Genomic DNA, 57,496 nt, shown 5'->3' with positions numbered 1-57,496 from the left:
TGAATTCGTCGGGAATAATCGGCAGATGCTCGAAACGCCATTTCTTGTATTTTTCATCGTATTTATCGGGTTCCGCAAGCTCTATAAGGTGTCCAATGGCCCAGGTAATGATATAATCCGATCCTTCGATATACGTGCGTTTGTTCGCCGCTTTCGGTTCGATGACAGCGGCAATCGTCCGGCCCATATCCGGTTTTTCGGCAATCACAAGTGTTTTCAAAGGCTATCTTCCTATCTATGTATCTCGCTGCGTTTCCCGCAGTGCAAGACATCCATCTTTTTGTCGTTCCGGCGCCAGGTTCTTGTTTCTCGTACACTTCAGTATATCGGCCCGGGAGTAACCCTGCAAGGACGGAAGACGGGATAGAAGGAGGTTCGGCAAGAAATTCCTCCGAAATCATAGTGTGCGGCAGGTCTTGTCCGTCCTGGAAAAAAATTTATAAGACGTATATTTCCAGGGTCTGGAATCTGGGTTATGATCCTTCTGAACGATGATTATCGGCAGGGGGTTAACATGACCGAATTAACGACGAAAACGTTTCTTCTCGGAATGGACGGCGGCGGCACGCATACCCGGGTTCTTGCGGCGGATCTGGCCGGTAACGTGATGGCCTACGTGGAAAAAGGCGCCTCGTCCATCCACAAGGACGACCGTGCGCGGGAAAATGTCCAAGGCGCTATTCTGGAAGCGGTTGCGCAGGCCGGCCGGACATTGGATCAAGCGGCCTCGTTGACCGCAGGAATGGCCGGATACGACTCCGAATCCGATCTTCCCTGGGTTCGCGGGCTAACCGACGTGGAAGGGTTAAGCTGCCCCCGGCAGCTTGTGAACGACGCTGTTGTCGCTCACAGCGGCGCTTTGTTGTCCGAACCGGGGATCATGGTTATTTCCGGGACCGGATCGATCATTCTGGCCGTAACGGACGACAACAGGCACATCCGCAATTACGATCTGCATCATTACTCGGCAAGCGCGGCGCGTTTTCTCGGCTATGACGCCACCTACGAGGCACTTGCGGGCAATTTGGACGAGTCGGATGCGGATTTGATCGCCGGCATATTGGATCACTGGGGCCTGGAAACGCTGGAAAGGTACTCCGAGCTCGCGTGCGCCGGCTTCATTCCCGACACCAAGGCGCGCAATAAAAAGTTCGGTGAACTGGCTCCCCTGATCACGGGAGAGGCTGTGAGGGGCAGCCGGCTGGCCCGGACGGTCTGCGACCGCGCGGTTCACCAGATTTCGGTCGGCATCAAGCTTCTGGGTTCCCGTTTTAACGGAGAGACGGTTTCCGTGGCGGCTGGCGGAAGCGTCGTGAACAGCCCCTATTTCAAGCAAAAACTTGCGGAAAAATTAAGCGTCGGCAACCGCAAGACCTACCGCTGGCAGCCGCCCGCCTTCTCTCCCGCAGCCGGTGCTGTCCTGATGGGTTACCGGAGCCTCGGTATTCCCCTGACGGAGGAGCTGCTGGATAATCTGCGGAGGCATCCCGCCTGCGGATGCTGAAGCTGATGCCGAACACCCCGGTCATCTCCGCCGGACGGTATACAGCGGCGATATAAAGCGAATGAACGAAAAACTCCGGACCTTCGGCGGTCCGGAGTTTTTTAATTAGGGCCGTAAAAGAACGGTCAGGCTTCCGGCTTAACCCGAAGCCAACCTTCATTCATCTGCTCAGGCTTTGCAGCAGCTTCTTTACTTCCGCAGAGCTGGTCAGCTCACCCGGACGAACCGCCGCTATTTTGCCGTCGGGATCAATCAGGAAGGTGGCCGGAAGACCGACGACCCGGTATTTTCGGGCGGCCTCGCCGCTCGGGTCGAGCAGGACGGGAAATGCAAGGTTTCCCTGCATGGCGAATTCGTTCGCCGTTCCTCTCGATTCGCCTACGTTGACGGCAACAATTTCCACGTCCGGAATTCCTTCCAGGTAAGCTTCATTCATACGGGGCATCTCATGCGTACAGGGGCCGCACCAGGAGGCCCAGAAATTAAGCAGCACGCCCTTGCCCCGGTAGTCGGAAAGCGCGACGGAACGGCCGTCCAATCCGGTAACGGTAAAATCCGGCGCCATCGCACCGGCCCGGACGGCAACGGCAGTCTCCTCTGAATCCGCATGGTACAGGGTGTACGCCAGAGCGGCTGCGATCAGCCCTGCGATAAGCAGGACGGCTCCTCGCCGCAGCTTATGTGTCAAATCTCCCACCTCCCGCTAAATCCCGCCGTCCCCGCCGGTACGATAGCCGAACAGCTTGGAGAAGGCCGCCTGCAGCCCTTGAGGACCGTATGCTTCCCGGAAAGACTCGGCCGTTCCCTCTTCGGCTATGCGCCCTTCTTTCAGGAATACGACATGATCGGCGGCCGACTCCGCCACGCCAAGCTGGTGCGTGGAGAACAGAACGGCATGGCCTTCCCGCTTCGCGTAGCGGACAAGCTCAACGAACGAATCCATCCAGTAAGGATCGAGTCCGTTGGTCGGTTCGTCCATGATGAGCAGCGCCGGCTTGGCCAGCAGTGCCTGGGCGAACAGCAGCCGCTGCCGCATGCCTTTGGAGAAGGAGCTGACCGGCTTGCGCCTCACATCGGCCAGTCCGACCAGCTCCAGGGCTTCCAGCACTCTCGCTTTGGAAACCTTCCGCAGCGAAGCCCAGAATTGAAGGGTTTCCTCCGCCGACAACCCTTGGCCGAACAAATAATCGTCCGGCATGTATCCGATCTGCTGCGCGTACGCCGTGCGGTTTTCTTTCCACTTGCGGCCGTTCACCTCGATAACCCCCGAAGTGGGCTGCGTAATACCGGCGATCATGCGCAGAATGGTACTTTTCCCGGCTCCGTTCCCGCCGCAGAGGGCCAGCACCTGTCCCTTGCTTATTTGGAGGTTGACCGAGTGGATAATCGGCTGCTTGCCGATTTTTTTGTGCAAGTCCGACACTTGCAGGACATTCTCAGCCACGGGAGCGCCCCCTTTCCCAGATCCAGTTGGCCAAGCCCGCGCATACGGCGATCCAGACCAGGCACAAGCCCATAAATACCAGGGTTCCTTCCGGACGGCCGATCCAGCGGACCCACTCGTAGTATTCGGGCCCCAGTGCCGCGCCGCCGCCGAGCTTCACGACGACAAACAGCCGGACAAGCTCTGCCGGATTCAAGAACGTGAGCACCACAAGCGCGCTTTTGATCCAGACGTAAGGAAGCTGGCCGAGAACGGCAATCAGCAGCGTCGGCCAGCCGATCACCGCGAAAAACCACACCGCCACACCTGCGGTCAGCGCCTGCCAGCGGTTCTTGGCAAACGTGCCCAGCACGAGCGCGATCGCAAGAAACAGCAGAACGAGCCCCGTGGAAAAGGCGAAAAACAACCCGAGCGTAGCCGGCTGCAGCCCTCTTCCGGTCAACGCCCCGACTACGCCCGTCAGGCCGTACCCGAAGGCGACGATGGTCAGCATGACCACGGTCAAACCCGTATATTTCCCGGCAATAAACGCAAAGGTAGCGAGCGGATACGTGGAAAGAAGCTGCCAGCTTCCCTCCTCCTTCTCCGCCGTTAACGAAAACGAGCCCAGCAGAAGCGTCATAAGCGGAAGTAAATATAAGATCAGATTGAGCATGGAAGAGGTAGAGCTTGAATAGCCCTGTACGAAGCTTTGAGCGTTAATAAGAAGCAAGGACAGGCTGAATAAAGAAAAGAGGGCCATAAACGAATAGGCCCACGGGTTTCTAAACCCGACTTTCACTTCGCGCAGCGCAATCGTCAGCACGTTCATTTGCCGTGCGTTCCCTGGTCGCCGGCTTTGCCGCCGTGAGCGTCCTTATCCCCGCCGGCTTCCGGCGTGACGCTGTGGTCATGGCTTCCGCCCATGTTCATCATGCTTTTATTCTGTTCCCACGTGTGCTTGCCGAGATCCGCAGCCGTCATCACTTTGCCTTTTTTCTGGCTTTCCGCGAACTTCTGGGCTTCCGCTTTGTCCTTAAACGAATAGATGCCGTAAGCCATCGGGGATTTGAAGGAAGGATCGTACACGTAAGTCGCATCCTCATACTTGATCCACTCTTTGTTGTTGTAATCCCGGACAAACTGGACTTGGATGGGGTTCGCCGCATTTTTCCCTTTCCATTCGTTCATGCAGCCGAGATCGTCGAATTTGTAGGTTTTCCCGTCTTTCGTTTTGAGCTGGACGGCAAACGCGTCGTCTTTGATCTGCATGTTGCAGATCGCGCATTTATCCGTTTCTTCGTTGATGGGCTCCGCCTGATCCTTCGCTTTCCCGCATGCGGACAAAACCGTCAAAATCAGCAGAACACTCAGCAAAAACAAACCTTTTCTTTTCATATCCGTCTAACCCCCACATAATAAATTGTACTGATCGACGCCAGCAGCAGCAGAAGCCCGAACACCAGAGTCGTATTCCCCGCCGCTCCGCTTAACGGCTTTTGTTCCGGCCCCGTTCCGGGCTTCATCATAGGCGCTTCATCCTTGGTCCAGCCTTCACGATCCGAGGTATACATACTTTCGAGAAACTGCATCCCCGGCGACTGAAAAAACAGTTGGTAAGCGGGAACCTCCCCCGTCAATCTTTGAAAAAAAGGATTCAGCGCATACGACAGATCACTGCTCCCGTCCCCGTCGCTGTCCAGACCGCGGAACGCTTCCCAGAAGTTGCCGCTGAACGCGTTGCTCTCGCTCTCATTCGCTTCCGCCTCGATTACGTTGCCGATAAAGCGGTTTCCGGTGAAGCGGTTATTTTCCGATTCCAGAAACTGGACGCCCACGAAATTTTGCAGCACGTCGTTGTTAGCGAAATCGTTGGAGCCCGATTGCTCGACATAAAGGCCGACCCGGTTGCCCTCCACTTTGTTGCCGGTTACTTTCGAATTATGTACGTCGAAAAACAGCAGTCCCTGCGAGTTCACGCTCTCGCTTTGTTTCGTAAAAGAATTGCCGGATACCTCGGTTTCCTTGACGCCCATGATCATGGCGCCCGTGACATTGTACATGCCGGTGTTGTTGCGCACGACCGTCCCCTTCGTGTACATGCAGTGAATCCCGTACCGGGAATGTTCGACGGAATTGGCCTCCACCTTGTTCCGGTGGCTGCTTTCCAGATAAATTCCGTCGTTCATGGAGCTTACTTGGTTGCCCGATATCACGTTATCGTGCGCGTTGAAAAGATCGATGCCATTGCGTCTTTCGGACAGCTTGGCCGCTCCGCTTCCGGTCCGGACGACGGAATTATTCTCGATCCGGTTATGCCCTGTATCCCGCAGCAGAATGCCGAAAGCATCCGTGCGGATATCCAGGGAATGAAGCCAAGCTCCGCTTCCCTGAACCAGCACCGCGGGCATGTCGGAAGACGCCCCCTCCCCGTCCTGCTCGATCTGCAGACCTGTCAGGGAAACATCGTCCGCCCGGACGGTGATAGCGGGTTTTCCGCTGCCGTCTTTGTTCCTGACGACGGCGCCGCTCTGCCCCTCGATCACGATGGGGCGGGCAATAACGGCCGGGCCCTCGTAGGAGCCTGCCGGGAGCCGGAGCAGGCCGCCGGACGGCGTACGGTCGATGAGCTGCTGCAGCGCGGCGGGCCGGGCCGCACCCGCGTCCGGCGCCGCTTCCGCCCGCTGGTGAGGCAGCCATATCCCGGCGGCCGCCGCGGCACAGACGCACAGCCACAGGGGAATCAGACGGAGCTTCATGAAACGTCAAGCACCTTTTTCTTGGTGATGTGCAGCACTCCCTGGTAGAGATGCACGTAAATGGCATATTTGCCGGGCTGATCGAACGTTTTCTCTATCGAGTAATTTCCGTCCCCGCTTGTTTTCGCATCCAGCAGTTCCGGAAGCCCGCTGTTGTCCGCCATACGGACGTCGAGCTGGACTCTCGCCCCCTCTTGTGTGGTTAATCCGGTAATCTGCGCCGTGACCACCGCTTTCTCGCCAGTTTTGACCGGCGAAGGCTCGGTGACGAGATCGACTTTGACTTTGGCCGGGTCCTGTCCCTTAAGTTCGGGCGAGCAAGCCGTGACGGCAAACACCAGAAGAACGGCCAGCAGGAATCGGCTGATCGGTTTTAGCAAGGCAAGGCCTCCTTTCCTTTCGCTTCCATTATTCTTACACGCGGCTGCCCTTTTTAATATGACTCAACAGGGCTATTCTCGTTAACATTGTGTGAATAGTTTATTTTGTCCGGAACAAATAAGTTTTACGGCGGTTAATTTGTTGCGCGCCGGAAACATTAAACGGGAAGAAACAGACAAAGGAGACCTGTACATGTTTATGGTATACGGAATCGCCCTGCTTCTGGCGGGACTTCTGACGATCAACAGCATCTTCTCTTATCAGAGCAAACACATTGATCCTTCGCTCTGGCAAACCTTGTGGTTTCAGTGCAAAATGATCCCGCTGGTGTTTGCGGCCAACGTCATGATCGGATACGGCGTGAAGTTCTGCTACAAGACGACGGGCAACCTGACCTTGTCCCTAGGCATATCCAAAGGCATCGAAATTTTTATCTGCGTGCTGATGGGTTACATCTTCCTGAAGGAAATTCCGAACTGGAAAACCTGGGTCGGCCTCGGTATCGTGGTCGGCGGCTTTGTGATCACCAAGCTGAAATAGCGGTGCCAAGGCCGATGAAGCAGCAGAGAGAATGTCCGCACGAATCGGACAGAAGCGGGCGGATTTGAGCTTATCCTCACCTGTTCTGCGCACAGCTGCCGCAGATGCTCCCGGGCTGCTCTCCGCCCCGTCAGCTCATTCGCGACACAGCGGTCATACACCCGGGCGCGCTAAAAAGCTCCGACCCCTGAAGGGGCCGGAGCTCTAGCGCCGGAAGCGGTCTGACCGTGCGCTGAACGATCAGGCGCGGATGTGCACAACTTGCTGCGGGGTGTCCGCCGTCCGGATCAGGATCTCTCCGGCAGCTTCGTCGTAAGCCCAGCCGCTTGCGGCCCGGTCTCCGCCGATCATGCCGGCTTCCAGACGCCGGAGGCCTTCCACCGCCGCAGGGGCGAATCCCGCGTGCTTGATGCGGATCAGGAAGCTGCGGTCTGCGTTTGGCAGCCCGCTGTGCTCGTAAGCCCAAGCCAGCTTCATGCCTCCATCGACCGCTTCCGTGGACATGCGGATCACATTGTACGCTCCCTGCTCGTACCCGTAAGTGATCCCGTCGTCTTCGTACACGGTTCCCTCGGAACTGCCGCCGGAAGCATAAATGTTCCACGTCAGAGACGATGCCGCTTCCTCGTCCGCATGCTGTTTAAGCGGCTCTTCCGCAAGGATAGCTCCCGCTTTGATATACATCGGCATAATGTGGAGCGGCGCGTGGGCGAGGATATGCTTCGGTCCCGCATGCTTCTCCCCGCTCCAGTAGTCGATCCACTCGCCTTCCGGGATATACACGGCGCGGTGCTCCGTATCGGGACGGTAGACCGGGGCGACGAGAACGCTGCTGCCGAGCAGGAACTGGTCGCTGAGGTTCGTCACCTGCGGATCGCGCGGATATTCCAGCACAAGCGGCCGCAGAATCGGCATCCCGGTCCGGGATGCTTCGTGGAACAGCGTGTACAATACCGGCATCCAGCGGTAGCGCAGCTCGATGTAGGTGCGGCAGATCGCTTCGGTCTCTTCGCCGAACGACCACGGTTCCTGGCGGACGGAATCGATCACGCTGTGGTTGCGGCAGAAAGGGAACAGCGCCCCCATTTGCGTCCAGCGGGCAAGCAGCTGTCCCGTGGAGTGATGCGCAAAGCCGCCGATATCGGGACCCGTGAACGGAATTCCGGACAACCCCAGGTTCAGCACCATCGGAATCGCCATCGCCATATGCTCCCAGAAGCTGCGGTTGTCGCCCGTCCATACGGCGGCATAACGTTGTATTCCGCTGTAGCCTGCCCGTGTCAGAACGAACGGCCGCTCACCGCCGAGCTGCTCCCGGAGGCTTTCGAAAGTCGCTTTGGACATCATCATGCCGTACAAGTTATGCAGCTCTTCGTGCGTCTTGCTATCGCCGTTATTGCCGTGGATGACATCGAGATCCATCGTTTTGGATTCATTGAACACAGCCGGCTCGTTCATATCGTTCCAGATTCCCGTGATGCCGAGGTCCACGTAGAACTTGTGCTTCTCCCCCCACCATTTGCCCACGGCATCTTCCGTGAAATCGGGGAACGCGCTTTTACCGGGCCATACGTCTCCGATAAACAGCTCGCCTTCCAGCTTTTTGCAGAAATAGCCGTTCTCGATCCCTTCCCGGTAAATCGGGTATTTAGGATCTTTTTTGACGCCGGGATCGACAATCGGCACAATGCGCATGCCGAGCTTTTTCAGCTCCGCCATCATTCCTTCCGGGTCCGGGAAACGGTCCTTGTCGAACGTAAAGACGCGGTACTGATCCATGTAATGGATATCGAGATGAATGACGTCGCACGGAATGTTTCTCTCGCGGAACGTGCGTGCCAGCTCCAGCACTTCCTGCTGGTTCATATAGCTGTAACGGGACTGATGGTAGCCAAGGGACCATTTCGGCGGCATAGAGATGCGGCCCGTCAGCTTCGTGTAGCGGCCGACGACGTCTTTGGGCTGCGGACCGAAAATGAAGTACAGATCATACTCCCCGGTCGTGCATTGAATCGTAAAAAGATCGGGATGCGTGCGCATATCGAAATCAGTGCGGCCGGGATTGTCCAAAAACAGCCCGTACGTTCCGGTTTGATGCATGTGAATGAGCAGAGGGATCGATTCGTACAGCGCTTCGATTTCCGGCACATGCGGCGCGAACACGTCGGAGTTCCACATCGCATAGCGCTCTCCCCGCTTGTCCAGGAAGCTCGTTTTCTCCCCGAGGCCGTAAAAATGAGAGTCCGTCCCCATCACATAGGAGCCGCTCAGCGAGCCGCGTGTCGTCCACGAAAGCGTGGGCTGCTTCATCAGAAGCTCGCCTGCCGGCGTTTGAACCGTCAAAGCGAACGTTTCTTTCTCGACGATCAGGCGCAGCGCGGAAGTGCGGAATTCGAACGCTTCCGGGCTTTCCGTCCGGTCGGCTTTAACCGGTTGAAACGATTCCGCCAGTACAGCGACGGTCGCGGCCTTGAATTCCGGCTTAATCCCGTGGAACAATTTGATCCGGAACAGCCCGCTTTCCAAAAAAGTCAGCAGCAAATTGGCGTGCTGGCCGTGAATAAGATAAGAATCGTCCAGCTCCGTTACGTGTGTAGCGCGTCCGGGTGCTTTAGGGGCCACTTCCAGCACCGTATCGATGGATTTGTCGGGATGAATGGTTTCGCTCGTTTGCATGACCTATTCCTCTTTCTGAATGGAGTTGGGTTGGAAACGCCGGGCGGTGCTCTGGCGGCGTTTAAGTTCAACGGGCAGCGTAACCGAATGCTCGGCCGGGACGCTTCCGCGGATCATACTGAGAATGCGGCGTATCGCCGTCTTCCCCTTGGTGCCGATATCCTGCCGGATCGTGGTCAGGGAGGGTGTCAGAAAGCCCGCGTAGTCGATATCGTCGTATCCCATGACGGAGAGATCGTCGGGAATGCGTACGCCGAGCTCCTGCAGCCCTTTCATCAGCCCGATTGCCGCCACATCGGAAAAAGCGAATACGGCGGTGACCTTCGGGCTGAGCATGTAAACCTGCTGGGCGCTGTGATAACCGCCGAGCAGAGAGACCGGCGTCTCGACGAGCAAAGCGCGGTCCGCTTCGATGCCGCTCTCCTCCAGCGCCCGGGTATAGCCGAGCCAGCGTTCTTCATAGACGCCCGAAGTGACGATGTCGCCCGCGATGACGGCAATCCGCTCATGCCCGAGCGAAAGCAGGTGCTTCGTCCCGAGGTAACCGCCCATCCGGTCGTTCATATTGACGACCTGAAGGTTCTCCCCTCCGGTGAGGTAGCAGTCCAAATACACGCACGGAACGTCGAGCTGGGCGATGCGCCCCAGCAGCGGGGAATCGCCGGTTATCCCGATAGCGATCATGCCGTCGAGCTGCCGCTCCTGCACAAACGTGAGCGAGTCCTCTTCCGTCACGCCCGAAACGATAACATGCAGGAGCTCTTCTCTCGCTTCCGCTTCGACGGCCATTACGAGCTGCCAGTAGAACGGGTTGTCTTCGAGCCGTCCCCTCTCGCCGGTCGGGACCAGAATCCCGATGAGCTGGGAGCGTCTTTCTTTCAGAAAACGGGCCGCCGTGCTGGGCGCATAATCGTGCCGGTCGATGACCTGGAGCACTCTCTTGGCGGTTTCACCGGAGACTCTTCCGGTGCCGTTCATCACGTTGGACACGGTCGCGATGGACACGCCTGCCTCCGCCGCTATATCTTTAATCGTTATTTTGTTCATCGTTCCCCCAAATCGGCTGATTTGTCAGAATTTGATTAATCGTTTTACATCTAAAAGAAACGTGTAACTTTCTTTGTAGTTCTTACGAAATGATTGTACTCCGGAATGTTTTGATAGATCAATGATTAAACGTTTTATCATTTTTAAGCATCCGCTTTAAGGTATCCTTTTTCCGCAAAAAAAAGACAGCCGCATCTTCCGCAGCCGTCCTTATTTTTCTATCCATTTGTCATGCTCCCTGCCGTTCAATCACAGTCTCTGCCCGGCTATTCCCGGGAATCGAAAAAAATGTGCCTCGCTTCGGTTTTTTCCCCGTCCGTCTCGATCAACCCGAACGAAAACCGGGGCTGCCAGCGCTTATCCCAAGGCGAGCCGGGGTTAAAAAGAAGCAGGCCGTCGATCCGTTCCGAATACGGAATATGCGAATGGCCGAACACGATCACATCCGGGTTGTCGTCCTGAAAAGTGAACAGGGCGCGCTGCTCCGTCGATCTTCCCCGGCCGCGGTCCCCGTGGACAAGCCCGATGGTGAGCCCGCCGGCTTCGATCAGCTTGCTGTATCCGAATCGGTTTACAATGTCCGGACCGTCATTGTTCCCTGCGACGGATTCCACGGGCGCGATCTTCTCCACCCACCCGATAATTTCCGGGCTGGTCCAGTCTCCGGCGTGCAGAATGAGGTCGACCCCCTCCAGCCCCTTCAGAACGGCATCGGGCAGCTTACCTGCCTTCGGCCTCATGTGCGTATCGGACAATACTCCTATTCTCATGCGCAAAACTCCTTTCAAACGGCAAGTATCAGCTTACAATTCGTCCGGAAAAAGAATCCTTACCTCGTCCCCGGCGGAAACGATGCCGGGCCTCTCGACCGAAGCCACGATTCCTCTGCGGTTCCAGGCGGCTTTGACGAACTTGCCCGCAAGCTTGGGATTCCCCATCTGCTCGGCGATCACCTTACCCGGATGGACGCACGGTTCGTTCTCTCCTTCGCACACGAGTCCCGCTCCGCTCGGAAACAACATTCTCGTTCCCCGCGGCAGTGCGGTCAGACGCTCCAGCCCCTTGAGCGCCATGTTCGCTCCCAGCCACTCGGGCGCGACGCGTTCAATGCCGAGAGCGGCCGCAATCTCCTCGCATTCCTCCTCGGACACGATGCTGATTTGCCGCCGGTTCATGATCTCGGTTCCCCGCGGATACATCGGCTGGCGGACGTCGGCCTTGCTTGTCACTCCGAAATGCCGGTCTCCGACCAATCCCCCGAACTGCATCTCCGCCCAATCGAGATGGCGCGTAATAAATGTCCCGGACTTGTCCGCAATAAGAAGGCCCGTCATGACGGCCTGTTGTTCGTTTCCTTTTTTCATGGCAGTTCACTCCAGGTTCGGTTAGGAGAACTTAAACTTCATCTAAGATGATGCGGTTCTCTGAAAATATGCAGTCATTATACCACAAGGATGATCCTGCCAGAAACTCGGGGCTTACCGCCTTCGGCTGTCTGTTTTCTTTCCCTTCAGCATAGACCGTGCCAAGGCTTGACCGCCATGCCCGGTGTTGTTGCCATTGTTTGCCGGATATGATATATTGTTTCTTCATGCTCAAAATCTGATCTTAGGGGGTAACTGATCTTGGATAAGAATCAAAGTGCCTATCAAGAGGAACAAAACCGGCTGGACGCCATTCTGGCGGACGTCAACCGGAGACTGGCGGAGCTGAAGGCCTTTCCCGTTTACCGGGGGCCGGATTTCACGGAACAGGCGCTGGAAGCCGTACGCGAAAGCAGCCGGCAGTCGCTTGCCTTGGCATCGGACGAACCTTATTTCGGCCGTCTCGACTTTCAGTCTGAAAACGCTGCCGGCAAGTCCGCTTTATACATCGGCAAGTTCGGCGTCGACGACGAGAGCGGCGGAGAACCTCATGTCATTGACTGGCGGGCTCCGGTAGCCAGCATGTTCTATTCCTACACGGGCGGGGACGAGAAAGCGGCGTACGAATCGCCCGACGGTCTTGTCGAAGGTCTGGTGTATTTAAAAAGAAACCTGGTCATCCGCAAGCAGATTCTCCAGCGGGTCGTCGATACGTACGAGCGGGACAGCGATCTTCTGTCCGGAGCGGGCGGAGACGAGTTTTTGCTGTACCGACTCGGTGAGAACAAAGACAATAAGCTGCGCGATATCGTCTCCACGATCCAGGCGGAGCAGGATAAAATTATCCGTTCGGCCAAGAACGCGGCCCTTATTATTCAGGGCGTCGCCGGAAGCGGCAAGACGACCGTCGCTCTCCACCGTCTCGCTTTTCTGCTCTATCAATACCGCGACCAGGTTAAAGCGGAAAATATGATGATTTTCGCACCGAACTCCATGTTTCTCGATTACATATCCGGGGTGCTCCCGGAGCTCGGCGTCGGACATATCCGGCAGAGCACGTTTGCGGATTGGGCCATAGAGCTGACCGGACTTTCCTTCGCGCTGGAGAATCCCGCCGACGAAAGTGCCGTCTGGTTTGCCCTCGGTTCCAAGCGTCCGCCGCTGAACGACGACGTTTCCGGCCGCTGGAAAGGCTCCGTCGCCTTCAGGAGCTTCCTGGAAAGCTGCTTTGACGGCTACGCGCGGACCTGTCTGCCGCAGGAACCTTTTCACCCTTGGGACGGGAAAACGCTCCCGGCCGAAACGATCGGCGTCTGGTACAACGAAGAATACAAACATCTCCCTCCCGCCAAGCGCAGAGAGCGGGTCGTCGCCCGGATCAAACGCTGGATAACGATGGAACTGGACAAAGTCTGGGACGCCAAGCAGAAAAAAGAACGGAAAACCAAATCGACCCAGCGGCTGAAAGCCTACCTGAAAGGCTGGCCGGAGCTCGATGCGCTGTCGTTCTATAAAGCCGTGTTCGATCCCAAAGCCGGGGCCGTCTGGATGACGGAAGAACTGCGCGACCGGATTCCCGAAGCCGTGGCGAAGGATACGCTGGCCTCCTTCCGCCGCAAGAAGGTGCGCCACGAGGATCTTCCGGCGCTCGTCTTTATCCATGCCTCCCTGCACGGCATCGAAGGCTCGGAGCGGTTCGACCACGTGGTCATCGACGAAGCGCAGGACGCTTCCCCGTTCCAGATTGCCGTGCTCGATCCGTACACCCGGCAGCATTCCTTCACGATTCTGGGCGATCTGTCCCAGGGGATTCACGCCTACCGGGGAACGCAGGACTGGGCCGAACTCACGTCGCTTTTCGGGGAAGGCGAAACCGCTTATTTCGAACTGGAGCGGAGCTACCGCTCCACGATGGAAATTATCCGTTTCGCGAACCACGTCCTCTCCACCGGAGTCGGGGCCGGTCTCCTGGCCGTTCCCGTATTCCGGTCCGGCGAACGGGTCAAGGTGCTCCGGGTAGAGAAGGAGCGGGAAAGCGCCTTCCTCCGCGAAGCGGTTGAGCGGCTTCTCCGCCGGAACTACGATACTGTAGCGGTGATTACGCGCACCGAGGAAGACGCCGGGCGGCTTCACGCGCAGCTCGGAGAGCTGGGCCTTGCGGCGAGCAGAATCACCGCGGACCAGAAGCAGTACGCCGGCGGGATCTCGGTCGTGCCCGTCTACCTGACGAAAGGGCTCGAGTTCGACGCCGCCATCCTGACGGATGCGGACCCCGTCCATTACGGCGCCGACGCTCAGGACGCCAAGCTCCTCTATGTGGGCTGTACCCGCGCCCTGCACGATTTGTGGGTGCTCTACGACGGCGAGCCTTCCCCGCTCGTGAGCGTCGACGATCCCGAGATTGTAACCCGGGAGCTTCCGGGGGAAGACAACGCGGATCCGCGGGCGGAGTAACGCATCCACGCATGCGCGCACAAAAAAAGGCTGTCTACCGGTCCCGCGGACCGGTAGACAGCCTTTTTTATGTCCATGCCTGTATGTGTGCACCGGTCAGCCGGCGGAAACAAATCTCACCGTCAGCCGGGAGCGGCTTTTATCAGCTGTCAGCAGCTAATAAGGATGCCGCCCTCTCCCGCGTAGGTGCCGATAACCGGCCCCATCTCGGTGATGACGACCTGACCGAACGGGAACAGCCGGAGCAGCTGATCTCTCACGTCCCGGGCGCGGTCCTCGCAGTTGCTGTGCGCAATGCCGAGGATGCACCGCTCCAGATCGTGCCGGGTTTCGCTCACTTTCTCGCTTACCCGTTCGATCAGACGCTTGATCGCATTCTGGGTCCCGCGCACTTTCTCGAAAGGCTCCAGGGTGCCTTCTTCGCTCGCTTTCATGATCTGCTTGATGTTCAGCACGGAAGCCACCGCGCCGCGGACGCGGTCGAGGCGGCCTCCTTTTATGACATTTTCAAGCGTGTCCAGGAAAAAATACGTATGATGGCTTTTGACTTCTTCCTTCATCCGGGCCACCAGCTCTTCGAACGGCAAGCCTTCTTTCACGAACTTGGCCGCTTTCACGGCAAGAAGACCTTGTCCCAGAGAAGCCGTGCGGGAGTCGAGCACTTCAATCCGGCCTGTATAGCCGTCCTCCATAAGTTGTTCTCTCGCCATGAGGGCATGATGATAGGTACTGCTGAGATTAGACGAAACAGAGACTACCAGAATGTCACTTTGTGAAGCCTTGCGGTACTCTTCCATAAAAGTATGCGGGGCGGGACTCGCCGTCTGAGGAAGCTTGGGCTCCTGCCTCATCAGCTCATAGAATAAGGTTCTGCTCATGTCTGAAGTCATTTCCTTGTCGCCGAAACGGACGAGCAGGGGTACGACTGTGATGTCTAATTCACGGGCCAGCTCCTGAGGCAAATCGGAAGTTCCATCCGTAATAATCTTGATCGTCAAGAAGTACCCTCATTTCTAAGATTTAATAAATACGATGCCCACTGTCTGAGGACCGCAATGACTGGAAACCACACATCCGGTTTCCGTAATCTCAATCCGTTTGACACCCGTTTCCTGCAGAAGGCGGGCACGTACAAGCTCCGCTTCCTCCTGCGCCATGGAATGCGTAACGAACAGGACATCCGGGTCCATCTCGTGCTTGAAGGCCAGCGCGTTGTCCACCAGCTGTTCCAGCGCTTTCTCCCTCTTACCACGCACTTTGGAAGTTAGAATCATGGAACCGTCCTTGACTTGCACGACCGGGCGGATTTTCAGCAGGCTTCCGAAAAAAGCCTGTAAGCTGGTACAACGGCCGCCTTTGTGCAAATAATCCAGCGTATCGATAATGAATTCCGTGCTCACCTTCGGAATGAACGATTTCACCATGGCTTCGATCTCCGCCGCACTGCGTCCCTGCTTGGCCGCTTCCACGGCTTTGCAGATCAGAATGCCGATGCCGGTAGCCAGGTTGCGGGAATCGATGACGGTTACCCGTCCTTCCGGAAAGAGCTCGGACGTTAACACGGCATTCTGATAAGTCGACGAGACTTCGGAAGAAAGCCCGATATAGACGATATCGAAGCCCTGTTCGATAGGAGGCCGGAACGCTTTCTCGAAGTCGGCCGGCGACGGAGCCGCCGTCTTGGGAAGCTTGCCCGACTGTTCGACTTTCCGGTACAGGACCTCCGGTGTAATGTCCACCCCGTCCCGGTAAGAATCGTCGCCGAAGACGACATAAAGGGGAACGACGCCGATTTCGTTTTCCTTCAAATAGTGCGGATTTAAATCATTCGTGCTGTCCGTAAAAATTTTAATGGGCGCCACGAGACTTCCTCCCTGCTCTGCGATAACAATTTCGTGTTCTATCTCGCTTACAGCACCTTACCCAGGAATTCCTTCGTCCGGGCATGCTGCGGGTTCGAGAACACTTCTTCCGGTCTGCCCTGTTCGACGATGACGCCCCCGTCCATGAAGACGACGCGGTCGCCTACTTCGCGGGCAAATCCCATTTCATGCGTGACGACGACCATGGTCATGCCGTCTTTCGCCAGCTTTTTCATAACGTCGAGCACCTCGCCGACCATCTCGGGATCGAGTGCGGAGGTGGGCTCGTCGAACAGCATGACGTCGGGGGACATCGCAAGCGCGCGGGCGATCGCGATCCGCTGCTTCTGTCCTCCGGACAACTGGGCCGGATAAGCGTCGGCTTTTTCCGCCAATCCTACTTTACGGAGCAAATCGGCCGCGGTTTCATTTGCCTGACTCACCGACATTTTTTTCAGCTTGCGCGGAGCAAGCGTAATATTGTCTTTGACCGACAGATGGGGGAACAGGTTGAACTGCTGGAACACCATGCCCATCTTCTGCCGGACGGAATTGATATCCGTCTTCTTGTTCGTAATGGAAATACCCTCGAAGAGGATTTCGCCGTCGGTCGGCACTTCCAGCAGATTGAGACAGCGCAGGAACGTGCTTTTGCCCGAGCCGGAAGGCCCGATGACAACGACGACCTCGCCTTTTTCAATCTCGATATCGATTCCGTTCAGCACGTTTAATTTCCCGAAATGTTTATGAAGGTTCGTAATGTTAAGCATTCGACTTCGTCAGCCTCCTTTCGAGCATTCCGACGAGCTTGGACAGCGTCAGGGTAATGACCAGATAAATAAAAGCGGCGATGATCAGCGGTTCGAACGGAAGCGACAGGCTTCCTTTGACCGTGTCCGCGTTGAACATCAGTTCGTTGAGGCCGATGACCGATACGATCGACGTTTCCTTGATCACGACGACCAGCTCGTTTCCGAGCGCCGGCAGTACCGTGCGGAACGCCTGGGGAATCACGACAAGACGCATCGCCATCCACGGCTTCATCCCGAGGGAGCGGGCCGCTTCCATCTGCCCTTTGTCCACGGACTGGATGCCCGCGCGCATAATTTCAGCCACATAGGCCGTGCTGTTGAGTCCGAGCGTAATGACGGCTGCGGTAAATTCTCCGCCGTACTCTTCCAGAAACGGAAACGGAGGGAAATGAAAGTCCGGGATAAACTGCGGCAGCGCATAATACACGAGGAAAATTTGAATAATGATCGGTGTTCCCCGGAAAAACTCGATATAAGCCGTAGCCAGCCACCGCAGCGGCCAAACACCGGACAAACGGAGCAGGCTCATCCCTGTTCCGAAAATCGCGCCTAAAATGACGGTAATCACGGACAGAAGAAGCGTGACCTTCGTACCGTCCACAAAATAATGCCCGTATTCGTTTAAAAATGAAAAATTCATGGGCTGTTAACTCCTCCTTAAGTGCGGATGGACACCGCTAATTATACAATTTCTAACCACCTTGTGACCATCCCTGAAAAAAGAAAATAGCGGAGGGTTCTCCGCTATCTCACATTTATTGCAGTTACCGGTCCGATGACCTTGCGCTTACTCGGCTTCCACTTGGCCGGTGGCTTCGGTTACGAACTGATCGATCTTCTTCTCGGCGATCAGACGGTCGATCGTCTTGTTCACCAGGTCGATCTTGTCCTGGCTGCCTTTCTTGAAAGCAACCGCGGAACCCGCTTCTTCAACCGTCGGAGTCGCTTCGGCAATCACAATGCTCTTGTCGCGGTTTACGTGGGAAGTCGCAACCGGAAGCTCGATGATCGCGGCGTCGGCATTCTTGTTTTTCAGCTCAAGCACGATGTCGGTAATTTTGCTTAGTGTTTTGATTTTGGCGTCTTTGATTTGTTCTTTGGCTACCGTCTCTTGAATGGAAGCTTTCTGAACGACGATCCGCTTGCCCGCCAAACTGTCCATCGTCTTGTACTTGTCTTTGTCTTCCGCGCGGACAACGATCATCTGCTTCGCGGTGTAATACGTTTTGGAGAAATCAACGTTCTTCTTGCGCTCTTCGGTAGGCGTCATTCCGGAAAGGATCATATCCACGTTGCCGGATTGAAGCGCCGGAAGCAGACCGTCGAACTTCATATCTTTGATTTCCAGCTCGGCTCCCATGTCTTTCGCGATTTCTTTCGCGATCATGATGTCGAAGCCGATGATTTCGTCTTTGCCGTTCGTCGATTTGTGGAATTCATACGGCGGGTAATCCGCGCTCGTCCCCAAGATAAGCTTCTTCGCAGGTGCTGTTGTTTGAGCGCCGCCGGCCGCATCTTTCGGTGTTTCGGTTTTTTTGCCGCATGCAGCTATGAGGCTCATTGTCAGTACAAGGGCGATAAGTGTCAGTCCCCATTTTTTCATGGCAAGTGCTCCTTTATTCAAAATAGTTTATTAACGAAGGGTCAATTCAAAAAAGAACATGATTTAGTATACCGAAATCGCTTCTTTTATGCAAGATGCTTTATGAAAATGCTTTTTAAAGCGTATATAGGGCATAAAACCTGTATATTTATGCAGCTTCTGAGCCTTTAGACGCACCTGGTACAGTCCCTTTGGCTAAAAGTTCCATCAAAATAAGCGCAAAAACGGGTAAAAAGCGTTGAAGGGGTATGTCGAGGAACCGCGTCTAAGTAGTCATTAGCCAGTAAATTGGGCATCCGGTCCCGGATAGCTTGGAGGTAAACCCTATGGAATATTCACCGCGCGAAGAAGTCGCAAACGCCGTTTCGCATGGAATCGGCACCTTGCTTAGCGTAGCAGCTCTGGTTCTTCTCGTCATTCAGGCAACCACATACGGAAACACTTGGCATATCGTCAGCTTCAGCATTTTCGGCACTTCCCTGATTCTGCTTTATCTGTGCTCCACGCTCGTTCACAGCGCTCCCGGAGGGAAGCTGAAAGACATTTTCGAAATCATGGACCATTCCGCTATCTATGTACTGATCGCCGGCTCCTATACCCCTTTTATGCTCGTTACGCTGCGGGGAGTGCTGGGATGGACCCTGCTCGGCATCGTATGGGGGCTCGCCCTTCTCGGGATCGTGCTCAAAATTTTCTTCGTCAAAAGGTTTATCGTCCTCTCGACGGTTTGTTACATCGGCATGGGCTGGCTGATCGTATTGGCCATTAAACCCCTGGCCGAGCATTTATCGGCAAACGGCATCATCTGGCTCGTCGCGGGCGGACTGCTCTACACGGTCGGAACGGTGTTCTATCTGTGGCGGCGCATTCCCTACCACCATGCGATCTGGCATTCGTTCGTCATCGGAGGCAGCGTCTGTCACTTCTTCGCCGTGATGCAGGTCCTGCCCGTCCCCGCGTAAACCGAAAAAAAACAGTGAGGCGGCCGCTTCACTGTTTTTTTAATGCCCGCCTCCTCCCGCAAGGGAAGTGAGCGGGACGCTCTGGGCGATGCATTCCGCTATCCGTTTGTACCCTTCCGCATTCGGGTGAAAAAGATCGTCGGAAATCAGCCGGCTCTCCGCTCCCTTGAAAGCCGGATACACGTCCACGTACCGAACCGTGCGCGACCCAAGCCCGGCCATTTGCTGGTTGAAGCGTTTGATCCAGAATTCCGCCTCCGGCAGCATGGAAATCGGATTGTACAATCCGACGAGAATCACCAGCGGTGACTTGCCGTTCGGAGTCGGAAGCTGGGTATAGCCCACGATCTGGCGCAGGTTGCCCCCGAACTTACGCAGGCTTCGCTTCAGCACGCCCGTATCGCGGCTTTTCAGATAAGGCATCGCCGAGCGGATGAGATCGTTCCCGCCTGCCGTAATCGTCACGATATCGGCGGTTGCCAGCTCCCGCCTCAGCTCTCCCTCGTTACGCAAGTACTGCAGCAGCTCGCCCGATGTGGCGCCGTTCGTACCGGCACTGCGCAGAACTACGCTGCGTCCCAGCGCCGCTTCTGCCATGCCGCGGTATCTTGCGGTGAAACCTTCCCGCGTCGGATCGCCCGTACCGACGGTCAGCGAGTCTCCGAACGCGATGTAGCGCAATGCTCTTCCCATGGCGGCCCCTCCTGTCGCTTACGTCTATAAGACAGTATATTCCGGAGCCGGCCTGCCGGTCTCTACTTTTCTAGCGCAAGAGGAGAGAATCCATTTCCGCCGAGCAATGCTCTTCGAGATAACGGGCAATTTTCTCTTTCTCGCCCGGGGTAAACTGGTATTCGCAGTCGCAGCCTTCATCCAGCAGGATGATCTGCACGATCGCTCCTCCCAGATCGCAGATGACGTACACGCTGGGATCGTGCAGTTCTTCCGGCAAGGTCTCTCCTTCTTCCGGGAGAAGCGCCAGATGAATGTCCAGCCACTGTCCTCTGCGCTCGACTTCTTTGCAGGCCAGCGTAAAACGGTGATCCTGCCAGTTATCCGATCCGTATTTATTCATAAATATCCTCCTCCTGGGCTATGTAAACATCTTCGCCGAATGAAATTTCCTTTGGGAAGATGCGTTAATTGCAGCAAATGCGGACTTTGCGCTTTCCGTGCTTTATTGTAACGCAAAGGAGCCGGAAGTGGTAGCGGGTCCGAGTTTGTATTACAATGGACTTACATCCGAAACATAACGACGGGGCGCCGCCCCCACCACTTACATACATAAGGAGAAGCGCCATGAAGGAACGTATCTATAACACCATCGATTTCCACACGCCGGAGTTTCAAGCGATTTCCACTTATATCGGGCAAAATCCCGAGCTCGGCCATGAAGAATTTCTGGCCTGTGCCCGGCTGATCGAAGAGCTGGAGCGGCACGATTTCACGGTTGAACGGGCCGTTCTCGACATTCCGACCGCTTTCCTGGGCGTGTACGACTCCGGCAAGCCCGGACCGACCGTCGCCTTCCTGGCGGAATACGACGCTCTCCCCGAGCTGGGCCATGCCTGCGGTCATCATCTCATCTGCATGATGAGCATCGGCGCGGCCGTCGGGCTTAAATCCGTCATCGACGAGACGGGCGGCGTCATCCGCGTCTACGGCACGCCTGCCGAAGAAACCAAAGGGGCGAAAGTTCCCATGGCGGCCGCGGGGCTCTTCGACGACGTGGACTTCGCGCTGATGGCGCATCCTTATTATACGTATGAGCGTTCAGGCGAATCCCTTGCCCTGGATGCCATCCAGTTCGAGTACTTCGGCAAGGCGGCCCACGCAGCCGCCTCCCCTTACGAGGGCGTGAATGCTCTGGACGCCGTGCTCATGCTGTTCAATTCCGTCAATGCGCTGCGCCAGCAGCTCCGCAGCGATGTGCGCATTCACGGGATTATCACGGAAGGCGGCCAGGCCGCGAACATTATTCCCGACTATGCCGTCGCCCAGTTCTATGTCCGCTCCTCTTCCCGCGCGTACACGAACGAAGTCGCGGCGAAGGTGCTGAAATGCGCGGAAGGGGCCGCTCTGCAGACCGGCTGCACTCTCACCACCTCGAACTACGAATACTCGTATGACGAGCTGAACACGAACGAGACGCTGTCCGCTGTGTTCAACCGCAACCTGGCTTCGGCAGGCATTACCGAAGAGATGATTCAAACGGGCAAGGACCACGGCTCCCTCGACCTCGGGAACGTCTCTCTTCACTGCCCGACGATTCACCCGTATATGAAGGTCATTGAAGAGAAGCACCTGCTCCACACGCCGGAGTTCCGCGATCTTGCGATGCAGCAGCGCGCGCTGGACGGCATGATTCTGGCCGCCAAGATGCTGGCGGCTACCGCCTACGACGTGATCACGGACCCGGCGCTGCTCGCTGAGATCAAAGCCGAATTCGAGCGCACACGTTTGACGCGTTAAGCTGCCGCTTTTCGTCCGCCTGGCAACATAAGAACCCGCTGTAAACCGGTCCGGGACCGGTTTACAGCGGGTTCTTTGTCGTCCGGCCGGAGCCGGAACTTCGCGAGTCTTCGAGCCGCATAAGACTTGCGCGGCGTCACGTCCTTTTCAGCTCGAAGCGCTGGGCGAACAGGGAAATGCAATAGTTGACGACGAAATACATCAGCGCAGCGAGCAGGAAGATCGGAACGATGAACTTCTGGGAAGAACCGTTGATGATCTGCGCGTTGTGCATCAACTCCGGCGCCGCAATGATAACGGTAAGCGACGTGTCCTTCAGCAGTGAAATAAACTGGCTGACGATCGGCGGAACCATTCGGCGCACCGCTTGCGGGAACACGATGTGCCAGAGCGTCTGCACATAGGTTAACCCGGAGGAGCGGGACGCCTCGATTTGCCCCTTGTCGATGGAGTTGAGCCCCCCGCGGATGATTTCGGCAATCATCGCCGATTCGAAAATCGTCAAGGAAATGATCGCGGACGTCAGAATGCTCATTTCCACACCGGTCACTTCCGGCACGGCGAAGTAAACGAAGAAAATAATGAGCAGCAGCGGCAGGTTCCGGATCACTTCGACGAGAACCGCCATAAGCTGGCTGAGCACGGGGATTTTCGAGTAACGGATAACCCCGACCAGACTGCCGATGACAAAACTTAAAATAATGGCGATAACGGCCATTTCCAGCGTTACGAGAAACCCTTTTAACAAAAACAACAAATTATCCGCGTTGTATGCACCTGAGAAATCCATTCCGACACCCCACTTTGACATTCACCGGATCTTGTCCCGTCCGGAACCGATTAGGCGCGCGCCATTCTTCTTTCGAGATACTGAACCAGCAGACTGAGCGGTATCGTCAGCACCAGATAGAAAAGCGCGACCCCGATATACACATTAAACGTATCGAGCGTATCGGAATTGATCAAATCCCCGAAATACATGAGATCCATGCCCGCGATAACGCCAAGTATGGATGAGTTCTTGATCAAGTTCAGAAACTGATTGCCAAGAGGCGGAATCACAATCTTGATCGCCTGGGGAAGAACGACGTGAATCATCGTCTGCCCGTAGGAAAGACCCGAAGAACGGGCCGCCTCCGCCTGGCCTGCGGGAACGGCCAGTATGCCTGCACGGATCGCCTCCGCAATAAACGCGGACGTGTAAATCGTCAAGCCGATCGTTCCAGCGGTAAACCCGTCCAGCGAAAGGCCGAACTCGGAAGACCCGTAATAAAAGAAGAAAATAATCAACAACAGCGGAATGTTCCGCACGAATTCCACATAGACCCCGCTGATCGCCCGCAGCGCTTTAAAAGGCGAGATCCGCAGGACGGCCACCAGCGTCCCGAGCAGGAAGCTGAGTACCAGCGAGAGAAGACTGACCATCACGGTATTGCCGAATCCTTCGATATATCTGTCCCAATTCTCTGTAATTACACTTAAATCCACCGGCAGCACCCCGATCTGTTCCTTCTAATAACGATATCCCGGAAGAAAACGGGACAAGCGGCCGGCCGGCCGCCTATCCCGCTCCGTTTTACTCGGCCGGTTTCTCGCCGATCCATTTCTCGTAAATTTTCGCGTATTCGCCGCTGTCCTTCAGTTCTTTCAGAACGTCGTTGACCGCTTTCGTAAATTCCGCGTCGCCTTTGCGGACCGCGATGCCGTACGGCTCATCCGTGAACGTGCCGCCTACGACTTCATAGCCCGGGTCCTGCTTCGTCATTCCGTAGAGAATGGCGTTATCCGTCGTCAAAGCTTCCCCTTTGCCGGATTTCAGAGCCGTGAACGCTTCCTGGTAGTTTTCAAATTCCAGCACCTGCGCGTCCGGGGCTTTGGCACGGATATTTTTCGCGGAAGTGGAGCCTTTTACGGACAGGACTTTGACGCCCTTCTTCTTCACGACGTCGTCGATCGACTTAATGTCGCTGCCTTTTTTAACGAGCAAGGATTGGCCCGCCTTGAAATAGACGTCGGTGAAATCCACTTCTTTCTTGCGCTCTTCCGAAATCGTCATCGTCGCAATGATGGCGTCTATATCTCCTTTTTGGAGCATCGGAATCCGCGTCTTGGAAGTCACTTCTTTCAGTTCGACTTTCGTTTCGTCACCAAGCAGCTTTTTGGCGATCGCTTTGGCGATATCGATATCGAAACCGTTGACTTGGCCCGTTCCCGGATCTTTCAAACCGAACAGGTTTGTATCGAATTTGACGCCGACTACGAATTTGCCGCGCTGCTTGATCGCATCGAGCGTTTTCGTGTCCGTCGTCGGGGCGGCGGAGCCGCCCGGAGTCGATCCGCCTGTCGATCCGCCCGAATCTTTTGCTTTGCCGCAGGCGCCCAGCACCAGAATAAAGGTAAGCAGAATCATGCCGATTTTAAAAGGCTTCCAAACTTTCATAAGTAGACCCCTTCCTTTTCTCGCTTCTGTATTGGGTTAAACCGCATATCCCTTAATCAGTTAATGCGCAAACAGACGGCTCAAGAACAATTTGGCCCGTTCTTCCCGCGGATTCTCGAAAAATTGTTTCGGAAGCGCTTCCTCGACGATTTGGCCCTGGTCCATAAACACGACCCTGTCCGCCACTTCACGCGCGAAGCCCATTTCGTGGGTTACGACGACCATCGTCATCCCTTCCTTCGCCAGCGTCTTCATCACGTCGAGAACTTCTCCGATCATCTCGGGGTCGAGCGCGGAAGTCGGCTCATCGAACAGCATGATGTTCGGCTCCATGGCAAGCCCGCGGGCAATCGCCACGCGCTGCTGCTGTCCTCCGGAAAGCTGAGATGGAAAAGATTGCGCTTTATCGGGGATTCCTACCTTTTCCAAATAAAGCATCGCGCGCTTCTCCGCTTCGGCTTTGGAGAGCCCCAGCACCTTAACGGGAGCCAGCGTGATGTTGTCGATGACTTTTTTGTGAGGATACAGATTGAAATGCTGAAAAACCATGCCGATTTCCCGCCGGAGCTTGTTGATGTCGGTTTTCTTGTCGTTCACCCGAACGCCTTCTACCGTCAGCTCCCCCTGCTGGATCGCTTCCAGCCGGTTAATGCAGCGCAGCATCGTGCTTTTACCCGATCCCGAAGGACCGATGACGACGACGACTTCGCCTTTTTTCACTTCGAGGTTGATGTTCTGCAGTACGTGAAATGATCCATAATACTTGTTGACATTCGTAAAATTAATCATGGCATCCCCCTCTTTGTCAGCATGGCGTTCTTCTTTATAATGTAGGAACTGGTAGGAACGCCTAACAATACCCGCTATGTGTACATGGGTAGTTTGCTATTCATTAGACTAATTTTTCAGTTTTGAAACAGGCAGACTACCCAAATTAAGGAACTTTTATAAGAAATCTTTATGACCCAAACGAGACCAACATGACCCTAAATTCACTTTTACATGAAAAAAAGCCCCTTTGAGGGGGCTTTCGGTTACGCAACGGCGTATTTTATAACTTTTTTCCATTCTATTAAGTAGGAATCCTGATCGTTCAGCTGTCGATCAGAGAAGGCCGGGAAGCGCCCGTCCTCTCCTCCGGCATTTCAGGCAGGGGCGCGGGCACGGCGGGAGTCGCCACCATTTCGTCCTTCCCTTTCCTGCCCTGACTGCGGATAAACAGCCAGATGCCGAACAGCAGCAGGCAGCCCGCTCCGATCTGGATGCCGGTTATCGCTTCGCCGAGCAGGAAGAATGCGAGCACCGTCGAGCCGAGCGGCTCACCAAGTACGCTCATGGATACGGTCGCGGCCTTCACATATTTCAGCAGCCAATTGAAGAGGTAGTGGCCGAACATCGTCGGCACGATAGCGAGCAGCAGGAACATCAGCCAGTCCTTCTGCGAATAGCCCGTAAGCGGCGTTCCCTGCACAAGATTGTAGACGCCGAGAGCGGCGGCGGCCGCCAGGAAGACGAAGAAGCTGTAGACGAACGCGGACATGGACTGCCGCATCGTTTTGCCGAGCAGCATATGAACGGCAACGGCCGCGGCGCTGACGATGGACAACAGATCGCCTTTCAGGGCTTCCCCGGAGAACCGGAAGTCCCCCCAGCCGATCATGGCGGCCCCGATCATCGCGATCAGCATGCCGATCACCGTGCCCCAGCTGTTCTTCTGGCGGAACAGCCAGTACGCCCCGATCATCACGAAGATCGGTTCCAGCGTAAGCAGCGCCGTTGAAGAAGCGACGGTCGTATAGCTGAGAGACGCCATCCAGAGTAGAAAATGCAGGGCCAGGAATAAGCCCGAGCCGACCAGGCCGAATACCGATTTCCAGCGGATCGCTTTGATCTCCGCCGTGTATTTGAACAGAAACGGCAGCATAATCAGATTGGTGAGCAGCAGGCGGTACATCGCGGTCACGGCCACGGGAGCCTCGCTCCAGCGGACAAAAATGGCAGAGAAAGAGATTCCGATAATGCCGACGATAAATGCGAGAGGCACCGGAATCATAGGTTTGTCGTTCGAATGTGTCGTCATGATTTCCGCGTTCCTTTACCAAGGGTCAATTTATGTACTCGGATCAGTATACCTGATTTGCAAAAGAAGGGCTATCCTTCGGAGCAAAAAAATAACCTGAGCCCACTGGGGCAAAGGTTATGAAAAAAAGATCCGACGGACGGCTACTTTCCACGATACCCGTCCGTAAGACCAGTATATCGTACATCACTTCGTATATATACGTGTATATATTACCAGTCTGACTAAATAGGCAGATGCATTCGCACCTCCATCTGATACGGTTAGTCCAGTACGGCGGAAATGTGCTTGGACGTTACCGACCAGTGGGAAGTGTTCCATTCCGCAAACTTGTCCTTCACGTAAATAATTTGCGGGGAAGCGTGCTTCACGCCGACATCCTCGGCAATTTTATTGGAGACCGGGCGGGATTCGATGACCTTGACGAGGTAGTAGTTTACCTTCCCGTTCGGGTTTTTGCCCAAATATTCGTCGTATTCTTCCAGTGCGCTGGCGCTGACCGGGCATGTTGTGCTGTGCTTAAGCATGACGAAAGGCTTCTCCGCGGATTGATCGAAAATCTCGTTCCATTGTTCCAATGTAGTGACTTCAGTCCAATTTGCCATGTTGATTTCGCTCCCTTCCATACTTCCTGTTTATAAGGATTATAAATAGTATAATGAATTATTCAATTGTACACAACCGGATCAAACTCCCGCAAACGACCGGCGCTCCCCCGTTTATGCAAAAAACCCGAAGAGATCGCCTCTTCAGGTTCTTTTTCAACTAAATCCGGCTCTCAGATTACCCGGAAGGTTCCGGTTCCGAAGGTGCCCAAGCGTCCTTCCGCATCCGTGACCCGGCCGATGGCCGTCAGCATTTTCCGCGACTGGTGGACAATTTCCGCCGTCACGTACAATTCGCCGGGCTGCATGGGTGCCACGAACTGCACATTCAGATTCGTCGTCACGATTTTGTCGTCGGGTCTTGCCAGCATGAGCACGACACCCATGGCGTTATCCAGCATGGAAGAGGTGACTCCCCCATGAACAATTCCGATCAGATTGAGATGATGCTGCTGGGCGACAAGCCGGACCACGACTTTGTCCGCGGCGGCCTCCACGATTTCACAGCCGAGATACTCCCAAAACGTATTTCTTGCACGTTCCATCAGATGCTGAAACTGCGGGCTGACTGCATTCTTTGGTTCCATCGGGTTCCCTCCCTTCTCTATTAGCGCCATTATACCGGGATGTTCCGGAAAGAAAAAGCCCCGCTGCGGGGCTTAAGCGATGGAGCGGGCCGGAAAAGCGGTTCCCTTATTCTTTCGCGGCGGAAATTTGCTGGAGCTCTTCCTCAAGCAGTCTGCGGCGCAGAACTTTGCCGACCATCGTTTTCGGAAGCTGGGTCCGGAATTCGTACCGGCGCGGAACCTTGAAAGCCGCCAGACGCTCCCGGCACCACGTATTGAGTTCCTCTTCCGAAAGGATTTCTCCTTCCCGTACGATGACGAAGGCTTTCACAGTCTCTCCCCGATAAGGGTCCGGTATTCCGATTACGACCGCCTCCTTGACGGCCGGATGTTCGAAAAGAACTTCTTCGATTTCTCGCGGATAAATATTGAAACCGCCTGCGATAATGATATCTTTTTTCCGGTCCACGATCGAAAAATAACCTTCCTCGTCCACGCGGGCCATGTCGCCGGTGTAGAGCCAGCCGTTCTTGAGCACCGCCTCCGATTCATGCGGACGGTTCCAGTACCCTTTCATGACCTGCGGCCCCTTCACGACCAGCTCGCCGATTTCGCCGATTCCCGCCTCCTCTCCGGTTGCGGGGTCCACGACTTTGGCTTCCGTATCCGGAAACGGAATGCCGATCGAGCCGATCTTCCTTCTTCCCCAGATGGGATTCGCGTGCGTCACCGGAGACGCTTCCGTTAAGCCGTAGCCTTCGATCAGGCGTCCACCCGTAAGCTCTTCGAATCTTTCCTGCACTTCCAGAGGCAGCGGAGCGGACCCGCTGATGCACACATTTATGGACGATAAATCGTACGACCGGATGTCCGGATGATTAATAAGGGCAATATACATGGTCGGCGCGCCCGGGAATACCGTCGGCTTCAGCTTTGAAATGAGGACCAGGATTTCGCTCACTTCAAACTTCGGCACAAGCACCATCATGCCGCTGCGGACAACCGCCTGATTCATGAGCACGGTCATGCCGAACACATGAAAAAATGGAAGCGCTGCCAAGTAGATTTCCTGCCCGTCTGCCGCCTTATGGAACCAATGCTTCGTCTGCAGCGTGTTGGCGATGAGGTTCATATGCGTGAGCATGACGCCCTTCGAGAGCCCTGTCGTTCCGCCGGTATACTGGAGCAGCGCCACATCCTCGGCCGCATTCACTTCCTCCATGACGGGTATCGCCGAAGACGCGGCTAGCAAGGTGCGGAAGGAACGGACGGACTCGCTCCACGGAACGCTCAGATCCGCCCCGTCCCGCTTCGCTTTGATCGGGTACAGGACATTTTTCGGAAAAGGCAGATAATCTTTCAAAGAAGAAACGATGATGTGCCTCAGGTGTGTTCTCGGCATAACCGCGGCGACCCTCCGGTACAGCAGATCCAGGGTAACGATCGCGACGGCGCCGGAATCGAGAAGCTGATGCTCCAGCTCCCGCTCCATATAAAGCGGGTTCGTCTGAACCACTACTGCGCCGGCAAGCAGCGCCCCGTAATAGGCGATGACGCTCTGGGGGCAGTTGGGCAGCATAATCGCCACCCGCTCCCCTTTCTCGACGCCGAGCTGCCTCAATCCGTTGGCGAACCGGTAGCACGCCTCCATCAGCTGGCCGTACTTGATTTTCTTGCCCATAAAATAAAGGGCAGGCAGCTGCGGGTTTTTCCCGGCCGCCTGCACCAGGAAGTACGCTAAATTGTGCCTGGGATACTCGTAAGTCGAGGCGACTTCACTTTCGTAGTGATGCAGCCATGGCTTAGCCGAATCCATACAAGATCATCCCTTTCGCGGGCCATATCGTCAGATGACGTATTTCTCAGCAGCTATGACACGAGCCGCAATTTCGCGCTTCAGTCCGACCGCGTCGACCGGCGTGCTGCGCGTGAGCTTCTTCAGAACGGAGAGCTGAGTACGCAGCACGTCGCCGGTTTCCATGGCGGCCAGCGTATCCTTGGCGAGACGCTCGATCTCGGCAAACGCCTCCTGAACGAAGACGTCCGTCATTTGGATCGCGTTCTTCGCTTTCACTTCGCCGGATTTCGCGATGAGCTTGCGCGTACGCACCAGCGTCGTTTCCATGGCATAAATCTGAATCATCATATCCGCCAGGTTGCTGAGCACTTCCTGCTGCTTCTCCAGGTTCATGCCGTATTTCTGTACGGCGGAGCCGCCCGCCATCAGGAATACTTTTTTCGCCATAGCGGTCAGATGGGCTGCCTGCTCCAGCGTTTCGTCGAAAGTCTGACCCGGAATAAGCTGCATCAGCTCGGACTGCAGAGCCTGCGCTTTGCCCATGAGATCAAGCTCGCCCTTCATCGCTTTCTTGAGCAGCGTTCCCGGAATGAGAAGGCGGTTGATTTCGTTCGTTCCTTCAAAAATCCGATTGATCCGCGAATCCCGGTAAATCCGTTCGATTTTATACTCTTGAATGAAGCCGTAACCCCCATGAATCTGCACGCCTTCATCGGCCACGAAATCAAGCGCTTCCGATGCGAACACCTTGTTAATGGAGCATTCCAGCGCATACTCGGCGATCGCTTTGGCGGACTGCTGTCCCGCTTCCGCGCTATTGTGGTCGAGATTCTGTAACGCCGTGTCGATCATGCCGGATGTGCGGTACACGATGCTTTCCGTTACATACGTACGGATATTCATTTCCGCAAGTTTCTTGCCGATCAGCGGGAAGGAAGAAATCGGCTGCCCGAACTGCGTACGGGTATTGGCGTATTTGGCGCTGAGCTCGATGGCTTCCTTGCTGGCGCCGAGACAGCCCGCTCCCAGCTTGAATCGACCAATGTTCAAAATGTTAAATGCGATAATATGGCCGCGTCCGACCTCCCCGAGCAGGTTTTCGACCGGCACATGCACATCTTCAAAATAGAGCGGGCATGTAGACGATCCTTTAATGCCCATTTTTTTCTCCTCCGGTCCGACGGAGAACCCTTTCAGATTGCGTTCCACGATAAAGGCGGTAAAATCTTTGCCGTCCACCTTGGCGTACACGATAAAAATATCCGCAAAGCCCGCGTTGGTGATATACAGCTTAGAACCGTTCAAGATATAATGCTGTCCGTCATCCGACAGCTTTGCCGTCGTTTTCGCGCCCAGCGCATCCGAACCGGAAGTAGGCTCCGTCAGGCAGTAGGCCGCGATTTTTTCGCCCGTGGCAAGCTCGGGCAAATATTTCCGCTTCTGCTCCGGCGTACCGAAGAAGACGATCGGCAGGGTGCCGATTCCGACGTGGGCGCCGATCGACAATGCAAAGGCGGACGCTTTGGACAAGTTTTCGTTAATGACGGTCGAGCTGATTTTATCGAGCCCGAGTCCGCCGTATTCCTCCGGCACATCCGCGCCCAGCAGGCCGATTTCTCCCGCTTTGCGCATCAGTTTGACGGTCAGCTCGTAGTCGAGCTTCTCAATTTCTTCGTCTTTCGGCAGCACTTCTCCTTCTACGAAGTCGCGGGTCGTCTCCATCATCATTCGCTGTTCTTCGGTAAAATCCTCCGGGGTTACGAGAGCGTTTACATCCAAATCTTCGATCACAAAACTTCCGCCTTTGGTCAACTTTCTCGTTTCAATCATGTGCAATCTCTCCTTTAATGGATTCATATGCGAAGATAAGCTTGCTTTATTTCCGGTTTCCGCCGCTTCCGGCTGACCGGTGGACGGTTCGGTTAACCCGCGCAAGGACGAAGCCGGTCTCTGGAGCCGTGAAGGTTCGAAAAGACCGCCTCACGGCTCCTTCAATCCGCGGACCCGTGAGCCGGCAAACCGTGCTTTGACGCCCGAACGACCGGGGCCCGTTATTCTCCGTAAACTTCAAACACGCCGGCCGCTCCCATTCCGCCTCCGATGCACATCGACACGACACCGTATCCGCCGCCTCTGCGTCTCAGTTCGTGAACCAGACTGGCCGTCAGCTTCGTGCCCGTACATCCCAGCGGATGACCGAGCGCGATCGCGCCGCCGTTGACGTTCACCTTCGCTTCGTCCAGCTTCAGCTCGCGGATAATGTGCACGCACTGGGAAGCGAACGCTTCGTTGATCTCGTACAAATCCACCTGATCCTGCGTGATCCCGGCCTGCTTCAACGCCTTCGGAATCGCTTCGACCGGCCCGACGCCCATGATCTCGGGCGCTACACCCGCCAGGGCGAAGGAGCGGAATGCCGCGAGCGGCTTCAAGCCCAGCTCCTCCGCGCGCTCGCGGCTCATCAGCACAGCCGCCGCCGCGCCGTCGCTCGTCTGCGAGGCGTTGCCGGCCGTTACGCTGCCTTTCAGCGCAAAGGCGGGACGCAGCTTCGCGAGCACGCCGGTTGTCGTATCGGCACGGACGCCTTCGTCCGTGTCGAGCATGACCGGCTTCTCCCAGCGCTTGCCGCCGGCGTCCACCCCTTTCACGCTCGTTTCGACGGGAACGATCTCCTCCTTGAACCGGCCTGCGGCAATCGCGGCAGCCGCTTTGCGGTGGCTCTCCGCCGCAAAGGCGTCCTGATCCTCGCGGGAGATGCCGAACCGCTGCGCGACGTTCTCCGCCGTGTGTCCCATGCCCATGTAGACTTCGGGCATCTCCACGGCCAGCTTCGGATGCGGCGACAGCTTGAACCCGGTCATGGGCACGTGGCTCATGCTTTCCACGCCTCCGGCAATGATCACGTCGGCCTGCCCGAGCATGATCCGCTCCGCCGCATAGGAGATGGACTGCAGCCCGGACGAGCAGAACCGGTTGATCGTGACGGCCGGAACCGCAGCCGGGAAGCCCGCGTACAGGGCCATCGTCCTGGCGAAGTTCAGCCCCTGCTCGCCTTCCGGCATCGCGCAGCCGATGATGATGTCCTCCACGTCCTCCTTGCGCAGTCCCGGTGCCCTTCTGACCGCCTCGTTCAGGACGATGCGCCCGAGATCTTCGGCCCTCGTCTGGGCAAGACTGCCTTTCTTCGCTTTGCCTACCGGAGTGCGCACTATCGATACAATGACCGCTTCTTTCATTGTGTTCTCCCCTCGCTTCGTCCTGAATTAGTTGCGCAGCGGCTTGCCTTTGGACAGCATATGCTGCATCCGCTGCTGGGTTTTCGGTTCGCCGCACAAGCTCAGGAACGCCTCGCGCTCCAGATCCAGCATGTACTGTTCCGACACCAGGCTTCCGGCAGGAATGTCTCCTCCCGCGAGCACATGCGCCAGTTTGTTCGCGATAAGCTGGTCGTGGTCGCTGATGTAACCGCCCAGCTTCATCGTATACGACGCGATTTGCAGCACCGCTTTGCCGCTGTCGCCGACGACCCGGATCTTCTCTTCCTGCGGAAGCACATATCCTTCGCGGTCCATGGCCAGCACCGCCTGCTTGGCGGTATAAATCCGGTGATCGCCGTTCAGAACGACGGAATCTCTAGGACCCATATAGCCGAGCCGCTTCGTATCGTAGCCGCTGGTAGACACCTTCGCCATCCCGATCGTTTCGAAGTAACGGTTAATATGCGGCTGAAGGTCCACCTCGGGGTCGCCCGCGGCAAGCCGGCTGCTCCGCAGCGCCATTTCCTTGCAGCCGCCTCCGGCCGGAATGACGCCGACCCCCACTTCGACCAGGCCGAAGTAGGTTTCCGGCGAGAAAATAATCCGGTCGGCAGGCAGACACGCTTCGACACCGCCTCCGAGCGTCATGCTGTGAGGCGCGGCGACGACCGGCTTCTCCAGCTTTTTCAGCGTCATCATGGAGTTCTGGAACAGCCGGATGATGCTGTCCACCTCATCCCACTCCCCGTCCTGCGCTTCCATGAGCAGGATCATCACGTTCGCTCCCACGCAGAAGTGACGGCCTTCGTTGGCGAGGACCAGCCCGCGGTAATTGCGCCTCACCTCTTCCGTGCTTTTCTGCACCATTGTCAAAATATCGGCGCCGATCGCATTGTTAGGCGAATGGAACTCCAGACACGCCACGCCGTCGCCGATGTCGATCAGACTCGCGCCGCTATTGCTCAGAATGACTTTGTTCCGCTGCTTGAGCGCTTTTAGCGAGATATGCTCCGGACGCGTGTCGACTTCCTTATACGTGCCTTGGTTGTAATAAAACGTCATGCCATCACGCTTTTCGTAAAAACCGGTGTGTCCGGCCGCAAGCCACTCCTTCACCCAGGCGGGAACGGTATCGCCTTCTTGTTCCATTCTTGTGACCGAGCGCTCCAGACCGATGACGTCCCATAGCTCGAAAGGCCCCAGATCCCAGTTGAAGCCCCACTTCATCGCATTGTCGATCTCCACGATGGAATCCGCGATTTCTCCCAGTTTGCCGGCCGAATAAAGCAGAACGGGCTTGATTACATTCCAGGCCAGCTCGGAATATTTATCCGGTGTAGAAAGCAGCGTTTTGATTTTACCGGCCGTGCCTTTGGCGTTCTTGGCCGCTTCCAGTGACGCAGAGGAAATTTTCCGCGACGGCGCATATTCCATGGTCCCGAGATCGAGGGCCTGGATTTCTTTTCCTTTTTCATTTTTTATCTTCTTATAAAAACCCTGCCCCTTCTTCTCGCCGATCCACCCCCGCTCCACCATGCCAGTCAGCTCCGCAGGAACGTCGAAAATCGTTTTCTCCGCTTCGTTATCGACCAGGTCGTAAACATTCCTTGCTACGTGAACGAACGTATCGAGCCCGACGAGATCCAGCGTGCGGAACGTGGCGCTTTTCGGACGTCCAAGTGCGGGGCCCGTTACGGCATCGACTTCTTCCACGGTATAACCTTTCTCCAGCATTTCCCGGAGTGTGACGAGCAGCCCGTACGTGCCGATCCGGTTGGCGATAAAGTTCGGCGTATCCTTGGCCGTTACGACGCCTTTTCCGAGCCTCTTCTCACAAAAGTCAGCCATGAAACGGAGAATTTCGGGATCGGTAGATTCTCCCGGAATGATTTCAAGCAGTTTCATATATCTGGGCGGATTAAAGAAATGAGTGCCTAAAAAGTGCCGTTTGAATTCCGGGCCGCAGTCCTCCGCCATCGCTTGAATAGAGATTCCGGACGTATTGGAGGAGACAATCGTTCCCGGCTTCCAGACCTGCTCGATCCGGGCCAGGAGCTGCTTCTTCACGTCCAGGCGTTCCACGACCACTTCGATAATCCAGTCGACGCCCGATAATCGGGCCAGATCGTCTTCCAGGTTTCCGGGTGTGATGCGCGCCGCAAACGCTTCGCTGTACAGCGGAGCCGGATTCGTTTTCTTCAGCCTCTCAATCGCTCCCGCCGCCAGGCGGTTTCTCACCTTCGGCTGCTCCGGAGTCAGTCCCGCTTTCGTCTCTTCGTCCGTCAAAACCGTCGGAACAATATCCAGCAGCAGGCACGAAATACCCGCACCCGCCAAGTGTGCCGCAATGGCCGCTCCCATCACGCCGGAGCCGATAACGGCCGCTTTCTGAATCTGATTCACCATGTCGGATTCCCTCCTGATCTTCGTCTGCCGTCCGGCCGCTTGATCTTACGAAACGGTCTGGAACGGCGCCGGTGCCTTCGCACCAAATACGGATTCTTCGAGTATTTCTGCGATATCCCGGGTTTGGACCGTCTCTTCGGCTTCTTTCATTTTCGTGCCGTCTTCCATCATGGTCAGGCAGTACGGACAAGCCGATGAAATCACCGTCGGGTTAACCTCCAGCGCCTGCTCGGTCCGGGCCAGGTTGACTCTCTTGCCGGCCGTTTCCTCCATCCACATCATGCCTCCGCCCGCGCCGCAGCACATCCCGTTCTCACGGGAGCGGGTCATTTCAACCAATTCCACGCCGGGAATCGCTTTGAGCACATTGCGGGGCTGATCGTAGACGTTATTGTAACGGCCGAGGTAACACGAATCGTGGTACGTGATCCGTTCGTTCACCTCATAGCGCGGAGTCAGCTTTCCGGTGCGGACCAGTTCATCCAGAAGTTCCGTATGGTGAAGAACCTCGGCTTCCAGTCCGAATTCGGGATATTCGTTCTTCAAGGTGTTGTACGTATGCGGGCAGGCAGTCACGATTTTGCGCACCCCGTATTTCCGGAAAATCTTACTGTTTTCCTCGCAGAGCTGCTGGAACAAAAACTCGTTCCCCAGCCGTCTCGGGGTATCGCCGGAGTTCTTCTCTTCGTTGCCGAGAATGGCGAAATTGACGTTCGCTTCATTCATAAGGCGGACAAGCGAACGCGTGATTTTGCGGCTCCGGTTGTCGTAAGAGCCCATCGAACCGACGAAAAACAGAATGTCGAATTCCGGGTTTTCTTTGACCGTCGGAACGCGGAGTTCGCCTTCGGGATCGATTTCCTGCACCCATTTGGCCCGGTCGTTGCGCGAAATCCCCCACGGGTTGCCCTGACGCTCGATGTTCTGCATAGCCCGCTGGCCGTCATGCGGCATGGAGCCCTGCATCAGGACGAGATGCCTGCGCAAATCGACGATTTTGTCCACATGCTCGTTCGCTACCGGACACTGGTCCTCGCAGTTGCGGCACGTCGTGCAGGACCAGATTTCCTCTTCGGTCATGACATCGCCGACCAGCTCCATCTCCTGCGGCTTTTTGTCCGTCGTCACCCAAGAATGCTTCTGCGCGTTCATCGTCGGGCCGATATCGGTGATGCCCGAGCCGTTCCATGCGCCCAGCTCATGTCCATCGGCGTTCATCTCATGAACCGAATTCCCCGAGAAAGCGAAAGCGGGCACCCAAGGGGATTTGCTCGTAACCGCCGCCCCCTTCTCCGTCAAGTGATCGCGCAGCTTCACGATCATATGCATCGGCGAAAGCATTTTACCGGTGCCCGAGGCGGGACACACGTTGGTGCAGCGCCCGCATTCCACGCAGGCATACAGGTCAAGCATCTGCTTCTGCGTCAAGTCTTCGATCTTACTGAGGCCGAAAGATTCCGCTTCCTCGTCTTCCAGATCCAGCTTCCTCAGCCGTCCGGCAGGTTCCCGTCTTTTCAGCAAAATGTTAAGAGGAGCCGTAATGAGATGAAAATGCTTGGACTGGGGCACATAGACCAGGAACGCCAGCAGAATGAACAGGTGCGCCCACCAGAACACGTGATACAGAACGGCGGCCGCCCCAAGAGACATCCATCCGAACGCAGATGCCAGCACCGACGAGATCGGTGCCATGGCGGAAGGCTCCAACCCTTCCCGGATCCGGTCGAAAGCAAGCGTGAGAAGCACCGAAACCATCAGGCTGAAAATAAAGTAGACGACCAGGCTCGGCTTCCAACCTCTCTTCAGCCGTTTCAGCTTCTCTCCGTATCGGCGGTATGCGGCGTAACCCATGGCGATCAGAATAGCCGCTACCGTGATTTCCTGGATCAGACCGAACGCTTCGTAGCCGGGAAGCGGCAGCCCGTGACCGGAAAGTCCTTTGACGATAATATCCAGCGCGCCGAACTGAAGAATAATGAACCCGTAAAAAATAACGATGTGCATGATGCCGCTTTTCTTGTCCTTGAGCAGCTTCTTCTGGCCGAACACTTGAACGGCGAAATCTTTCAGCCTTTCCTGAAGCTGTCCTCCCCAATCGACCGGCTGTCCGAGCTTCACATATAGGTAACGGTGGTACACCGCTTTGGCGAACAGGTAAATGCCGAACCCCGTCACGCCCAGAAACAGAATCAACTGCACGATCGCTCCCGGCATCGGAAACAACCCCTTTCTCGGATGCTATACACCTTTTCTCATTTCCACCATATAAAGCGTTTACATGACCCGAGCAAACAAAAGCATGGTTCTCCTGACTAACGTTCGGATCAGACATGCTTTTCTCATGGTGCCATAACCTCGGAACTTCGCCTTGACAGCGGGTCATTCAGTCATTGACATTGCCCTGGATCTATTTTATGATGGCTGTAGAAAATGAATGAGTATTCATTCACTATTTAATTCGTATTTTAGCACCGAGGTGATTCCATGACAAGCAAAAAAAAAGAAAAATATGATTTAATTCTCGAAGCTGCGTTGAAAGTATTCGCCGAACACGGGTTTCACCGCTCTCAGGTTTCCAAGATTGCCAAAGCGGCCGGCGTCGCGGACGGTACGATTTATTTGTACTTCAAAAGAAAGGAGGATATTCTTATCTCCTTGTTCCGTGAGAAGCTCGGTGAGCTTGTAGGCAAGTTCCATATGCATATCGAGCAGACCACCGGCGTTAAGGAAGCGCTTCGCAAAGTTTGCGAGATCCATTATACGGAGCTGGAAAATAACGTCGATCTCGCCTTCGTCACTCAAATCGAGCTTCGGCAGAGTTCGCTTGAGCTTCGCAAAGAAATAGGAAAAGCCGTTAAGCCGTATATTGAATTAATCGAGAAACTTCTTGTGCGGGGCGTCGAAGAGAAATTATTCCGGGCCGATCTCGATGTGAAGCTGACCCGTCTGCTGCTGTTCGGAGCGATGGACGAAGTCGTCACCTCCTGGCTCATTTCCGGACGCAAATATTCGTTGTCCGCTCAGGTGGACGGCACCGTACAGTTCTTTCTTCAGGGAATTCAGGCTTAAAAGCCGATTATCCATAGAGGATACTCATTTCAAAAGAGGAAGGGGACACCAGCGATGGACATTTTCGTGCTGCTGAAACAAACGTTTGATACCGAGGAAAAAATCGTGCTTGAGAACGGACAAATTTCGGAGGATGGCGTCAAGTTTGTCATCAATCCCTATGACGAATATGCAGTGGAACAGGCTATTCAGCTCCGCGACGAGCAGGGAGGCAAAGTCGTCGTCGTTTCCGCCGGCCCGGAGCGTTCCGCAGAGGCCCTGCGGAGCGCGCTCGCGATGGGAGCCGACGAAGCCGTCCTGATCAACGATGAGCGCATAGGCGGCGATGAGCATGCCGTGGCCCAGGCGCTTCATGCTTTCCTGTCCCGGGAAGCGTACGATCTTGTTCTCGGCGGAAACTTCTCCGTCGACAACGGCGCCGGCCAGGTGGCCGTCCGTCTCGCGACCCTGCTCGGTATCCCCCACGTCAGTTCGATTACGAAGCTGGAGATCGCCGGCGGGAAGGCGAATGTACACCGCGACGCCGAAGGGGACCTGGAAGCGGCGGAAGTGACGCTTCCGGCGCTCTTCACGGCCCAGCAGGGATTAAACGAGCCCCGCTATCCTTCCCTGCAGGGAATCATGAAGGCCAAGAAGAAGCCGTTCCGGGAAATCACGCTGGACGATATCGGTCTCGGATCTGTGGAATCCCGCACGGTACGCGTGGATCTGTTCCTGCCGCCTCCGCGCAAGGCCGGAAAAGCACTCAAGGGCGAGCCCGCGCAGACGGCTGCGGAGCTTGTGCAGCTTTTGCGTACGGAAGCGAAGGTTATCTGATTGGTCCTTTGATCTTTCCGCGGTCATTTTGCGCACTTATTCCCTTTATGAGTCCATTTAGGAGGCGACTGAATTATGTCCAACACATACCTGATTGTAGCTGAAGCTAAAGGCGGCGCTCTTCGCCAGGTCTCTTTCGAAACGATCGGCGCGGCGAAGGCGGCTGCCGCCGAAGGGGATTCCGTTCTCGCCGCTCTGATCGGCTCCGGCGTATCCGGCCTAGCCGATGAACTGGCCGCATACGGCGCCCAGAAAGTTTACGTGACCGACCATGCCGATCTTAAGGACTACAACCCGGAAGCCTACGGCAAAGCGCTTCACGACATTATCCGCCAAGCGGAGCCCGACGCGGTCTTGTTCGGCCACACCGCCATCGGCAAGGACCTTGCCCCGCAGATCGCTTCCCGGCTCGGGGCCGGGCAGATTTCCGATGTGACGGCCGTTGAATCGGACGGCGGTAAAGCCGTGTTTACGCGCCCCATCTACGCGGGTAAAGCGCTTGAAAAGAAAGCGTTCACCTCGTTCCCGTGGGTCGTCACCGTCCGGCCCAACAACATTGCCGCTCCCGCTGCCGCGGAAGGCGCCTCGGCAGCGGTCAAAAACGTGGCGTACGAAGCTCCGTCCCTTCGTACGGTCATCCGCGAGGTCGTTCAGAAGACCTCGGGCCGAATCGACCTTGCCGAAGCCAAGGTCGTCATCTCCGGCGGGCGCGGCGTCAAGAGCGCCGACGGCTTCAAGCCGCTCGAGGAGCTGGCCGGCGTGCTCGGCGGAGCGGTCGGGGCGTCGCGCGGAGCCTGCGACGCCGGGTACTGCGACTATGCGATGCAGATCGGGCAGACCGGCAAGGTGGTCACGCCCGAGATTTACATTGCATGCGGCATCAGCGGCGCCATCCAGCATCTGGCCGGGATGAGCGGATCGCGGGTCATCATCGCGATCAACAAGGACCCGGAGGCGCCGATCTTCAAAGTCGCCGACTACGGGATCGTCGGAGACCTGTTCGATGTCGTGCCGCTGCTGACGGAAGAATTCCGCAAAGCGCTGTAACTTTGCGGCACGGAAGCCCATTCCTATCAGCGTCAAAAAAGCCCCGAACACGCCGGTAAACCGGCTGTGCTCGGGGCTTTTCGCTGGACGGGCGGATGCGTGCCGCCGGGTTCCGGCCTGGCTGCGCGGTTTTACGCAGCCAGGTTGTCTTCTTTCGGGGCGCTTCTTGCCCCGTCCGTGGTTTAACTCTCTCTCACGCCGCTTCGGTATAAGCACTTCGCATGATGAACGGCATACCGGCGTTATGCTTAAGCTTTTGGTGCTTTCAGGCTTTTGAGTTTGACCGCTTCCTGTCTCACGGACGGCTTAAGCATACATCCGCCCTCAAATTTTCGCGGCCAGCACAAGCGATCCCCGGGGCTGTGTTCCCCCCGCATCCGGCTCCAGCGTGATGGCGACCGTGTCGTACTCCTGCGGCTCGAAGGTGTAATAGAGAGCGCCCGAGCCGCCCTGGGGCAGGAAAGTTCCCGCATTTACCTTCTGCTCGCCTTTGATGAGCCAGACCTGGAACGCCTGCGAATCCCGCAGGGCCGGAAGATTCTCGGCCTGTACAACCAGGTGGGTGCCCTTGGCATCGATCACGATTGTAGCGAGGCCTTGCGCCACGATGCCTTCAACGGCAGGGTTCAGCTTCACCACTTTGTTCGCCTTCGATGCCTGTGAAGGCTGTCCGGCCAGCGTAAGCTGTCCCTGAAGCGAAGATACGCTTTGCTGGAGTGAGGCATTAAGTCCTTTCAGCGAACGGACATCCTCCCTCAGCTGCATGTTGACCCACCCGAGGATCACCGCAGCGGCGGCAATTCCCGTACCGGCCGCCCACCTGATAAAAGTCCGGCTTCTTCTGCCCGCGGGTCTTCTCGCGGAAACCGGCTCATGCTCCCCGGCCGGCACCGGTTCGGGTTCCGCCCTTCCGGCGTTCTTTTGTAATTCGGCTGCTGCGGACGCGTCCGTTACACGATTTTGCGCCTGTGCCTGTTCCTGAAGAAGAGCACTTGCGCCTGTCAAAGGCGGCTGTCCGGAATGATCCGCTTCACTCCCCAGAATACGGCCAAGAACGCGCTGTTTCATTCCGTCCGGAACCGGGGCAGGCTCTGCCGTATAAGGAAGCAGATCCATTACAGCCTGCAGTTCTTCTCTTTCTTTCTTGCATGCCCCGCAATGACTCAGATGCTCTTCCATCTGTTCTCTTTCGGACTGTGACAGTCCCCCGAGCATATAGAGTTCCAGCCATTCGCACATGTTAGGAGATTCTTGTCTGTTCATATGTGCGCTCCCTCCTTTCCCCGGCCCGCGAGCTTCTCCTTAAGCTGCTTCATGGCCAGCCTTACCCGGCTTTTTACCGTGCCAAGCGGAATCTCCTGTTTCTGGGATACTTCCTGATGAGTATATCCTTTAAAATAAATAAGATCGATCACTTTCTTCTGATCCTCGTTCAGATCTTCCATCGCCACAGCAAGCTCTTCTCCCATAAAACGGAGTTCCACTTCCTCTTCAGTCCCCCTGCTCCGGTCCGCCACCTGAAGCAGCTTATCCGGCTCGGCAAGCTGCCCGGACGTGCGCGTCTGTTTCCTGCGAAGCGTGTCAATGGCAATGTTGCGGACTATCGCGAACATCCATGTTGACAGCTTGCCCTGGGAGTCCTCGTACCGCTCGGCATGATTCCAGATGCGCAGGAAAAGCTCCTGAACGACCTCCTCCGCCATCATCGAATCTTTGACAATGCGATAGGCGAACGAATACATCGGACGTTCGTAACGGTCGTACAATTGTTCCAGCGCCTGGGGCTGCTTTAGAGCGATACGGCGCACCAGCTGCGCATCTTCCGGCCACTCATTCATGTTGAAGCTCCTTTCCGCCAAAGATCGCCCTTATCTTCCATTTCGTAAAAAGTGTGGAGTTGGATTCCTTTTGCACCGATAAATTTTTTTGTAAAAATGCCGTTGACCCCCTCTGTTTGTATCACCAGCAAAATTAACCATAATACGAGGTTTTTTAAACGGCCATTCCCCTAGCTTTCTCTAAAACAAAACGGACCTCACGGGTCCGTTTATTACGATCAAGTCTGCTCACACTCAAATTCATCCGTTCCTGCCGCAGCGGGTTCGCGTTATTCATGGCGCTCACTTGTAAGTTTTGCCCCAAGCCACTTCCAGATCGCATATAGCGCCGTGCCCGCCGCTGCGGCAAATGCCGTTGTCCGGGCTTCCAGCAAATACGATTGACCGGTCTCCAGCCCTCCCCCGGCTTCAGCTGCCGAAGACCAGCCCGCTCCGCAGTAAAAAGCGTAGAGAACGAATAAAAGCATGCACAGGAGCGTTTTCAGGCTTTCCGCGAATCCTTCCGCTCTTTTATAGCCCATATAACGTATACAGCCGATAAAAAGGATCACCGTCAGAAGAAGAACCGAAGCCCACTCCTGCCTGGAAACAAAGCCCGCCGGCTCATTTTTGCCCAGATGATAGATCCAATACGCATGTTCGGCCAATCCGATCAGCAGAATGACCGGGACCGCCGTCCGGTACGCCCTGCTTTTCACAATCCGCTCTGTCCGGGGCGAAGAAAAAATGCGGTTCCTCCTTTTCTTTGCCTCTTTCCGCTTTTCAGCCGGCAACACCGTTTCCTCCCCGCCTAAGAATTAGGGTTCCGCTAACACTATACGGGTTTCTTGCAGGAAACATGTCTGATGAGGACAAGCGACGGTTTACTTTATCTTCATCTGACAACATTTGCCACCCCTTCCATCCTGCTATAAACTGAAGAAGAAAGCTTCCCGCTTTTGTTTTCCGCCTGACCGATCGATTCGATTTAAAAATTCCGGATTACCTGCGGGAATTTATCCGGCTGATGGACTGGCAAGCGCGGAAATAATTTCGGGCCCGGATGACGCCTGGCGGTTCAAAACCTTCCGGGAGCAGCAAAAAGCCGGGACCCGTAGGTCCCGGCTGCGCGCAGGAGTAGCGATTAGTACAGTTTATCCAGAACAGATTTCGCCGTGTGCTCCAAAGCCCGGTACGTCTGATCCTTCATTTGCATGGCAACGGCCGTAGATAGAATATCCAGCAGATGGATCTGCGCCAGCTTCGAGGAGAAGGCTCCGCCCTGCAGAGGTGTTTCTTTCGCCGTAGCGAGAAGAACGACATCGCTCTGATTCGCAATCGGCGAGCGGGCGTGGTTGGTCAGGCAGATGATGTAAGCGCCTTTCTGCTTGGCCAGGCGGACAGCGTCGACAAGATCTTTGGTGCTGCCCGACGAAGAAATACCGACGACGACATCCCCTTTCTCCACCAAAGACGCGTTCATGGCAATAATATGGCCGTCGGAACCGGCGTCCACATTAAATCCGAGCCTCATGAACCTGTATTTGGCATCCTGGGCGGTAATCCCCGAGGACCCTACTCCGAAAAACAAAATTTTTCGTGCCGCCAGAATAGCGTCGATCGCTTGCTGCAGCTCCTGGACGTTAAGCAAAGATGTCGAGTTCTGCACCGCCTGCGAGTTTTGGGAGGTCATTTTCTTCATGATCTGGTCGAGATCGTCGCTTTCCTCAATCTTGCCGTGCACCTGCTCGCTTGGCGTAGCCAGCACCTGGACGAGCGATAGTTTAAATTCCTGATATCCCTTGTAGCCAAGCTTGCGGCACAAACGGATGACGGAGGTTTCGCCTACCTCCGCTTTTTCCGCCAAGTCCGTAATCGTATAGAAAACGGTAGCTTCAGGATCCTTTAATACGGTGTCGGCCACTTTCTGCTCGGATTTGGTCAGTGAGGAATAAATACTGTTGAGGAGCAGCAGCGAATTGTTCAAATCGGCGATTTTGCTCATAGATGGGACTCCTTTTCGTCATTCTGCGCGGTCAGACAATCAGTTCACGGTTTTCTTTTCTAGTCTCTACATGAATAGTACTTGAAACTAGGCGATTTGCCTAGTGCATCTCCATATTTTTCAAAGTTTGCCTGTACGCCCGGACGGTCGATTTCTGTAGTTTTCTGTCACACAAAGGGTTTTTCATGCTGAGAATCGTCGATTTTTGGATGGAGAATACAACTTTAATTTAACTTATATTTACTATAATTTATCAGTTCCAGAAATATATTATACTATTAATATGGGTATAAAGACCCAAATAACTCTTATTTTAATGCTTGATTTTTATTTCGCTTAACAAGCGGAAGGACATGCAGGCATAGCCGTTCTTGTCCCCGCATAGAAACTAGAAGGTCCTTTTATTTTTTTTAAACCGCTGTAAAATTTTTTTGAAATAAGTCTCGGAAAAACGTAAACAGACACCGGAAAAAGGAGTCTCTACTTTTTTATTCGCACAAGCCCTGCTTCAAAATGAGACTTTGGTCGTATTAAAATAAGAACATATGTTTGCTAAAATAAAGAGGATTCCAATATCAGGAAAATATATAGACTGTGGAGGGATTCGACTATGAACCGTGAACTGAAAGCAGATGTCGTGATTATCGGCGGAGGTGTCGGCGGCTGTGCGGCCGCTCTGGCTTCCGCAAAAATGGGATTGAAAGTGATTATGACGGAAGAAACCGATTGGATCGGGGGGCAATTGACCAGCCAGGCGGTACCGCCGGACGAGCACAAGTGGATCGAGCAATTCGGCTGCACCCGCAGCTTCCGGCAGTTCCGCAACGGTGTGCGTTCTTACTACCGCGATTATTTCCCGTTAACGGCGGAGGCGCGCGCCATCGTCAATCTGAATCCGGGCAACGGCGGAGTAAGCCGCCTGTGCGCGGAACCGAGAGCCATGCTTGCGGTCCTTGAGCAGATGCTTGCTCCTTACGTAAACAGCGGCAAACTGATTATTCTCACGCGCCACCGCATTACGGCGGCTGAGACGGACGGGGATAAAATCAGGGCCGTCAAAGTAAAGCACTTGGATCTGGGTCATAAACATACGTTAACCGCTCCGTATTTCCTGGACGCGACGGAGTGCGGAGACGTTCTTCCTCTCGCCAAGGTCGAGTATGTGACAGGCGCCGAATCCCGGAAAGATACGGGGGAGCCGAGCGCGCCGGAAGTCGCCGATCCGAAGGATATCCAGGCGTTTACCGTCTGTTTTGCGATGGATTATTTCGAAGGCGAGAATCATGTCATCGACAAACCGAAAGATTACAAGTTCTGGCGCAATTATAAGGCGGACTTCTGGCCGGACAAGCAGCTCAGCTGGATTTCGCCAAACCCGGTGACGCTTGAGCCTGCCGAAGATACCCTGTTTCCGGGCACCGAGAAATATCCGCTGTTCAATTACCGCCGGGTAATCGATAAGGCGAATTTTATGCCCGGTACGTTCCCGAGCGATATTTCCCTCGTGAACTGGCCGCAGAACGATTACTGGCTCGGCAATATTTATGACGTTCCCGAAGCGGAAGCGAAGAAAAATCTCGAACAGGCCAAGCAGCTCAGCTATTCTCTGCTCTACTGGCTCCAGACCGAAGCGCCGCGTCCGGACGGCAAAGCCGGTTATCCCGGCTTGCGTCTGCGTCCCGACGTCGTCGGTACCGAGGACGGTATGGCCCAAGCGCCGTATATCCGGGAATCCCGCCGGATCAAGGCGGAATTCACCGTCAAGGAACAGCACGTCAGTACGGCGATCCGAGGCGACAAGGGTGCGGAAGTGTTCCCGGATTCGGTCGGGATCGGCGCCTACCGAATCGATCTCCATCCGAGCATGACGGGACGGAACTATCTGGACGTGTCCTCCCTTCCGTTCCAGATTCCGCTCGGCAGCCTCATTCCCGTCCGAGTCAACAATCTCCTGCCGGCGTGTAAGAACCTCGGCACGACCCATATCACGAACGGCTGCTATCGTCTCCATCCGGTGGAATGGAATATCGGCGAAGCCGCAGGCTTCCTTGCCGGCTACTGCGTACAGAACGGGTATCAGCCCCGTGAAGTGCATGCGGACAAGACGAAACTGGAAGGCTTGCAAAACATTTTGTCCTGGAACGGCGTAGAACTCGCATGGCCGACCATCACTCCGCTGTAACCCCCCTTGAAATAGCCCGGGCTTGAACCGAAAAGCCGCCTTTATGCAGAACGCTCTGCTAAAGGCGGCTTTCCCCGTTTTCCCGGCGGCGGATCGCTTCGCAAATTTCCGGTCCGGCTCCGCGGCTAATCAGTATCGCTTAACAAATCGTGCCGAAGACAGCCATTCTCCCGTATTGTGCCTGCGTCCGCGGATCGTTACGGAATGAGGCGCCACCTCGACGAGGACGCTTTCGCTTTCAACGGGCGCGGCGGGGTCAATGCCGTCTCCGATGGGCCTGCGGACAGAGGAGGTCCCCATATGAGAGCAGCCGTCCTCGAAATAAATCCCCGGACTGGCCAGCGTGTAATGGGTATGCCCCGAGAAGAAGCACACGTTCGGGTGCCGGCCCAGCAGCTCTCTAAGCCGCACATCCTGCACGACCCCCTTCTCGCCGGGATCATAGCTTCCCGCCACCGTGTGAGGAAGCGGCTGATGCAGGAAGACGAACACCGGCCGCTCCCGGCCATGCGGACGGTATGTTTCTTCCGCCGCGGAATCCGACGGCTGCAGACCGGCCTCTTCCTCTCCCGGGGAAGCCGCAGTCTCCGCTTCGCCGCGTACGGGTCCGACGGCTTCAAGGGCTGCCGGTTCCGCCTCGGACGCAGAGGCCGTTTCGGCCCGGCTTTGCGCTTCGGCATGGCGCGGAGGGGATTCCTCCCGCAGAATCCGCTCCAGCCAGGCGAACTGTTCGTCGCTGATCCAGGCGTCCTCCCGGATAGCCGGATCGGTGTCGCGGTAGCGCTCGGCGCTCATAAAGACGAAGCGCAGCCCCCTCAGACGAAGGTCGTAATAGGGCAGGGGCTTTCCCAGAAAGCCGAGAAACCTTGCCATCGCTTCCGCCGTCGACCATCCGTTCGGGAACGTATCCACGCTAAAACTCCCGTCCTTATACCACATGCGGTAATATTCATGGTTTCCGTTCGTCACATAGACGGGAACGCGGACATGTTCGGACAAAATACGTTTTAATACCGTATAATCCTCGGCGAATCCCTCGGTTAAATCCCCGTTAATCACGATAAACTCGGGCGGATGCTTCATGGATGCGTAATCTTTCAGGCAGACTTCCAAACGGCGGTGGGACTCGGGGTCCCATGCTACCACATGAATATCGGACAATACCGCAAACGTAAATTTCATGGATCTGCACCTCTTCTCTTCCTCTAAAGGATTGAAAAGCTTATGTCTGCAGCCTTTTCTGAAACCACATACGGTCTGTTTAACCTTCCGGTTCTTCCGGCTTTTCCGGTCCCGCCTTGCTGCCCTTGCCTACTCATGTGCCTCACCGGCCTCATCTTCCGCATGGGTCACCCCGGTTTCATTGAATTCATCCGCTTCATCGGCATTTTTCCCGCCCTTCCCCGATTTGGCCGCCGTAATTTCGGCAATCCGCAGGGCTCCCTTCAAATCGTACAGCATCCGTTCTTTAACTTCGGCATTCAAACGGCTATCGGACAAAATATCCTTAACCAGGGATGCCAGCGATTTCCTTACCTGCTTCAGACGGCCGGGATTCAGCCGGGGATTTTTCTCGCCGCCCAGTTTTTTAACGATTTCTTCGATCTCATCGGTATACCGGCCGGCTTTGCGGGCATCCATCCCTTTAAAAGGGACATACAGCTCCTTTACTTTCCGTTTCTGTCCTGCAAGTACAGCCGCAATCGACCGGGCAGGATCTCTGTCGGGAACGACCGCTTCATTCCGGTACACGCCCAGGACGGTATTTTTGTCATAGCCCTGATCGAAAAACGATTCATACTCGAACACGGCGCTGCCGCTGATTCCAAGCCCATGGCTCGAAGTGATCTGATCGATGAACGCGTCCTTGGTCAGATCGATAAAAGAGCCGACGCCGATCGTCACATACGATTTATCCTTTGCGATCTCGAACGTTTTGCGCGCATCCGCCACAACGAGCGATGTGTCCAGTTTATAGGACATCGGGAACACGTTGTCGATCAGGTTGTGCTTCACCCAGTTCATCGAATCCTGCAGCACGTCTCCGCGTGCAATTTCATATTCGGGCCATACCGCAGCGGTTAGCTTTACTTGGGGTTTCCACTTCTTCACTTCCTTGGCCAGGCGGAACACAAATTTGTCGACGAACCCGACTCGCATATCCACCCACTGCGCCCACAGCGCATCTCCCGGGTGCAGAAGGAGCGGATCCGTTCCGTATTTCTTTTGAAACAAGCTCCGGGTGTAGCCGTCATATCCGAAATCGTTCGTAAAATCTCCCGAACCGGGATAGCGCGCATAATCAAGGTGCAGACCGGCTACGTCATATTTGGAGAGCAGCTCCTTATAGACGTCGATCAGGAAGTCCTGCGTTTCATCCAAAGCGGGGTTGATAAAATAATAACGGAATCCGCTGGACGCATCTTCCTGATAATTTTGGCCTTTCCGGCTGAGCAGCGACCATTCGGGCTTGCGTTCCACGATCGGCCCCGGTTCCGGCCCTCCCACGAAGAAGTTTTCGACCCAGGCATGGATTTCGATGCCCCGTTTTTTCCCTTCTTCCAAATAAGCTTGAAGCACATCAAAACCGCCGTACATGGGATTATGAGCCGTTATGTTGTTTTTGGTCGGGTAGATGGTGTACCCGTTCCAGAACGTTTCCAAATAAACGGAGTTAAGGTGAGCCGCCTTTATCTTATCCAGCGCCCGTTTAACTTCCTCCAGAGACTTCTCTTTGGGCCGAATCCAGATTCCCCGGTTTTCAACGGTTCTAGACTCCACATTTATGTAGTGAACGCGCGTTGCTTTTCCATCCAGCTCCGCCAGCACTTCCGTCAGCCCTTCAACGCCTTTTTCCTCCAGATGCTTGCCCGCCTGTATCTCCAACTGCTTCACCTGCTGAATTTCTTTGGAGATTTCCTCATAAGGAACATCCATAAACCGGCGTTTGGATTCTTCCAGTGCCTGCTCCGCAGTTGCGGCGGTTAACCGCGCCTTATCCAGATAAGACTGCGGGGTAAAAATAAGCAGCACCTGCTTTTCCGCCCGGTTGATCTTCACGGTCGCCCCAATGGCCGCATAGCGCGAAAGCCAAGCCATTTTGGAGCCGTGTCCGGAAAGAACGTATCCCCCTGCCGGAATCGGCCGGTTGTTGCCTCCGCTGCTTATGATTTTGCCGTCCGCGTTCACGGCAGCCTCCCCTCCCCACGGATTCGTACCGGTGGAGGCGCCATAGCTGCTGTCGTACACGATCAGTTGCTCTGCTCCGCGATGCCCGGGATACGGCTTATTGTTCGTATCGTCCCAGCCAGCCGGATTGTCTTCCCTCGTCCGGGGATTAAACGCGTCATAGGCCATTTTGGACGCAAAATACATGGGATAGGCATTCAGCTCCATCGATATGGCCAGTCCCGGAGCCGCCAGAGCCAGCAGATCGGCGTAATAAGGACTTGCCGCCTGCACGGAAAGGACGTAACCTCCCTTGGGGATCGGCGAGTCGTTGTCGATAAATTTTCCGCCGGAATCCATAAGAATTCCTTTAACTCCCGTGACCCGGCCGTTCTGGAAAGTCACTTCGATTCCCCAAGGATTCGTGCGGGTAGAGGCTCCGTACCCCGGGTCGAAAAGTACCGCTTCGCTCTGATTCCGCGGCCCGTTAACCCGGTCCACGGGGATAATTAAATCGCCGACCTTTACATACTTCGTCGGCAAGACGGGAATTTTTATGTTCACGGCGGTAAGGCTGTCTCCCACATTCAGCTGCTGCAGAAGCGCCTTTGTACTTGCGGTGCCCGAAAGAACGTATCCGTTCGGGGGCAGATAGGTTCCTTTTTTACCGTCTGAGATTTTGTCAACGATAATGCCTTCCGTCACAATAAGCTCGATTGTCCGGTCATCGAAAGGAGATGTATACGTTCCGTACGTGCTTGTATACACGGTCAGAGCGTCTTCTTTGCGCTCCTGATCCATTCCGGCTACCGGGTGCAGAGTTCCGTCGGGAAGCTTGATATGAGGACCGTAAACGGATTCATTTACCGTCACGTCAAGAGACATCTGCGGAAGCAGAGGGATCCCGGGCCCGGTCGCCGAACGAAAAGGGTCCTGATCGGCAGGCCCGGATTTCGGGTCGTCGGGCGGAACCGCGATGCCTCCGTAAGGTCCGGAGTGCCGCGAATAGGCCTCGGCCGCAGCCCAGCCGGATGCGGCGCCGGCAAGCCCGTACAGCGGAAGGCAGCCCGCAGCCGCAACGGACAAAAGCAGGACAGCAAACAGCGTTCTGCGGAGCAGCCCGCTTGAGCGAAGAGATCTTTTCACCGTCATCTTCCTCCTTCAGGTGTAAACTAGCTCCAGACATACAAAAACGGAGAACATCCGAGCAGGTTAAGCTGAGCCGCTAATCACCTCCTGTTATTTTCTCCCCTGTTTGCCAATCCGATTACACGTATTGTAACACCATTTTGGACTTTTTGGAATATTCTTCTTATATATTACATTATTTTGGATATTACCTCCTTTTTCATCTTATTTCGACAGGTTGCAAAAAAAGAAGCTCTCTTTTTCAAGAGAAGCTTCCCGAATAGATTTTCATTACCGGCTGATATAGGACTGATCCCATCTTTTGCGGTCCCGGATCACTTTGGCCAGGAGCCATAAGGTTGCCGCTCCGACGATGGCGGCCAGTGACCAAGCCGCATTGCGTACCCATGTGTCCGCCTGCTGTTCGACGCCAATGCCGATGAAGGCCCAGACAAAAACCAACGCGAAAGGCACGTCTTTCTTCCCGTAGCTGAAAGCGACAGCCAGCACGCCTGCCGCCGTCAGCAGAATGACGGCCCACATCCGGGGATCGATCCCCCATCCGTTCCAGCCCAAGTCCTGCAGCCATACCGTGACGTTTACGATGGAAGCCACGCAGATCCAGCCCAGATACAGGCTGAAGGGAACTTGCACGAAGCTGTACTCCCCGATCGCCCGCGATTCCAGGCCGTAGCGGATTCTCTGGTAGATGGCGATAAGCGTCAGCAGAAGGGCGGCCATGACCAGCGTGCTCCAGCCGATTTTTTCATAATGCCACAGAAAGATCCAGGCCGAATTCAGCAGACAACTGACGACGAACCAGTAGCTGATCCGTTCCACCGCCGGACGGTTGCCCGTATCCTTGCGGGCCTGGTAAATGACGAACCCGATCAGCCCCAGATAAATGATGCTCCATATCGTGAAAACATACCCGGCCGGAGTAACATATGTATGATGCCGGTCCGATATTTCCCCGGTGGTCACTCCGTTAATAGGCAGCACTTGAGCCAGCGTATTCACGACCAGAACTAAGAGGAGGCCGGCAATATTCATGGTTTTACGCCATCCATGCATGGCTGTCACATCCTCTCCTTTTGTTCATTATGTATGTTTAACCTTATGGGCCTAGAATTAATCGAATGCAAAAAAAGCCTGCCTCGTTATTCCGCTAAGAATACCTGGGGCAAGCTTTCGCCGAAGCAGATCAGCCTTCGAGAACCGTCAACTGTTTAGGGAAGGAAGTCAGCACCTCGACTCCTCCGGCTGTAACCAGAACGTCGTCTTCGATACGGACTCCGCCCACACCCGGCACATAAACACCGGGCTCAATGGTGAACGTCATGCCGGCTTTCAGAATCGCCTCGTTTCTTCCGTGAACAGATGGATACTCGTGAACGTCGAGTCCGAGTCCATGGCCGAGCCGGTGGTTAAAATAAGTGCCGTAGCCGCCCGCTTCGATCCGGTTTCTTGCGGCTGCGTCTACGGACGCGCAGGTAACATCCGGCCGGACGGCTTGAATGGCCGCTTCGTTGCCGGCCAGGACCGCATTGTAAATGCGGCGCTGTTCCTCCGACACTTCTCCCACCGCGAAGGTGCGCGTAATATCGGACGCATAGCCATTCAAATAAACGCCGAGATCGAATAAAAGCAGATCCCCGCGGCTGATTTTACGCGTTCCGGGAACGCCGTGCGGCAGCGCCGAAGCCGGACCGGTCAGGACCATCGTTGAAAAAGAAGGAGACTGGGCCCCGAGTTTTTTCATCTGGAACTCCAGTTCCGCGACCAGCTCGATTTCCGTCACGCCGACAGCCACCTTCTGCAGGCCGCGCCTCAGCACTTCCTCCACAAGCGTCACGGCCTCCTTCATCAGGCCGATTTCGCCTTCGGATTTAATGACCCGCATATCCCGCAGCAGCTCGTCTACCGAAGAAACCCGGCTGACTCCAATGCAGCTCTTCAGTTCTTCAAAGCGGCTGACGGTCCAGTGCTCGGTTTCGATGCCGATGCTGACAAGCGAAGCCGGCAGCAGTCCGCGAAGCACTTCATAAGCAGAGTCCGTGTCGCTGTGCGTATGAATCCGCTGTACCGAGGACGCCTGCGCGGCCGCTTCCGCATCTAGAGCCGGTACGAGCAGAAACGGCTCCTCTCCTCTCGGAAGGATAAGCCCCAAGAAGCGCTCGTGCGGGTCGGAGACGAATCCCGTCAAATAATACACGTGCCGCGGAACTGTAATGATAACGGCATCGAGGTTGTTTTGTTCCATATGATCGCTGATTTGTTTGAGCCGGTTGTTCATTTAATCACCTTTTCTTTTCAAGGTTTTTCACTGTTTACTGTGGATGAATCCTCTTCCTATCATAACATGCAGGGAGACAAAAACCCACATTTCGGGTCTGCCTCGGGTCCTGCCCTAGGGCTGTATAATTCCTCAATAGGTTGGCGTGCGTCTCGGAAACTCGGCCTGATCTACGATGTAAGCGCCTGCTTTTCTTCCTTCTGCCGATCCGCTATACTGGATTAGAGTCTTTATTTTGCCATACGAAGGAGAGAAGAGCATGTACGATCTTGTTATTATCGGAGCGGGCCCTGCGGGTGCAAGTGCCGGACTGATTACCGCCAGAGCGGGTAAAAAGACGCTCCTTATCGACAGCGGGCAGAGCATGACGAAACGCGCCTGGATCGAGAACCATTACGGAGTCGCCGAAATCAGCGGTCCCGACATGGTGGAGCTGGGCAAGAAACAAGCGGCCAAGTTCGGCGCGGAAATTGCCGAAGGCAAAGTGGAATCTGTCGACAAGCAGGATGACGGCTTTCTCGTCACTTCGGATCAGGGCAGCTACGAAGCCAGACACGTCCTGCTCGCGACCGGAGTCCTGGCCGATCTTGCCGATAAAATCGGAGTCACGACGATTCCAGGCACAGAGCCGCGGATCAAAACGATCGTTCAAACGGATGCGAACAACAAAACGAGCGTGGAAGGCATCTGGGCGGCGGGCACGATTGCCGGCATGAGCGTACATACGATTGTAACGGCGGGCGACGGCGCCAAGGCGGCCATTAATATCGTCAGCGAGCTGAACGGCGAGCGTTATGTGGACCACGATGTGCTGAAATCTTAATTTTTATCCTTTAAAAGCAAATAGAAAAGACTCCTGTCCGGTTCTATGGAACCTTGCAGGAGTCTTCTTTCGGTTGCAGCCGATGCGGGGCTCAGAAGTCCCGCTTCTTTTTTTCGGTTATCCGGAGCTGCCTTCGAATCAAGCCCCTTCTATCTTCTGCCGCTGCGTTTGATAAATTCCACGAACAAGGCAAACAGGATAAAACCGGCCAGAAAACCGCCCAGATGCGTGTATAGATCCACATTCGGCACGATCACGGAAAACAGCAGGCCGCTCACCAGAATAATGATGACCGTCTGTCTCGATTGCTGGTCCAGAAGCTGCCTGCGGAATAAGGCCAGATAAAGATAGGCCGCATAAATTCCGTAAATGGCGCCGGAAGCCCCCGCCGCGACATAAGCGTCCGTGTGCAGCCAATAGGAGAACGCGCTGCCCAGCGCCCCGCTGGCTAAGTAAAAGACCGCGTACCGGACACTGCCCAGCAGCCGTTCCAGCGGCGGCGCGAAAATAACCAAGGCGAAGCTGTTAAACAGCAGATGGGACAAGCCGATATGTAAGAACATGGCGGTGAAGAAGCGCCACCACTCGGGGACAAAACCCGGTGCGGAAAATAAGGCTCCGTACTCGATGAGCGTTCTCGTGCTTGTCGACGAGCCGCTTACCTCCATCAGCACAAACAGCACCACATGGATAAGGACCAGAAGGCTTGTCACCGGGTACCGGCGTATGTACTCTTTGAAGCTTTCTTGACGAACGAACAACATAAAAATACCTTCTCCTTCGGATGAGATACCCCCATCATATAGGAAAAACAAGAACGCCTGCAAGCTTGCGCCGCAGACGTTCCTGTTCTATGAAAGAAAAATCTTTAAAGCGCCTTTTTGATGGCGGCGATAAACGCTGGCTCGTCCTTCGGAGTCCGCGACGTAATCAAGTTGCCGTCGATCACGACTTCCTGATCGGCGAATTCCCCGCCGGCGTTGCGCACATCGTCCTGAAGCGGCGGATAGGACGTAAGCTTCCGGCCTTTGATCAGACCGGCGCTGATCAGAATCTGCGGTCCGTGGCAGATAGCGGCAACGGGCTTTCCGGCCTCGTCGATCTTTTTCACGAACGTTTGAATGTCCGCATCCAGACGCAGTCCTTCCGGTGAAGAACCACCTGGAATAACGACGGCGTCATACTCGTCCGGTTTGGCTTCTTTGATGCCCTGATCGGCCGTATATTCGGCTTTCTTGTTTTTACCGGCAAGCAGTTCTCCCTGCTTCAATCCGATAATGACGACTTCGTGTCCGTCGGCCTTTAAGGCTTCATAGGGCTCCTGCATTTCAGAATCCTCGAATTGGGGTGCCAGCAAAAATGCGATTTTACTCATGGTTGTTCCACTCCTTTTCGTTTATCTGGTTTCAATCTATCGATTCAACGTATCCCTTGTTGCTGCGGATGATCTCCACGATTTCCGTATAGTCGGAATCCCGCACCTTGGCCGTCAGCACATAACGCAGATTTTCGGCGTCATCGTCGCCTTCGCCAAAGATAAGATCCCCCAGCGGCCCATCGTCTTCGCCACGGATGGTTCGGTCGGGATCGTGACGATCCTCCGCCGCCCGGACCGGTATGAAGCCGCCCGGACTCGGAGAGGTGCCGATCGTCGCACCCGGCACGCCGACGGCTCCGGACGTCCCGCCTGCAAAGGCCGGAGGCGCAATCAGACCGGTCCGTGAGACGCGTCCCTGAGTCTCCCCGACTTCAAGCTGCTCGACGGAATAGGTTTGAAGCCGGATACGAACATCCTCCGCATCGTTTTCCGTGCGGAAATAGGCTTGAATATGTTTGCTCATCACGAACACCTCATCCTTTTTAGTTTCTCTCCTGTTGATATTACCCGCAACTTTCTTTTCCTACACAAGCTCAGGGGAAAAAGTTCACAATCTTCTGCGCCGGAAAATGAAATCCCCGCAACTCTCGTAACGAGAAGTGCGGGGATTTAAGATGTCATCCTGCTTTTTGCGTCGTTTCCTGGTTTTGCGGAGTCGGCGTCGGTTTAGGGGCCTCCGAATTTTTCGGTGTGGTCATCGGCTTACCTGTCGGAACCGGAGTGACGCTGCCGCCCGGCTTGCGGGTCGGCTCCGGTGTCAGGCCCGGTACAACGTCATCGTCTTCCGGAGTCGGGTTCGGCCTTACGGACGATTTCGGCGTCGATGTCGGCGTCGGTTTGATCGTCGCCTTCGGCGTATGAGTCGGGACGCCCGTCGGCTTCGGCGTGCGCGTCGGAGTTATTTTCCCGTCCGAATCGGTGTTGTTTCCTCTATTATCCGTGCCTTTAGACGAATTTGTGGAATTCGGGCTGCTGCTCGGCACCCAATTCGGATCCAGACGGAGCTTTAAGGCGTTTTTGGCTTGTGCGAGTTCTTCGTCCTTCACGACGATATAAGGGCTGATCCAGTCTCCGTCCATATGAATGAGTTCGATATTTTGTGTATCGATTGTGATATATTGGGAAATCATATCATGAATCTGGCTGGCAGGGATATCCGTTTTCAGGTTGTTCCCGACGGCTTCCAGAATACCGGAAGCTTTCGTGACGCCGCCCAGACTTTTCAGGTTTTTAAGAATTTCATTCAAAACCTGCTGCTGTCTCGCGTTGCGCGCGGGATCGCTGGATTCCTGGGTTTCGAATTTCGAACCGGGGTTCGATTTCCGGTAACGCACGAAGTCGAGCGTTTTTTTACCGTCCAGCTTCTGAACGCCTTTCTTGAGATCGATCCTGGTGCCGTCCCAGTTGTCGACATAGTACATATCCTGGTCCACATCGACCGTCACGCCGCCGAGCTGGTCGACAACCTGCTTAAATCCTTCGAAATCGATGGTCACCATGTAGTCGAAAGGAATCTCAAAAAAGTTGCCGAAAAACTCCTTCGTCTTTTTCATGGCGGTTTCCGGTTCAGTTAACGTGAAATGCGGGTAAAAATAGTTAGCCTTATGAGAATCGCCGTTCTTCTTAAGCTTCATTTCAAGGTCGCGCGGCAGGGAGACGATCGTTGCGGACTTCGTCTCGGGATTCATCGAAATGGCCATCATCACATCGCTGTTCAGCGAGCCGGTTTCTTTCCGCGAATCCACGCCCATCAGCAAGATGCTGATCGGTTTGACTTTGGCGGAATCCTTCGGAGCGACGACTTCCTTCGTTCCTACCGTGTCGATGATGTTATTGGCTTTACTGATGAGAAAGCTGGCGTACGTGCCGATGCCGATGACAAGAAGCAGAACGATAATGCCGCCGGTTACGGCTATTTTTTTCCATAAGGGCCATTTGGCTTTCTTTTTAAGTTTGGATTTACGTGAATCAGTACCGGAAACGGGGGTTGAATTCGGATTAATAGGGTCGGACATAATTAAAAACCTCAATTCTTGAGTATGGTATACAGTTCCATGGAATTGTATAGACAGGAGTATGATGCGGACGATTTCATTATAGTTCGGTAGACGGTATAATTATAGTGAGAAATACGAAGTAAAGAGTTACAAATAAGTTAAAAATTCGACAGCTTCCCTAATTCATTATGCCAAAGAGGTGACGATCATGCAATTCTTGAATATTTTAGTCGCGTATGATGGTTCTGAAGTATCGAAAAAAGCGTTGGAAAAAGCCGTCGGACTTGCAAAAAGCAATCCGTCCTCCAAGCTTGAAGTGGTCCATGTGGCGAACATGCCTAACCTTGTCGTCGGTGAAGCCCTCATTTCCACCCCTGCCGGCATGTCCGGAGAATATTACGAATTGGCCGAACAAATTAAAGACGATGCCAAGCAGCGTTTGGTTTCACTTTCGCAGCCGGCCGAGGTTTATCTGCTGAACGGCAACCCGGGCCGGGCCATTCTCGAACACGCCGAGCGTACCGGGCGGGATCTGATCGTAATCGGCAGCCGCGGCCTGAGCGGAGTGCGTGAGTGGGTGCTCGGAAGCGTCAGCCACTATGTCGTCCAGCATGCGCAAATTCCGGTGCTCGTGATCAAGTAGTCGCTGGCTGCCGGCAGTACATAAGCGGCTGCGTTAAGCGGCTGCGTTAAGCGGCTGCGTTAAGCGGCTGCGTTAAGCGGCTGCGTTAAGCGGCTGCGTTAAGCGGCTGCGTTAAG

53 protein-coding genes (1 of these 53 cut by a window edge) are annotated in these 57,496 nt (G+C 55.3%); 11 read left to right on the top strand and 42 right to left on the bottom strand.

What is annotated here, in order from left to right; genetic code table 11:
* Window positions 1-220, bottom strand: the 5' portion of a protein-coding gene (locus ABH899_RS12840) for a type IA DNA topoisomerase (protein ID WP_369996601.1). Its footprint begins 2,255 nt before the window's first position; the window shows 220 of its 2,475 coding nt (coding positions 1-220); the start codon lies at window positions 218-220; the stop codon falls past the left edge of the window.
* Window positions 221-514: 294 nt separating this feature from the next.
* Here ABH899_RS12840 and ABH899_RS12835 point away from each other — a divergent pair, with 294 nt between their 5' ends.
* Entirely contained in the window at window positions 515-1,504 is a 990-nt protein-coding gene (locus ABH899_RS12835; RefSeq protein ID WP_369996598.1) for a BadF/BadG/BcrA/BcrD ATPase family protein, read from the top strand.
* Window positions 1,505-1,664: 160 nt separating this feature from the next.
* Here ABH899_RS12835 and ABH899_RS12830 read toward each other — a convergent pair whose 3' ends face one another.
* Genes ABH899_RS12830 through ABH899_RS12805 form a run of 6 tightly spaced genes read right to left on the bottom strand, consistent with a single transcriptional unit; the run spans window position 1,665 to window position 6,066 of the window.
* Window positions 1,665-2,201: a redoxin domain-containing protein gene (locus ABH899_RS12830; protein ID WP_369996596.1), complete on the bottom strand. Its 537-nt coding sequence runs from the start codon at window positions 2,199-2,201 to the stop codon at window positions 1,665-1,667.
* A 6-nt stretch (window positions 2,202-2,207) separates the two neighbouring features.
* Window positions 2,208-2,948 carry a heme ABC exporter ATP-binding protein CcmA gene (ccmA, locus tag ABH899_RS12825; protein WP_369996593.1) on the bottom strand — a complete coding sequence of 247 codons (741 nt, stop codon included), beginning with the start codon at window positions 2,946-2,948 and terminating at the stop codon, window positions 2,208-2,210.
* The gene (locus tag ABH899_RS12820; protein ID WP_369996591.1) at window positions 2,941-3,759 is read right to left on the bottom strand and encodes an ABC transporter permease; all 819 of its coding nucleotides are present in this window, start codon (window positions 3,757-3,759) and stop codon (window positions 2,941-2,943) included. The genes ccmA and ABH899_RS12820 overlap by 8 nt, the downstream gene beginning before the upstream one ends.
* On the bottom strand, window positions 3,756-4,325 hold the full coding sequence (locus ABH899_RS12815; protein WP_369996589.1) for a nitrous oxide reductase accessory protein NosL: 570 nt from the start codon (window positions 4,323-4,325) through the stop codon (window positions 3,756-3,758). Before ABH899_RS12815 ends, ABH899_RS12820 begins: the two co-directional genes overlap by 4 nt.
* Window positions 4,322-5,686 (bottom strand): right-handed parallel beta-helix repeat-containing protein, encoded by a 1,365-nt coding sequence (locus ABH899_RS12810; RefSeq protein ID WP_369996587.1) that lies wholly within the window; start codon window positions 5,684-5,686, stop codon window positions 4,322-4,324. Before ABH899_RS12810 ends, ABH899_RS12815 begins: the two co-directional genes overlap by 4 nt.
* Window positions 5,683-6,066 carry a FixH family protein gene (locus ABH899_RS12805; protein ID WP_369996585.1) on the bottom strand — a complete coding sequence of 128 codons (384 nt, stop codon included), beginning with the start codon at window positions 6,064-6,066 and terminating at the stop codon, window positions 5,683-5,685. The genes ABH899_RS12810 and ABH899_RS12805 overlap by 4 nt, the downstream gene beginning before the upstream one ends.
* A 193-nt stretch (window positions 6,067-6,259) precedes the next feature.
* On the opposite strand from ABH899_RS12805, the gene ABH899_RS12800 reads away from it, so the two are divergent.
* Entirely contained in the window at window positions 6,260-6,607 is a 348-nt protein-coding gene (locus ABH899_RS12800) for a hypothetical protein (RefSeq protein WP_009672845.1), read from the top strand.
* A gap of 240 nt (window positions 6,608-6,847) precedes the next feature.
* On the opposite strand, the gene ABH899_RS12795 is transcribed toward ABH899_RS12800, so the two are convergent.
* From ABH899_RS12795 to ABH899_RS12780, 4 genes are all read right to left on the bottom strand, one after another.
* Window positions 6,848-9,283, bottom strand: coding sequence for a glycoside hydrolase family 31 protein (locus ABH899_RS12795; protein WP_369996583.1), 2,436 nt, complete (start codon window positions 9,281-9,283; stop codon window positions 6,848-6,850).
* Between the two features lie 3 nt (window positions 9,284-9,286).
* Complete coding sequence (locus ABH899_RS12790) at window positions 9,287-10,330, bottom strand: LacI family DNA-binding transcriptional regulator (protein WP_369996581.1); 1,044 nt, start codon at window positions 10,328-10,330, stop codon at window positions 9,287-9,289.
* Window positions 10,331-10,596: 266 nt separating this feature from the next.
* Window positions 10,597-11,100, bottom strand: a complete 504-nt coding sequence (locus tag ABH899_RS12785) for a metallophosphoesterase family protein (protein ID WP_369996579.1) — start codon at window positions 11,098-11,100, stop codon at window positions 10,597-10,599.
* Between the two features lie 33 nt (window positions 11,101-11,133).
* Window positions 11,134-11,694 (bottom strand): MOSC domain-containing protein, encoded by a 561-nt coding sequence (locus ABH899_RS12780; RefSeq protein WP_369996577.1) that lies wholly within the window; start codon window positions 11,692-11,694, stop codon window positions 11,134-11,136.
* Window positions 11,695-11,955: 261 nt separating this feature from the next.
* Here ABH899_RS12780 and ABH899_RS12775 point away from each other — a divergent pair, with 261 nt between their 5' ends.
* Window positions 11,956-14,148: a HelD family protein gene (locus ABH899_RS12775; protein ID WP_369996576.1), complete on the top strand. Its 2,193-nt coding sequence runs from the start codon at window positions 11,956-11,958 to the stop codon at window positions 14,146-14,148.
* A 149-nt stretch (window positions 14,149-14,297) separates the two neighbouring features.
* Here ABH899_RS12775 and ABH899_RS12770 read toward each other — a convergent pair whose 3' ends face one another.
* The 5 genes from ABH899_RS12770 to ABH899_RS12750 form a co-directional block, all read right to left on the bottom strand.
* Entirely contained in the window at window positions 14,298-15,146 is an 849-nt protein-coding gene (locus ABH899_RS12770) for a DegV family protein (protein ID WP_369996574.1), read from the bottom strand.
* 15 nt (window positions 15,147-15,161) lie between these two features.
* Window positions 15,162-16,010 (bottom strand): DegV family protein, encoded by an 849-nt coding sequence (locus ABH899_RS12765; protein WP_369996572.1) that lies wholly within the window; start codon window positions 16,008-16,010, stop codon window positions 15,162-15,164.
* A gap of 47 nt (window positions 16,011-16,057) precedes the next feature.
* Window positions 16,058-16,780: an amino acid ABC transporter ATP-binding protein gene (locus ABH899_RS12760; protein ID WP_369996570.1), complete on the bottom strand. Its 723-nt coding sequence runs from the start codon at window positions 16,778-16,780 to the stop codon at window positions 16,058-16,060.
* Window positions 16,773-17,462 (bottom strand): amino acid ABC transporter permease, encoded by a 690-nt coding sequence (locus ABH899_RS12755; RefSeq protein ID WP_369996568.1) that lies wholly within the window; start codon window positions 17,460-17,462, stop codon window positions 16,773-16,775. Before ABH899_RS12755 ends, ABH899_RS12760 begins: the two co-directional genes overlap by 8 nt.
* 147 nt (window positions 17,463-17,609) lie before the next feature.
* Window positions 17,610-18,425, bottom strand: a complete 816-nt coding sequence (locus ABH899_RS12750) for a transporter substrate-binding domain-containing protein (protein WP_369996566.1) — start codon at window positions 18,423-18,425, stop codon at window positions 17,610-17,612.
* 326 nt (window positions 18,426-18,751) lie between these two features.
* Between ABH899_RS12750 and trhA the strand changes: the two genes are divergently transcribed.
* Window positions 18,752-19,387 (top strand): PAQR family membrane homeostasis protein TrhA, encoded by a 636-nt coding sequence (trhA, locus tag ABH899_RS12745; protein ID WP_218228565.1) that lies wholly within the window; start codon window positions 18,752-18,754, stop codon window positions 19,385-19,387.
* 39 nt (window positions 19,388-19,426) lie between these two features.
* On the opposite strand, the gene ABH899_RS12740 is transcribed toward trhA, so the two are convergent.
* Complete coding sequence (locus ABH899_RS12740) at window positions 19,427-20,080, bottom strand: GDSL-type esterase/lipase family protein (protein WP_369996563.1); 654 nt, start codon at window positions 20,078-20,080, stop codon at window positions 19,427-19,429.
* Between the two features lie 70 nt (window positions 20,081-20,150).
* The gene (locus tag ABH899_RS12735; RefSeq protein ID WP_369996561.1) at window positions 20,151-20,462 is read right to left on the bottom strand and encodes a hypothetical protein; all 312 of its coding nucleotides are present in this window, start codon (window positions 20,460-20,462) and stop codon (window positions 20,151-20,153) included.
* A gap of 224 nt (window positions 20,463-20,686) precedes the next feature.
* Between ABH899_RS12735 and ABH899_RS12730 the strand changes: the two genes are divergently transcribed.
* The gene (locus ABH899_RS12730) at window positions 20,687-21,859 is read left to right on the top strand and encodes a M20 family metallopeptidase (RefSeq protein WP_369996559.1); all 1,173 of its coding nucleotides are present in this window, start codon (window positions 20,687-20,689) and stop codon (window positions 21,857-21,859) included.
* A gap of 136 nt (window positions 21,860-21,995) precedes the next feature.
* On the opposite strand, the gene ABH899_RS12725 is transcribed toward ABH899_RS12730, so the two are convergent.
* The 12 genes from ABH899_RS12725 to ABH899_RS12670 form a co-directional block, all read right to left on the bottom strand.
* Window positions 21,996-22,649 carry an amino acid ABC transporter permease gene (locus tag ABH899_RS12725; protein ID WP_369996557.1) on the bottom strand — a complete coding sequence of 218 codons (654 nt, stop codon included), beginning with the start codon at window positions 22,647-22,649 and terminating at the stop codon, window positions 21,996-21,998.
* Between the two features lie 50 nt (window positions 22,650-22,699).
* Complete coding sequence (locus ABH899_RS12720) at window positions 22,700-23,356, bottom strand: amino acid ABC transporter permease (RefSeq protein WP_009672874.1); 657 nt, start codon at window positions 23,354-23,356, stop codon at window positions 22,700-22,702.
* A 79-nt stretch (window positions 23,357-23,435) separates the two neighbouring features.
* A complete protein-coding gene (locus tag ABH899_RS12715) occupies window positions 23,436-24,299 on the bottom strand; it encodes a transporter substrate-binding domain-containing protein (protein WP_369996554.1) in 864 nt (287 codons plus the stop codon).
* Between the two features lie 60 nt (window positions 24,300-24,359).
* Window positions 24,360-25,088: an amino acid ABC transporter ATP-binding protein gene (locus ABH899_RS12710; RefSeq protein WP_009672791.1), complete on the bottom strand. Its 729-nt coding sequence runs from the start codon at window positions 25,086-25,088 to the stop codon at window positions 24,360-24,362.
* A 304-nt stretch (window positions 25,089-25,392) separates the two neighbouring features.
* Complete coding sequence (locus tag ABH899_RS12705; RefSeq protein WP_369996551.1) at window positions 25,393-26,379, bottom strand: DMT family transporter; 987 nt, start codon at window positions 26,377-26,379, stop codon at window positions 25,393-25,395.
* A gap of 263 nt (window positions 26,380-26,642) precedes the next feature.
* The gene (ytxJ, locus tag ABH899_RS12700; protein ID WP_369996549.1) at window positions 26,643-26,984 is read right to left on the bottom strand and encodes a bacillithiol system redox-active protein YtxJ; all 342 of its coding nucleotides are present in this window, start codon (window positions 26,982-26,984) and stop codon (window positions 26,643-26,645) included.
* 173 nt (window positions 26,985-27,157) lie between these two features.
* Entirely contained in the window at window positions 27,158-27,571 is a 414-nt protein-coding gene (locus tag ABH899_RS12695) for a PaaI family thioesterase (protein WP_009672803.1), read from the bottom strand.
* A gap of 106 nt (window positions 27,572-27,677) precedes the next feature.
* A complete protein-coding gene (locus ABH899_RS12690; protein WP_369996547.1) occupies window positions 27,678-29,366 on the bottom strand; it encodes a long-chain-fatty-acid--CoA ligase in 1,689 nt (562 codons plus the stop codon).
* A gap of 30 nt (window positions 29,367-29,396) precedes the next feature.
* Window positions 29,397-31,178 (bottom strand): acyl-CoA dehydrogenase family protein, encoded by a 1,782-nt coding sequence (locus ABH899_RS12685; RefSeq protein ID WP_218228555.1) that lies wholly within the window; start codon window positions 31,176-31,178, stop codon window positions 29,397-29,399.
* A gap of 221 nt (window positions 31,179-31,399) precedes the next feature.
* Window positions 31,400-32,584: an acetyl-CoA C-acyltransferase gene (locus ABH899_RS12680; protein ID WP_369996544.1), complete on the bottom strand. Its 1,185-nt coding sequence runs from the start codon at window positions 32,582-32,584 to the stop codon at window positions 31,400-31,402.
* 27 nt (window positions 32,585-32,611) lie between these two features.
* A complete protein-coding gene (locus ABH899_RS12675) occupies window positions 32,612-35,011 on the bottom strand; it encodes a 3-hydroxyacyl-CoA dehydrogenase/enoyl-CoA hydratase family protein (RefSeq protein ID WP_369996542.1) in 2,400 nt (799 codons plus the stop codon).
* 45 nt (window positions 35,012-35,056) lie between these two features.
* Window positions 35,057-37,225: a heterodisulfide reductase-related iron-sulfur binding cluster gene (locus tag ABH899_RS12670; protein WP_369996540.1), complete on the bottom strand. Its 2,169-nt coding sequence runs from the start codon at window positions 37,223-37,225 to the stop codon at window positions 35,057-35,059.
* Between the two features lie 270 nt (window positions 37,226-37,495).
* Here ABH899_RS12670 and ABH899_RS12665 point away from each other — a divergent pair, with 270 nt between their 5' ends.
* From ABH899_RS12665 to ABH899_RS12655, 3 genes are all read left to right on the top strand, one after another.
* Complete coding sequence (locus ABH899_RS12665; RefSeq protein WP_369996538.1) at window positions 37,496-38,080, top strand: fatty acid metabolism transcriptional regulator FadR; 585 nt, start codon at window positions 37,496-37,498, stop codon at window positions 38,078-38,080.
* Between the two features lie 54 nt (window positions 38,081-38,134).
* Window positions 38,135-38,896, top strand: a complete 762-nt coding sequence (locus ABH899_RS12660) for an electron transfer flavoprotein subunit beta/FixA family protein (protein ID WP_369996536.1) — start codon at window positions 38,135-38,137, stop codon at window positions 38,894-38,896.
* A 75-nt stretch (window positions 38,897-38,971) separates the two neighbouring features.
* Window positions 38,972-39,943: an electron transfer flavoprotein subunit alpha/FixB family protein gene (locus ABH899_RS12655; protein WP_369996534.1), complete on the top strand. Its 972-nt coding sequence runs from the start codon at window positions 38,972-38,974 to the stop codon at window positions 39,941-39,943.
* A gap of 324 nt (window positions 39,944-40,267) precedes the next feature.
* Here ABH899_RS12655 and ABH899_RS12650 read toward each other — a convergent pair whose 3' ends face one another.
* The 4 genes from ABH899_RS12650 to ABH899_RS12635 form a co-directional block, all read right to left on the bottom strand.
* Window positions 40,268-41,206: an anti-sigma factor gene (locus tag ABH899_RS12650; RefSeq protein ID WP_369996532.1), complete on the bottom strand. Its 939-nt coding sequence runs from the start codon at window positions 41,204-41,206 to the stop codon at window positions 40,268-40,270.
* Window positions 41,203-41,781, bottom strand: a complete 579-nt coding sequence (locus ABH899_RS12645) for an RNA polymerase sigma factor (RefSeq protein ID WP_369996530.1) — start codon at window positions 41,779-41,781, stop codon at window positions 41,203-41,205. The genes ABH899_RS12650 and ABH899_RS12645 overlap by 4 nt, the downstream gene beginning before the upstream one ends.
* 269 nt (window positions 41,782-42,050) lie before the next feature.
* On the bottom strand, window positions 42,051-42,557 hold the full coding sequence (locus ABH899_RS12640) for a hypothetical protein (protein WP_369996528.1): 507 nt from the start codon (window positions 42,555-42,557) through the stop codon (window positions 42,051-42,053).
* Window positions 42,558-42,904: 347 nt separating this feature from the next.
* Window positions 42,905-43,765, bottom strand: coding sequence for a MurR/RpiR family transcriptional regulator (locus ABH899_RS12635; protein ID WP_217557397.1), 861 nt, complete (start codon window positions 43,763-43,765; stop codon window positions 42,905-42,907).
* Window positions 43,766-44,375: 610 nt separating this feature from the next.
* Between ABH899_RS12635 and ABH899_RS12630 the strand changes: the two genes are divergently transcribed.
* Window positions 44,376-45,947, top strand: a complete 1,572-nt coding sequence (locus tag ABH899_RS12630) for an FAD-dependent oxidoreductase (RefSeq protein WP_009672881.1) — start codon at window positions 44,376-44,378, stop codon at window positions 45,945-45,947.
* A 129-nt stretch (window positions 45,948-46,076) separates the two neighbouring features.
* Here the strand turns inward: ABH899_RS12630 and ABH899_RS12625 are convergent, their stop codons facing one another.
* The 4 genes from ABH899_RS12625 to ABH899_RS12610 form a co-directional block, all read right to left on the bottom strand.
* Window positions 46,077-47,129 carry a metallophosphoesterase family protein gene (locus ABH899_RS12625; RefSeq protein WP_369996525.1) on the bottom strand — a complete coding sequence of 351 codons (1,053 nt, stop codon included), beginning with the start codon at window positions 47,127-47,129 and terminating at the stop codon, window positions 46,077-46,079.
* A 129-nt stretch (window positions 47,130-47,258) separates the two neighbouring features.
* Window positions 47,259-50,267 carry a glycoside hydrolase family 10-like protein gene (locus ABH899_RS12620; protein WP_369996523.1) on the bottom strand — a complete coding sequence of 1,003 codons (3,009 nt, stop codon included), beginning with the start codon at window positions 50,265-50,267 and terminating at the stop codon, window positions 47,259-47,261.
* 267 nt (window positions 50,268-50,534) lie between these two features.
* On the bottom strand, window positions 50,535-51,317 hold the full coding sequence (locus ABH899_RS12615; protein WP_369996521.1) for a TspO/MBR family protein: 783 nt from the start codon (window positions 51,315-51,317) through the stop codon (window positions 50,535-50,537).
* Between the two features lie 130 nt (window positions 51,318-51,447).
* Window positions 51,448-52,539 (bottom strand): M24 family metallopeptidase, encoded by a 1,092-nt coding sequence (locus ABH899_RS12610; RefSeq protein ID WP_369996519.1) that lies wholly within the window; start codon window positions 52,537-52,539, stop codon window positions 51,448-51,450.
* A gap of 259 nt (window positions 52,540-52,798) precedes the next feature.
* Here ABH899_RS12610 and ABH899_RS12605 point away from each other — a divergent pair, with 259 nt between their 5' ends.
* Window positions 52,799-53,362 (top strand): NAD(P)/FAD-dependent oxidoreductase, encoded by a 564-nt coding sequence (locus ABH899_RS12605; RefSeq protein WP_009672712.1) that lies wholly within the window; start codon window positions 52,799-52,801, stop codon window positions 53,360-53,362.
* A gap of 149 nt (window positions 53,363-53,511) precedes the next feature.
* Here the strand turns inward: ABH899_RS12605 and ABH899_RS12600 are convergent, their stop codons facing one another.
* From ABH899_RS12600 to ABH899_RS12585, 4 genes are all read right to left on the bottom strand, one after another.
* Complete coding sequence (locus tag ABH899_RS12600) at window positions 53,512-54,126, bottom strand: rhomboid family intramembrane serine protease (RefSeq protein WP_009672828.1); 615 nt, start codon at window positions 54,124-54,126, stop codon at window positions 53,512-53,514.
* A gap of 104 nt (window positions 54,127-54,230) precedes the next feature.
* Window positions 54,231-54,737 (bottom strand): type 1 glutamine amidotransferase domain-containing protein, encoded by a 507-nt coding sequence (locus ABH899_RS12595; RefSeq protein WP_218228544.1) that lies wholly within the window; start codon window positions 54,735-54,737, stop codon window positions 54,231-54,233.
* A 31-nt stretch (window positions 54,738-54,768) separates the two neighbouring features.
* Window positions 54,769-55,203, bottom strand: coding sequence for a hypothetical protein (locus ABH899_RS12590; protein ID WP_369996516.1), 435 nt, complete (start codon window positions 55,201-55,203; stop codon window positions 54,769-54,771).
* A 154-nt stretch (window positions 55,204-55,357) separates the two neighbouring features.
* Window positions 55,358-56,755 carry an LCP family protein gene (locus ABH899_RS12585; RefSeq protein ID WP_369996514.1) on the bottom strand — a complete coding sequence of 466 codons (1,398 nt, stop codon included), beginning with the start codon at window positions 56,753-56,755 and terminating at the stop codon, window positions 55,358-55,360.
* A gap of 190 nt (window positions 56,756-56,945) precedes the next feature.
* On the opposite strand from ABH899_RS12585, the gene ABH899_RS12580 reads away from it, so the two are divergent.
* Complete coding sequence (locus tag ABH899_RS12580; protein ID WP_369996512.1) at window positions 56,946-57,380, top strand: universal stress protein; 435 nt, start codon at window positions 56,946-56,948, stop codon at window positions 57,378-57,380.
* Window positions 57,381-57,496: the final 116 nt, after the last annotated feature.

The organism is Paenibacillus sp. RC84, assembly GCF_041260495.1.
GTDB lineage: Bacteria > Bacillota > Bacilli > Paenibacillales > NBRC-103111 > Paenibacillus_F.
The sequence above is the reverse complement of the archived record's forward strand: the minus strand, read 5'-3'. Positions and strand labels throughout refer to the sequence as shown.

Bases quoted from the DNA above. Each gene is read 5' to 3' on its own strand.
- ABH899_RS12715 (WP_369996554.1), bottom strand. From the start codon at position 24,299: ATGAAAGTTTGGAAGCCTTTTAAAATCGGCATGATTCTGCTTACCTTT.
- ABH899_RS12820 (WP_369996591.1), bottom strand. From the start codon at position 3,759: ATGAACGTGCTGACGATTGCGCTGCGCGAAGTGAAAGTCGGGTTTAGA.
- ABH899_RS12590 (WP_369996516.1), bottom strand. From the start codon at position 55,203: ATGAGCAAACATATTCAAGCCTATTTCCGCACGGAAAACGATGCGGAG.
- ytxJ (WP_369996549.1), bottom strand. From the start codon at position 26,984: ATGGCAAATTGGACTGAAGTCACTACATTGGAACAATGGAACGAGATT.
- ABH899_RS12600 (WP_009672828.1), bottom strand. From the start codon at position 54,126: ATGTTGTTCGTTCGTCAAGAAAGCTTCAAAGAGTACATACGCCGGTAC.
- ABH899_RS12665 (WP_369996538.1), top strand. From the start codon at position 37,496: ATGACAAGCAAAAAAAAAGAAAAATATGATTTAATTCTCGAAGCTGCG.
- ABH899_RS12685 (WP_218228555.1), bottom strand. From the start codon at position 31,178: ATGATTGAAACGAGAAAGTTGACCAAAGGCGGAAGTTTTGTGATCGAA.
- ABH899_RS12670 (WP_369996540.1), bottom strand. From the start codon at position 37,225: ATGCCGGGAGCGATCGTGCAGTTGATTCTGTTTCTGGGCGTGACGGGG.
- ABH899_RS12655 (WP_369996534.1), top strand. From the start codon at position 38,972: ATGTCCAACACATACCTGATTGTAGCTGAAGCTAAAGGCGGCGCTCTT.
- ABH899_RS12760 (WP_369996570.1), bottom strand. From the start codon at position 16,780: ATGCTTAACATTACGAACCTTCATAAACATTTCGGGAAATTAAACGTG.
- ABH899_RS12660 (WP_369996536.1), top strand. From the start codon at position 38,135: ATGGACATTTTCGTGCTGCTGAAACAAACGTTTGATACCGAGGAAAAA.
- ABH899_RS12630 (WP_009672881.1), top strand. From the start codon at position 44,376: ATGAACCGTGAACTGAAAGCAGATGTCGTGATTATCGGCGGAGGTGTC.
- ABH899_RS12695 (WP_009672803.1), bottom strand. From the start codon at position 27,571: ATGGAACCAAAGAATGCAGTCAGCCCGCAGTTTCAGCATCTGATGGAA.
- ABH899_RS12635 (WP_217557397.1), bottom strand. From the start codon at position 43,765: ATGAGCAAAATCGCCGATTTGAACAATTCGCTGCTGCTCCTCAACAGT.
- ABH899_RS12750 (WP_369996566.1), bottom strand. From the start codon at position 18,425: ATGAAAAAATGGGGACTGACACTTATCGCCCTTGTACTGACAATGAGC.
- ABH899_RS12650 (WP_369996532.1), bottom strand. From the start codon at position 41,206: ATGAACAGACAAGAATCTCCTAACATGTGCGAATGGCTGGAACTCTAT.
- ABH899_RS12605 (WP_009672712.1), top strand. From the start codon at position 52,799: ATGTACGATCTTGTTATTATCGGAGCGGGCCCTGCGGGTGCAAGTGCC.
- ABH899_RS12610 (WP_369996519.1), bottom strand. From the start codon at position 52,539: ATGAACAACCGGCTCAAACAAATCAGCGATCATATGGAACAAAACAAC.
- ABH899_RS12810 (WP_369996587.1), bottom strand. From the start codon at position 5,686: ATGAAGCTCCGTCTGATTCCCCTGTGGCTGTGCGTCTGTGCCGCGGCG.
- ABH899_RS12755 (WP_369996568.1), bottom strand. From the start codon at position 17,462: ATGAATTTTTCATTTTTAAACGAATACGGGCATTATTTTGTGGACGGT.
- ABH899_RS12585 (WP_369996514.1), bottom strand. From the start codon at position 56,755: ATGTCCGACCCTATTAATCCGAATTCAACCCCCGTTTCCGGTACTGAT.
- ABH899_RS12800 (WP_009672845.1), top strand. From the start codon at position 6,260: ATGTTTATGGTATACGGAATCGCCCTGCTTCTGGCGGGACTTCTGACG.
- ABH899_RS12740 (WP_369996563.1), bottom strand. From the start codon at position 20,080: ATGGGAAGAGCATTGCGCTACATCGCGTTCGGAGACTCGCTGACCGTC.
- ABH899_RS12645 (WP_369996530.1), bottom strand. From the start codon at position 41,781: ATGAATGAGTGGCCGGAAGATGCGCAGCTGGTGCGCCGTATCGCTCTA.
- ABH899_RS12615 (WP_369996521.1), bottom strand. From the start codon at position 51,317: ATGCATGGATGGCGTAAAACCATGAATATTGCCGGCCTCCTCTTAGTT.
- ABH899_RS12680 (WP_369996544.1), bottom strand. From the start codon at position 32,584: ATGAAAGAAGCGGTCATTGTATCGATAGTGCGCACTCCGGTAGGCAAA.
- ABH899_RS12620 (WP_369996523.1), bottom strand. From the start codon at position 50,267: ATGACGGTGAAAAGATCTCTTCGCTCAAGCGGGCTGCTCCGCAGAACG.
- ABH899_RS12675 (WP_369996542.1), bottom strand. From the start codon at position 35,011: ATGGTGAATCAGATTCAGAAAGCGGCCGTTATCGGCTCCGGCGTGATG.
- ABH899_RS12625 (WP_369996525.1), bottom strand. From the start codon at position 47,129: ATGAAATTTACGTTTGCGGTATTGTCCGATATTCATGTGGTAGCATGG.
- ABH899_RS12835 (WP_369996598.1), top strand. From the start codon at position 515: ATGACCGAATTAACGACGAAAACGTTTCTTCTCGGAATGGACGGCGGC.
- ABH899_RS12795 (WP_369996583.1), bottom strand. From the start codon at position 9,283: ATGCAAACGAGCGAAACCATTCATCCCGACAAATCCATCGATACGGTG.
- ABH899_RS12705 (WP_369996551.1), bottom strand. From the start codon at position 26,379: ATGACGACACATTCGAACGACAAACCTATGATTCCGGTGCCTCTCGCA.
- ABH899_RS12580 (WP_369996512.1), top strand. From the start codon at position 56,946: ATGCAATTCTTGAATATTTTAGTCGCGTATGATGGTTCTGAAGTATCG.
- ABH899_RS12780 (WP_369996577.1), bottom strand. From the start codon at position 11,694: ATGAAAAAAGGAAACGAACAACAGGCCGTCATGACGGGCCTTCTTATT.
- ABH899_RS12815 (WP_369996589.1), bottom strand. From the start codon at position 4,325: ATGAAAAGAAAAGGTTTGTTTTTGCTGAGTGTTCTGCTGATTTTGACG.
- ABH899_RS12730 (WP_369996559.1), top strand. From the start codon at position 20,687: ATGAAGGAACGTATCTATAACACCATCGATTTCCACACGCCGGAGTTT.
- ABH899_RS12735 (WP_369996561.1), bottom strand. From the start codon at position 20,462: ATGAATAAATACGGATCGGATAACTGGCAGGATCACCGTTTTACGCTG.
- ABH899_RS12595 (WP_218228544.1), bottom strand. From the start codon at position 54,737: ATGAGTAAAATCGCATTTTTGCTGGCACCCCAATTCGAGGATTCTGAA.
- ABH899_RS12725 (WP_369996557.1), bottom strand. From the start codon at position 22,649: ATGGATTTCTCAGGTGCATACAACGCGGATAATTTGTTGTTTTTGTTA.
- ABH899_RS12785 (WP_369996579.1), bottom strand. From the start codon at position 11,100: ATGAGAATAGGAGTATTGTCCGATACGCACATGAGGCCGAAGGCAGGT.
- ABH899_RS12710 (WP_009672791.1), bottom strand. From the start codon at position 25,088: ATGATTAATTTTACGAATGTCAACAAGTATTATGGATCATTTCACGTA.
- ABH899_RS12690 (WP_369996547.1), bottom strand. From the start codon at position 29,366: ATGGATTCGGCTAAGCCATGGCTGCATCACTACGAAAGTGAAGTCGCC.
- ABH899_RS12790 (WP_369996581.1), bottom strand. From the start codon at position 10,330: ATGAACAAAATAACGATTAAAGATATAGCGGCGGAGGCAGGCGTGTCC.
- trhA (WP_218228565.1), top strand. From the start codon at position 18,752: ATGGAATATTCACCGCGCGAAGAAGTCGCAAACGCCGTTTCGCATGGA.